We start from the raw sequence: 56,166 nt of genomic DNA, 5'->3' as shown, positions 1-56,166 counted from the left end.
GGGGGCCGAGGCCGCGACGGTCCGGAGCGACTGGTGGGGCATCCGCCGGGCCACGAGCTGGGCGACCGCGTCGCGCAGCTCGTCGTGCTCCGGGAGGGGGGCGAGGGCGTCGGTGCCCGACGAGGGCCACGCGACGGCGTGCAGCGGGGGCTCGGCGGGGGAGGCGACGTCCATCGGCAAAACTGACATGAGTTCAATTTAGGTCGGTGCCGCTGTGGTGGCAAGCACACCCGGGCCGTTCGACCTGCTGGACCTCGCGCGTCAACTGAACTAGGTTCAGGCCATGAGTGACGCCGATCTCCTCCCGCGCTACTACGCCGCGGTCGACGCGGGCGAGCTGCAGGCCGCAGCGGAGCTCTTCACCGACGACGCCGCGTTCTCGTTCACCCTGCCGGGCGGGGTGCGGCGGGGTCGCGGTCGCGACGGCGTGGCCGCGTACCTCGCCGGGCGGGGCGACGTGCAGCGGGCCCACGTGCTGGCGCGCACCGCCCGGGACCGGGACACCGAGTTCGTCGCGGGGTCCATCGTCGAGGACGGCACGACCACCACGGGCCACTTCCTGGCGACCTGCACCGTCGACGAGCACGGGGCGATCTCGGCATACCAGGTCCTGTTCGACCCGGTACCCCCCGCTGGGGCCACCACCGACGGGGCGGGGGCGTGACGGCGCCGACGCCGGCGCTGTCGCGCTGGTTCGCCACCATGGACTCCGACCGACCCGAGCGTGTGCTGGACATGATCACCGACGGGTTCCGCATGTCGGTGCAGTTCTCCCGCGGTGGGGGCAGCTCGGCGGAGTTCGTCGGCGACCGCGAGGGGCTCGTCGGCTACCTCGCCCAGCGCGAGGTCAGCACGCTCGTCCACGAGGTCCTCGCCGGTGCGGCGGTGGGTGACACCGAGCTGGTGCTCGGCCGCACCACGCGTGACGGGCAGTTCGAGGCGTCGTTCAACGCCTCCGCCCAGCTGGGCGACGACGGACGGCTGCACCGGCTGCTGATCTGCCGCAGCCCCGAGGTCGAGTTCCCGCTGCCCTGATGGGTCGCTCAGGAGGTCCCGTGGACGTCAACCGGGAGGTCCGGCTGGCGCGCCGGCCGATGGGCTCGTTGCGGCCCGAGGACCTCGACTGCGTGGTCGTCGACGCCCCCCGGCCCGGCCCGGGGGAGGTGCTCGTGCGCACCACGCACCACTCCGTGGACGCGGCCGTGCGGCTGCGGCTCGACCCCGTCTCACCGCCGGGCTACCTGCCCGCGTACGCGGTGGGCGACACGCTCGAGGGCCTCGCGGTCGGCGAGGTCGTGGAGTCCCGACACCCGGGGTTCGCCGAGGGTGACCTGGTCCAGCACGCCCGCGGGTTCCGCGACCTCGCCGTCGTCGACCCCGCGGCCACCGCGCTCGGCGGCGCGGGCGTGCTGACCCGGCTCGACCCGGCGCTGGCCCCGCCCGACGTGCAGCTCGTCCTGCTCGGCGGGTCCGGCATGACGGCCCACGCGGGCCTGGTGCGGGTCGCCGCGGCGCAGGCGGGGGAGACGGTGTGGGTGTCCTCGGCCGCGGGCTCCGTCGGCGGCATCGTCGTCCAGCTCGCCCGGGCGCGCGGGTGCCGCGTGGTGGGCAGCGCCGGGTCGCGCGCCAAGGTGCGCCACGTGCTGGACGTCCTCGACGCGGACGCGGCGTTCGACCACCACGAGGACCTGTCCGCCGCGCTGTACCGGTGCGCCCCGGAGGGCATCGACGTGTACTTCGACAACGTCGGCGGCGCGCACCTGCAGGCGGCGCTGGACCACCTGCGTCCCCGCGGCCGGGTCGCGCTGTGCGGGGCGGTGTCCGGGTACGACGGCGGGCCCGCCCCCGCGGTGACGAACCTCTTCCAGGCCACCTCCAAGAACCTGCGCCTGCAGGGCTTCCGGGCCGGCGCGTACGCCGAGCACGCCGACGCGGTGCGCGCCGAGCTGGCCGACCTGTGGCGCCGCGGCGCGCTGACCCCGGCGACGGCGACCTACGTGGGCCTCGAGCGCGCCCCCGAGGCGCTGGTCGACCTGCTCGCCGGCCGGACCACGGGGAAGTGCGTCATCACCTCCGGTACGACCTGAGCGCCCGCCTCGGTCGCCGGGGGGCGGCAGGCCACGCCTGGCGTCCCCGCCGCCGAGAGCCGTCCACGGCTCTTCGTCGGCACGTGGGAGGGGTCTCCGGCTCAGAACCCTGGGAACACCGCGCGCAGCGCGTCGAGCGTGGTGCCGCCGGTGACGATGACGGTGTCCGGGGTGTGCGCGGGGTGCAGCCGACCGGTGAGCAGCCGCAGCACGGCGTCCGGTCCGCCGGTGAGCGCCGCGGTGGTCTCCGCGGGCGTGGCGACGAGTGCCACGGTGTCGGTCACCACGAGGGCCAGGCCGGTCGCGACGAGGTCGAGGACCACCGGCACAGCGATCGCTCCGGGCTTGCCCAGGAACCCCAGCAAGACCCCGAGCTCTCCGCTGAAGTGCTCCAGCAGCACGCTCGCCGCGGTGCCGTCGATCGCCGCCTACGGGTCGAGGGCCACCCGGACGTCCCACGAGTGCAGCGCGAGCTCGTCGAGGCGCATCCCCGCGAAGGCCGCCATGGTCAGCGGATCGGGTAGGCGACGGAACGGCATCCGCGCGTCCGCCCGCTGGGCGGCGCCGAGGGCCTCGAAGCGAGCGACGAGCTCGGCGTCCGCGGCGAGGTACTCGTCCGCCTGCTCGCGCGGCGACATCGCGTTCCAGCGGTCCCACACCGACTGGTGGGAGCCGTCCGGCACCGCGTCGCCCCCGAGGCCCGCCGCCACGTCCGCGAGCGTGTTCTGCGCGCCGCTGCCGAGGTGGGACAGCACGTCCGCGACCGACCACCGCGATGCCCCCGACGGCGCGGTCAGCTGGTCGTCGTCGACGCGGGCCACCACGTCGGCGAGGACGTCGTGCTCGGCGCGCAGCGCGGCGATGGTCCGGTCCACGAGAGCGGTCACGACGCCGACCCTGCCAGACGCTGCGTCACCGTCGACGAGACCGCGACCAGCAGTCCACCGTGATCGACTCCGCCGGCCCGTCGGCCACCGGGGACGCCGGTCCGTGGTGGTGCGGGTGACTAGCCGGTGGTGCCCGCGGAGCTGGGCGCGCCGAGGGTGACGGTGACGGACTGGGGAACCCCGGCGATCCGGTCGAGCTGGGGCTCGAGGAACGGGGCGAGGAATCCGCAGCCCGAGAACCGGTTCGCGGTGTAGGTGCCGCTCAGGGGGCCGCCACCGCGGAGGACCCCGGGAGCACCGGTCAGGGTCACCGTCGACGGGGTCACCGTGGCGCAGGTGGCTCCTGGGGTGATGAGCCCGAGGCCGAGCACCGACACCTGGTCGACGACGAGGCGCACCGACGCGGTCAGCGCCGTCCCCCCGTCGGACGTGGTCGCCGTGACGGGCACGGTGTTCTCGAGGTGCGCGGTGACGGTGGCGGGGAGGAACCCGAAGAAGGTGCCGGAGAACGTGGTCGGCGTGCTCGCGAGCTGCCCGTCGGTGATCCCGGTGCCCGCGACCGCGGTTCCGGTCGTGGTCAGCGTCGCGGTCAGCGGGACGGGTCCGAACGGCACCGGCGCTCGGCCGGTGACCGTGGCCGTGCCGGTCAGCGGGTAGGACACGGGGGTCGACGTCGGGCCGGTCACGGTGAAGCTGGTGCTCACCGGCCCCGACGTGTTGCCGGCGTCGTCCGTCGCTGTCGCGGTGATCGTGGTGGTCCCGAGCGGGAAGCTGGAGGCCGGTTCGCTGATGTGCGTGCAGGTGTCCGACGCGACGCCGGACGTGGCGTCGGTGGCGGCGCAGGTGATGTTCACCGTCTGGTCCACCGTGTAGCTGCCCGCGTTGCCGGTGAAGGTCACGGTCGGCGCGGTCGCGTCGACGGGCAGCGACAGGGTCTGGGTCTGCTCGGTGTTGTCGGCGTCGTCGACGGAGGAGGAGGTGACGGTGTGGACGCCGTCGCCGGAGACGGGGAAGGGGCCGCTGTAGGTGGTCGGGGCACCGCCGTCGAGGCTGTAGCTGGTCCCCCGGACCCCGGAGCCGTCCGGGTCGTCGACCGCGGTGAGGGTGACGAGACCGCCGCTGGTGTACCACCCGTTGCTGCCCGGCGTTCCGCTGAAGGTCGCGGTCGTCGTCGGTGCGGTGGTGTCGGACGGGACCGTGTAGGAGATGACGACCTGCGGGACTCCCGTCGTGTCCAGGGCCGAGCTGCCGTTCGACGGGACGAGGTTCGACCCGCCGCCCCCGCCTCCGGCACCGTTCAGCGGACCGTCGGGCGGATCCAGGAACGTGACGCTGCCGCCACCGCCGCCGCCGAACCACCCACCGCCACCCGCACCGCCGATGTTCTGGATCCCGTTGCCGCCGGTGCCGGCGCGTCCCGCGGTGGCGCCGGTGGGGTTCCCGTTCCCGTCGGCCCCGCCCGCGGTCGGTGTCCCGGCGGTGCCGCCGCGACCCCCGTCGAGGGTGGTGGAGCACCCGTCCGTCCCCGTCGTCCCGGCGGCTCCGGCGTTCCCGCCGACACCGCCCGTCGTGCTGGAGTCGTAGTACGCATCGGAGTAGCAGGTGCCGCGTCTCCCTCCGCCGCCACCACCGGCGGCGACCAGCTGACGGCTCGCCAGAGACGCGGGCTGGTCCGCGGCCACGGTGCGGACGTCGGACGCGCCGCCTCCGCCGCCACCGCTGCCCGTGGTGCCGCCACCGTTGTAGCCACCGAGGCACGAGCCGAAGCAGTACTGACCGCGCGACGGGGTCCCGCCGACCTCGACGAACAGGGTGTCCGCGGGAGTGACCGCGAGGGTCGCGGTGACCGACGCGCCCTTGCCTCCGGGGCCGAAGACGCCCCGCCCGTCCATCGCGCCGGGTGCCCCGACGGCGGTCACCGTGACCGAACGGACCCCGGCCGGGACCGGGAACGTCTGCTCCGAGCCGGTCGAGCGGTAGGTGCAGGTGACCGTCGCCCCGGACTGCACGCACCCGTCCGGCAGCGGTGCCGCGGCGGCGGCGGCCGGGACCAGGGCGATCCCGGCCAGCACCACGGCCGCCGTGGCCGACCGGGCTGTCAGACGTCGCGCACGTAGCACGGGGGACCTCTCGGTGGTGGGGTTCGAGACGCGGTGTCGCGCCCCTGACGACGCGGGCCCGGTCACGTGGCGCCCTCGGCTGATCATCAGCGGGTCCCGGTGGCGGGGGCGCTGAGAGCAGCGGTGATGGCCCGCGGGATGCCGGCGATCTGGTCGAGCTGGGGCTGCAGGAACGGGGCGAGCAGCCCGCAGCCGGTGAAGGTGCTGGCGGTGTAGGTGCCGGTGAGCTGTCCGCCGTCGGTGAGGACTCCGCGTGCCCCGGTGAGGGTGACGGTGGAGGAGGTGGTGGTGGCGCAGGTGGCGCCGGGGGTGATGAGCCCGAGCCCGAGCACCGACACCTGGTCGACGACCAGCCGCACCGGCGCGGTCACCGTGGTGGCCGTGTCACTGGTGGTGGCGGTGACGGGCGCGGTGGTCACGAGGTGGGCGGAGATGGTGGCCGGGAGGAACCCGAACACCGTCCCGGTGAACGTGGTCGGGGTGGACCCGAGCTGGCCGTCGGTGAACCCGGTCCCCGTCGTGGTGCTGCCGGTGGAGGACAGGGTCGCGGTCAGCGGGATGAACCCGAACGGGACGGGGGCCCGCCCGGTGGTGGTGGCGGAGCCAGTGACCCCGTAGGTGACCCGGGAGGTGGTGGCGCCGACGGTGACCGCCTGGGTGACGGGGGTCGCGGCGGCGTAGGTGGTGTCGCCGGGCTGGGTGGCGGTCACGGTGCAGGTGCCGGACCCGGTGACGGTCAGCGTGCTGTCGGTGCTGTCACCGGTGACGGTGCACGGGCCGGTGGTCGTGTAGGTGACGGGCAGCCCGGAGGAGGCGGACCCGGTGAGGGTGAGGGCGTCCCCGATGGTGGCTGTGGCCGGAAGGGTGAAGGTGACGATCTGGCTGGCCTGGGTGACGGTCTCGGTGAACGTCGCTGGTGTGCTGACCCCGTCGGTGGTCGCGGTGACGGTGACCGGGCCAGGAGTGCCGGAGATCAGGGGCGGGGCGCCGGCCTGCCCGTTGGTGCCGGTCGTCGCAGTCGCGGTGGTGTCGCCGGCGAAGCTCGCGGAACCGGAGGTGACGGTGAACGTCACCGACGCCCCCGCCACCGGGGCGTCGCTGCGGGTGGGGTCGGTGACCGTGGCGACCAACGGGGCGAACGCCTGCCCGGCCTGGACGGTCTGCCCGGACCCCGACGCCGCCGCGATCGCGCCCGCGACAGGCGGGGCGACGTAGGTGATCATGACCGAGGCGGGAGCGGCGGAGGTGGTCAGGACCCCACCGGTGGAGGCCCCGCCCCCACCGCCGGCGCCGTTGTCGGCGCCGCTGCCGCCGCCCCCGCCGCCGTAGACACCGCCCCCGCCCCCGCCGCCGTTGGCGTAGTACCGGTGCTCGGGGCCGCCTCCGGCGCCGAGGGTCCCCGAGGAGCCGCCACCGTAGTAGTCACCGCCACCGGCACCGCCCGCCGTCGTGGTGCCGGGGCCACCACCCTGCGGGATCACGTCACTGGCCCCTCCGGTGGCCCCGGCGTCTCCCCCGCGCCCGCTGCCGGGGGTGGCCGAGCCGAAGAAGCCGCCCCCGCCGCCGCCGCCGGCAGCGACGACGAGCCGGGACTCCAGCGTCGACGGGGTGGTGCGGCCCGCGGTGCGCACGTCGGAGGCGCCCCCGCCGCCACCGCCGCCGCCGGAGGCGAACTGGGCGTTGAAGTCCGGCCGCACGGGCGAGGTGCCGCCGTTGAACCCGCTGGGAACCGGGCTGGACCCGCGGGTGCGGCCGGGCGCCCCGACCCCGCCGACCTCGACGTAGAGGGTGCTGCCGGGGGTCACGGTCGTCGTGGGCGCGGTGACCAGACCGCCCGCGCCACCCTCGTTGTAGGTGGTCCCGTCGCCGTAGACGCCGTCTCCGCCGCCAGCGCCGACCGCGGTCACCGCCACGGTGGTGACCCCGGCGGGGACGGCGAACGTCTGCTCACCCCCGGTGTAGCTGTAGGTGCAGGTCACCAGTGACCCGGACTGGGTGCACCCGGCGGGCACAGTCGCTGCGGTGGCCGTGGGGGCGAGGACCCCGGTGGCGGTCAGGGCCACGGCCCCGACCACGAACATGGCGACGGCCGAAGCGCGGGACCGGCCCGTCGGGCGGACGCGCTCCGCACCAGCGACGTGCCCAGCACGCACCACCACGACCCACCCGCCTCCTGTGGACCACGGCGGACCACACGCGGACCGTAGGAGGAACATCGAGGCCGGAGATCAGCAACGTCACTACCTAGCCCGCCGGGCCGGGACTACGTACGCGGGGCGCGGGGTGTGTGGCTCAGCGTGGGGTGAGCGCACCGGGGAGCTGGCGCCGGTTGGTGATGCCGAGCTTGTGGTAGGCGCGGTGGAGGTGGACCTGGACGGTGCGCGGGGAGATGCCCAGCTGGGTCGCGATGTGCTGGTCCTGCCGGCCCCCGGCGGCGAGGAGGGCGACCTGCCGCTCCCTCGGGGTCAGGTCGGTGGCGGGGAAGCTGGCGACCCAGGCGATGTCGGCGTTCTCGCAGCGTGCGTGCAGGGCCAGCGCGTGGGCCTGCTCGCGGACCGCCTCGTCGGGTCGACCGGCGTCGCGGAAGGCGCGGGCCGCGGCGTAGCGGGCCTCGGCCGCGTGCAGCACGGCCCCGACCGCGGCCAGGTCCTCGCCGGCCTGTCGCAGGGCCGGGCCGTCGTTCGTGGTGCGGGCGTGGGCATGTCGGGCGAGCGCTGCGGGCAGGGGAGCCCGCAGCTGGTCCGCGGCCGCGACCACGATCTCGGCCGCACCCGGGTCGCCGGTGTAGCGCACCGCGTCGTGGGCGGCGGCGAGGGCCAACCTCCAGGCCCCCCGGGCCGCGGCGACCCGTGCGGCGGTGAGGGCGACCCGGGCGGCGGCGGTCCACGCCCCTCCGGCGGCGAGGACGGCGGCCTCGGCCATGTCCCAGTCGGTCTGCAGGACGGGGAACGACGGTGCCTCGGGGGGCACGTCGGCCAGCGCTGCGCGGGCCTCGTCCGCCAGTCCGGCCAGCGCGGCGGCCCGGGCCAGGAAGGACAGGCTGTAGCGCAGGAACCGGCCGTCGAAGTCGTTGCTCGACGACACCATGATCCTGAAGTGCCTGGTAGCCGTGCGTACCTGGCCACGCTGCAGGGCGATGGCGCCCGAGGCAGCGGCGACGCGCGGGTGCAGCCACTCGTCACCAGCGGCCATCGCGCTGCGATGCATCCGTCCAGCGATGACCTCCGCGTCGTGCAGGCGGCCGGCCCTGGCGGCGGCGAGAGCCGCCGTCGCCTCCAGCGTCGCGACGTCGTACGGCGCCGCGGCGCGGAGCGTGTCGGCGTGCGCCAGCTCGGCCTGCAACCACTCCTCCGACGGTGCGCGCTCCCCGGCGTACCCGGCCGACGCGACCAGGACGAACGCAGCAAGAGTCTTCGCGGCAGCATCGGCACCCGGGTCGTGGAAGACGGGCCCGGCCAGGGCCGTCGACCGGTCGAGGTCCCCGTCCAGCATGAGGGCCTGGGCGTGCAGGGCCTGCATGTGCAGCGAGCCGGCCGGGACGTGCGGGCCCGCGACCAGGGCTGCGGCTTCCTGGATCTCGCCGAGGCGGGTGCGGCCCAGGGCCCGCGTCGCGGCCACCCGCTGCGCCAGCGCCTCGGGCAGCGGCGTCGGTCGTGCGGTGGCAGCCAGGTCGTCCAGCAGACGGTCGGCCTCGGCGATCCGCCCCCGCATGAGGACGATCTCCGCCAACGTCACCGTCGCCTCCGCGGACCCCCCGTCGGCGGCGGCCCGCGCCAGCAGCTCGGCCGTGGGTCCGGCCGTGGCCCGGGCCGACCGGGCCGCGGCGAGGAGCTCGGCCTCGTCGACCGGCTCGTCGAGCTCCAGGCGCCACAGCGCGGAGCGGACCACCTCGGCTGCGCTCGGCCCCCGGACGGACCCGATCGCTCGCACGAGGTCGCGGCGGAGGCGCCGGGACCGCAGCGGCGGCAGCTCGGACAGCAGGACCTCGGCGTGCAGGGGGTGGGCCATGGTGATGACCGGTCCGTCGATGCTGGTCTGCACCCGGACCAGGCCGCGACCTTCCAGCGCCTCGAGCAGGTCCACGTCGAGGAGCGCCTCGCCGACGGGGAGGGTCACGGGCTGCCCGAGCGCGACGTACTCGCAGGTCGTGCGGTCCGGGAGGCCCAGACCCGACAGGGAGGCTCGGAGCAGCTCGGTGACGCCGGCTCCGACCGGCAGGGCACCCACCTGCTTCCACACCTGGCGGTCCCGGGCGATCGCCCCGTCCCGCCGGCCCGCGGTGACCAGCTCGCGCAGGAACAGGGGGTTGCCCTGCGAGCGCTGGGCCAGCGTCCAGGCGAGGCGGTCCTCGACGTCACCACCGAGCACCTGCTCCAGGACCGTCAGGACCTCACCGACCCCCAGCGGGCCCAGCTCGGAACGCTCGCACCGTCCACTGGTCCACAACCGGGCAACCGGGTCCGGGGTGATCTCCCCCGACCGCACGGTCACCAGGAGCGAGACGTCGGGGTCGTGGGCCAGTCGCCACACCCCGTCCGCGGCGTCCCGGTCGAGACGGTGCGCGTCCTCGACGACCACCAGAGAACGACGCCCCACCCCGGCCAGCTCGTCGAGGCTGCGCGACGACAGCGCTGCGCCGCCCACACACAGGACCAGGGTCGTGGACCACCCCTCGGCGGTCAGGCGGTCGGACACCTCGGCGGCGAGCGTCGACTTCCCCGTGCCCGCCCCGCCCACCAGCACCGTGCCCACACCGCGGCGCAGCCGGCTGACGGTCGCGTCGCACTCCTCGTCGCGACCCACCACCGGCCACGACCCGACCCCCGCCACGCGCCACACCCTAGGCCGGTGCACCCTCGCACCCGTCGGCCACGACGGCCCGCCGCAGCCGAGCAGCTGGACGAGTGCGTCGCGACCGCCCTGGACCGGCGGCCCCGCCGGACGCCGTGGGCCGAGCCAGGGGTGCGAGGCGGACCAGCACCAGGACGGAGGCGTACCGGCGCAGCCAGGCGGCGCGCCCGTCGGGCACGGCGCCGGCCTCGGTCCGCCACGCGCGGACGAGCTCCCGCTCGAACTCGTCCCGCGGGTGCCGCTGGAGGACGGCAAGGGCGGCGAGCGACAGGCCTGCTGCCGGGTCGGCCCGCACGGACGGCCGCGTCGGGCTCGACGGTGACCGCGGGGTGGTCGGTCCCGAGGATGTGGACGTCGCCACGGCAGACGCGACACCCCACCTCCCCGACGCGTCCGCAGACCCGCCCCGTGGTGCTCGTCGCCGCTACCGGACGGCGAGCGTGGTGGCGGGGACGGTGCCCGGGGCGGGCAGCTTCAGGGTGAAGGTGTAGGTCCTGGCCCCCAGGCTGACGCACCCGGCACCGCTGCCGGTGGTGTACGCACCCGCGAGCGGCCCGCTGCAGTCGACGCCCTCGGTGGAGCTGGCGGACGCCGACCCGCCACCGCCGGCGGCGGCGTACGCGCCCTGGCCGTCGGAGGCGTCGGCCCGGGCCGCGGAGTCGGCTCCGACGGCGTAGCTGACAGCGACCCCGCCGGTCTCCGCCTCGCTCGTGGCGTAGCCCTCGTCCAGGGCGGTGGAGGTCGCGGAGCTGCCGGCGTCGTACGCCTCGGAGCTCGCCAACGAGTTGCCCCGCACCGTCGCGGTCGCCGTCGCGCCGTCCTGGGCGTAGGCGCCCGCGTAGTTGGGGCTCGCGGGGTCGACGTAGCCGTTCGACGTGGCGGTCGCCGACCCACCGCTCGCCACCTCGGCGACGGAGTAGCCCCCACCCGTCGCGGTGGCCGTGGCGTCACCGGCCGAGGAGGTGTACGCCTTGGCGACGCTGCCGACCGGGGTGCTCGTGCTGGGTGAGGACCCGGGCGCGACACCGGACCCGGTCGAGGTGGACCGGGCGGTGCCGGTGGACCCGGGTGACAGGAAGCTCCCGTACGCCTGCGCGGTGCAGTACGGGTCCGGGTTGGGGTAGGTCGACGACCCGAGCGTCTCGGTGGTGTCGCCCGTGGCGGTGCAGGTGACGGCGGACGCCGGCGCAGCGACGGCACCGGTGATCCCGGCGGAGGCCAGCACGGTCCCCCCGAGGGCGAGGACGGCGCGGCGACGCTGCGGGGTCAGGGCGCGGTGGCGGCCGGTGCGGCGGGGCAGCGGCAGCGAGGTCTTGGACATCGAGTTCTCCATGGGTCGTGCGGGTGACCCGCATCGGACGAGGGGTGGCGCAGACCGACTCTCGTGACGGCGGCCGCGGCTGGTCGGGGGCACCGTTCGTCGGACGGTCCGTGCAGTGTCGGCAGCAGACGCGGACCCGGGATCCGCAGAGTCGATGCGTACACCGGACCGGGCGGACTGCGTACGCCCTCACGCCGACCTCGCCGCAGGCTGCCGTCCCACGGGCGCGACCCACCGCAAGACGTCCCGGCGGCGGGTCACGGTCGTGTGGCGCAGGCCCCGAGGGGCGCGGTTCAGCGGCGTGCGAGCAGCCGTCCGACGGTGCGGATGGTGGCCTCGTGCGGCCGCAGGACCATGGTGGTCACCACGGTCTCCTCCCAGCGGGCGAGCTCGTCGGCGACCTTCGCCTCCGGGCCCACCAGGGCCACGTCCTCGACCATGGCGAGCGGCACCGCGGCGGCCGCTTCCCGCTTGTCGCCGGCGAGGTAGGCGTCCTGGATCGCGGCCACCTCCGCCTCCCAGCCCATCCGGGAGAACACGTCGGCGTGAAAGTTGGCCTCCCGCGCGCCCATCCCGCCGGCGTAGAGCGCGATCTCGGGGCGCAGCGCGTCGGCCGCGCGCTCCACGTCGTCGTCGATCACCACCGGCACCGGGCACACCACCTCGAAGTCGTCGAGGGTGTGGCGAGCACCGTCGCGGGCGAACCCGTCGGCCAGGGCGGCGCGGTAGAAAGCGTCGGTGGAGGGGCCGAACCACAGCGGGAACCAGCCGTCGGCGACCTCGGCGGCCAGGGCCACGTTCTTGGGTCCCTCGGCGGCCAGGAACACCGGCAGGTTGGCCCGCAGCGGGTGCACGGTGGAGCGCAGCGGCTTGCCCAGCCCCGTCGCACCCTTGATCGGCAGCGGGTAGAACGCGCCACTGTTGGTCACCGGCGCCTCGCGGGCCAGCACCTTGCGCACCACCTCGATGTACTCCCGGGTGCGGGCCAGCGGCTTGCGGTAGGACTCGCCGTACCAGCCCTCCACCACCTGCGGCCCGCTCGCGCCGAGGCCGAGGACGAACCGGCCGCCGCAGAGGTGGTCCATGGTGAGGGCCGCCATCGCCGCCGCGGTCGGGGTGCGGGCCGACATCTGCATGATCGAGGTGCCCAGGCGCACCCGCTCGGTGCGCGAGCCCCACCAGGCCAGCGGGGTCAGCGCGTCGGAGCCGTAGGCCTCCGCGGTCCACACCGAGCTCAGGCCCAGCTCATCGGCCCGGGCCACGAGCTCGGCCGCGCCCTCCGGCGGGCCGGCCGACCAGTACCCGACCGACAGTCCCAGCTCCACGGTGAGCCCCTCTCGTCGCTGCGGCCCGACCGTACGTCCACGGCCCGCGCACGGCAGGGCCCGTGCCCGGGGAGCGGAGGCGGGACAGTCAGTGCAGGGAGTCGTCGGGTGGGGTGCGCCGCCAGCCGGTGAAGACCACGGTGAGCCCGGCGCGGGTGGGGGAGCAGCAGTACGGGCCGGCCCGGAGCTCGGTGGCGGGGTCGACGTGGGCGACCCGGACGAGCCGGAACGCCTCGTCGTCCACCCGGGCCCGCAGGGTCACCGCGTCGCCGTCGCGGCTGGCCCGCACGGTCACCGTGCGCCCGGCCCAGTCGGGCACCGGGGCGACCGACCAGTCGGAGGTGCGGTGGGTGACGACGGCACCGAGCTGGGGCGACCCGTCGGACACCTCCACCCCGGCCTTGACCCACTCCTCGGGCCCGGCGCGCAGCAGCAGCCCGGCCTGGTCGAACTGCTCGGTGTAGTCCAGCCGGAACCGGACCTCGAGGGCGTCCCGGGTGCCGAAGGGGGCGAGCAGGCCGTGCGCGTCGTCGTGGACGAAGCCGTAGGAGGTGTGCCGCCAGGCGTCGCTGCCCGCCACCGCCGTCACCCGGAGACCGTCCGCAGTGGTCTCGACGGCGGCGGGCGGGGTGGTCCACCGGGCCTCGCGCAGGAGGCTGTCCTCGATCACGGGTGCATCATCGCGTCCCGCCGCCGACGCACGGGTGGGGCAGCTCGACTCGCCGCGGTGCGCCGGGGCCGGCGAGGACTGCCTGTGGGTGCGCGGCGAGACGGAACGCGGTGCCGCTGCGGTGGACCCGGCCCGCGAGGGGATCGGTGACGTGGGTGCCGAGCACGAGCTCGTCGCGGTCAAGATGCCGCCGGCCCGAGCCGACGGGTCGAGCGGCGCCTTCCCCCGCCGCGGTGGGTGCCGCTACGATCCGCGGTCGTGCTCCCCGTGCCGCGGCCGAGGCCGTGACGGGCCACGACACCGGCGTACCGCGCGTGGCGGGACCCGACGAGGTCGGGTCGCCGTCGGTGACGGTCGCGGAGCTGGTGGGTCGCGCCTGCGCCGGTGAGCCCGCTGCCGGGGACGACGCCCTGACCGACGTGCTGCTCGGCAGCACCTGCGGGCGCGTCGACGACGGTCTGCTGCTCGACCACGAGGCGGTCCGAGCCGGTGACCCGTTGGGGCTCGACGACCGGCTCGCTGCGCTGCCCGCGGTCAACGAGGCCCGCGACGCGACCGTGCTCACCGCTTGGCTCGGGGACGCGGCGCGTCACCCGGCGCAGGACGACGACCCGGTGGTGGCGGTCGCGGCCCTGCGCGACACCGGGATGGTGCTGGCGGCGCTGCGCCGGCTCGGCACCGAGCCCCTCGAGGCGGTACCCGCCCTGGAGCCCCGGCTGCTGGCCTGGGCCGCGGCGAGCCGCATGGTGCCCCGCGACACCGTCGTGCACTACACCCTGTGGAACCCGACCGACCACCGGGCACGACGGCAGACCCGCGACCCGCAGGAGGTGGTGCTGGTCGAGAGCGTGCGGCGCAGCTGCCGCCTGCTGCCCCTGGCGGCGGTCGCGCTGGACCGGGCCGTCCACGACGGGCCCACCACCGCGGCCGGTCTCGGGTGGCTGCGCACGGCCCGGGTCGCCCTCGACGGGTTCGCCGCCGCGTTCGGCACCGTGACGACGGGCGTCTCCCCGGCGTTCTTCGCCCGCGAGCTGCGGCCCTTCTTCGACCCGGTGACCGTCGCCGGGACCGTCCACCTCGGACCGGCCGCCGCGTTCGTCCCGCTGTTCCTCGTCACCGGCCTGCTGCACGGCACGGGCGAGGCCCAGGCCGGGGTGCACGACGACGCCGTCACCCACGGCCGTCCCCGGTGGCGCACCACCGGAACCGTTCTCGAGGACCACGAGCCGCTCACCGAGACCCTGCTGCGCCACCGCCGTGCGGACCCCGGTGACCCGGGTCTGGACGCGTCGTGCGCGCTGGTCGCGGCGGGCAGCCGCGCCGTGCTGCAGTTCCAGGGACAGCACCTGACCGTCGCCCGGCGGACCTACCGGGCCGAGCTCACCTCGTACACCCACGGCAGCGGCGGGTACCCCGTCGAGGTGCTGGCGCGCATCACCGACGACACCCGCACCGCCGCCCACGCCCTCGACCGGGCCCGCCCGTGAGCCCGGACCCCGACGCGCGCTGCGCCGCGGCGATCCGGGCGATGTACGACGCCCGTGGTGCGGCCGCGGTGGACGCCCTCGTCGCGGTGCTGGCCGAGGACTTCCGGTTCACCCCCGCCGGCAGCGCGGCCTCCGCGCTGCAGGCGGAGTACACCGGCGCTGCGGGCTTCGCCGACTTCCTGCGCCGGCAGGCGGACTGGACCGCGGACAGCTGGTGGCCGGTGCTGGACTCGATGGAGACGACCCCGACGGGGGTGCTCGCCCACGTCCACGTCACCCCGACCCGCACCGACGGGGTGCGGGTCGCGTTCAGCCTGACCCACCACTGGGACGTCCGCGACGGTCTCGTCCGCCGGTTCCACAGCGTCGTCGACGACCAGGCCGCCTACGACCGGTTCCACACCTCCCCCTGAGGGCAGCTCGGGGCGTCGCGGGTGCCGTCCCGCTCGTGCACGCCGCCGAGGCCCGAGGACCGGGGTCGGCCGACCGGCAGTTCCAGCTCTGCGGTGAGCCCCTCTCGTCGCTGCGTCCCGACCGTCCGTGCAGCGACGGAGCGCGGCGGGCCCCCGGGGCGCCGGGAGGCGACGTCAGCGGTGCTGGGCCCAGTCCGGGTCGGTGGTGCTCAGCTGCAGCGGGTCGCTGCTGGCGGAGGTCCCGGTGGGCTCGGTACCGGCGGCGATGCGCTCCCAGGCCTGCCCGATGGTGGTGAGACCGGCCTCGGGGTCGGGGACGAGGTCCCGGATGCGGGTGTCGTTGCTGGCCATGGTGTTCGGCAGGCTCATCACCAGGTCCGCCGTCAGCTCGTGGGGCAGCGGGGTCAGCCAGGACACCACCCGGGCCACCAGGGCCGGGGGCACCGCGGGCACCGGCACCCACACCCGGCGGCGCCCACGGGCACGGGCGTAGGAGCGGATCAGTGCGGAGTAGGTCGGGCTCTCGCCGTTGGACACGTCGTACGCCCCGGCGGGCACCCGCTCGGGGTCGGCGGCCGCGACGAGGTAGTGCAGGACGTCGTCGACGGCTACGGGGGAGACGGGGTGGTCCATCCAGCGCGGCAGCGGGATGACGGGCAGCCGCTCGACGAGGTGGCGGATCAGCTCGAACGACGTCGACCCCGCCCCGAGGATGATCGCCGCCCGCAGCTCGACGAGCTCCACCCCGGGCTCGTCACCGAGGGCGTCTCCGACGTCGGCACGGCTCTCCAGGTGCTCGGAGAGGTGCTCGTGGCGGGGCACGAACCCGCCGAGGTAGACGATGCGCCGCACCCCGGCCCGGCGGGCGGCCCGGGCGAAGGTGCGGGCGCTGTCGAGGTCGTGACGGGCGAAGTCGCCCTCCCCGATGGAGTGGACGAGGAAGTAGGCGACCTCGGCGGGGCCGGCGAGCGCAGCCGCGCACGAGTCGGCGTCGGACACGTCGAGCTCGGCGCGGGTGACCGACGAGGGCCAGTCGAACCGGTCGAGCTTGGTCGTGGACCGTGCGGTGGCCGTGACGTCGTGCCCGGCCCGGGCCAGGGCGGTCACGAGCCGGGAGCCGACGTACCCCGACGAGCCGGTCACCACGCACGTCGTCACCGGCGCGACCCTAGCCGCCGGCGAGGAGCGACCGGGTGTGCGGGCGTCGCGGGGGATCGCGGCGGCCGGGACGCCCCCCGGCGGGTCGGGGCGGGCCTCAGGGTCCCGGGGTCCCGGCCTGGGCCTGGATCCCGGCGAGCAGCAGGTCGAGCCCCGAGCGGAACACCTCCTCGTCGTCGTGGCCGGCGAACTCGTCGGCCACGTGGTGGGCGAAGGGGTACAGCTCGGGGTCGAGCGCCCGCCACCGGTCGGCGTAGCGGGCGAGGAACTCGGCGGGCTCGAGACCGCTGTCGAGGAACTCCTTGGGCGGCGGCTGGGCCATGTCCACCGCGACCCCGACGATGTAGCTGACCAGGGACGAGACGGCGTGGAACCGCTGCTTCGGGGTCAGCTCCAGGCGCATCAGCTGTTGGCCCAGCCGGTCGAACATGAGCATCGAGTTCGGCTGCAACCCGGTGTTGCGCAGCATGTACGAGCCGAACCACGGCCGTCGCCGCATCTCGTCGAACAAGGCCAGCGAGAGCGCCCGCAGGTCGGCGATCGGGTCGCGCCCGGTGACCAGGTCGGCGGTGTCGTCGAGCAGGCGGCCCATGACCTCGTCGGTCGCCCCGTCCAGCAGCTCGTCCCGGTTGGCCACGTACCAGTAGATGCTGGCCACCCCACCGCCCAGGCGGGCGGCGAGCGCCCGGAAGGTCAGGCCCGGCTCGCCCGACTCGTCCAGCAGCGCGATCGCCTCCGCGAGGACGGAGTCCAGCGAGTGGGTCACCCGGTTCCGTGACCTGCGGGGACGGGCGGGCGCAGCGGTGTGGTCGGTCATGCCTTGCACTCTATCGAACGGTGTTCTACGGTTCGAACCGCGTTCGAGAGTCGAACGTCGTTCGATACCGGGAGGTGGCCATGACCAGCACGGACCTCACCAGCACCAGCACCACGAGCAGCCCCGCGTCGTTGCGGGCGGCGGCGCTCCCGCTCGCCGCCCTCTGCCTCGCCTTCTTCGTCGAGATGGTCGACAACACCCTGCTGACCATCGCGCTGCCGACCATCGGGCGGGAGCTCGGCAGCGGCACCACCGCCCTGCAGTGGGTCACCGGGGCGTACTCGCTGACCTTCGGCGGCCTGCTGCTCACGGCCGGGTCGACCGCCGACCGCCTCGGCCGGCGGCGGGTGCTGCTGACCGGGCTCGCCGCGTTCGGCGTCATCAGCCTCGCCGTCGTCGGTGTCACCACGGCGGGGGAGCTGATCGCCCTGCGGGCCGCCCTCGGCGTGGCGGCCGCGGCGATGGCGCCCGTCACGATGTCGTTGGTCTTCCGGCTGTTCGACGACGAGAAGCTCCGCATGCGCGCCATCACCGTGGTCATGGTGGTGGGGATGTCCGGCTTCGTGCTCGGCCCGCTGCTCGGCGGCACCGCCCTGGCGCACGTCAGCTGGACCTGGCTGCTCGTGGTCAACGCCCCGATCGCGCTCGTCGCCTGGGTCGGCGTCCGCCTGGGTGTGCCGGCCGACCGTCGCGAGGACCTCACCTCCGACCCGCTGGACCTGCCGGGCGCGGTCCTCACCATCGCCGCCATCGGACTGGGCTGCTACACCCTCACCAGCGGGGTCGAGCACGGCTGGCTGTCGCCGGTCACCCTCGCCGCGGCGCTGGGCGCCGTCCTCGCGGGCACGGCCTTCGTCCGGCACGAGCGCGCCACCGAGCACCCGATGCTTGACCTGGGCCTGTTCTCCGCCGGGCCCGCCCGCGGCGCGGCCATCACCCAGGTCGCCGCGTCGATCACCATGGCGGGCGTCATGTTCGGCCTGATCCTGCACTTCCAGTTCGCCCACGGCTGGAGCCCGGTGCGGGCGGGCCTGGCCAACCTCCCGCTCATCGTCACGATGATCGCGGCCGCCCCCCTCTCGGAGTGGCTGGCCGCCCGCTTCGGCCACCGCTCCGCCTGCCTCGTCGGCGCCGCGCTGCTCGTGGTCGGCCTGCTGGGCACGGCCTGGGGGGTCGAGCACGGCTACCCCGCGATCGCCGTCGCGATGGTCGTCCTCACCGTGGGGCTGCGCACGATCATGACCATCTGCGCCGTCGCGCTCGTCGCGGCGATGCCCGCCAACCGCACCTCCGTCGGCGCCGCCCTGAACGACACCGCGCAGGAGGTCGGCAGCAGCCTCGGCACGGCGGTCGTCGGCACCCTCATCGCGGCTCTGGTGACCACCCAGCTGCCCGCGGGGGTGTGGAGCTCCGACCTCGTCCGGAGCTTCTTCGCCGGCGAGCGCACCACCTACCTCGCGCTGGCCGTCGTCGTCGGCGTCATCGCCACCTACGGGGCCCTGTCGCTCACCAGCTCCCGTGCCACCGACGACCACTGACCGGTGCCCACCCTGCTCCCGGCGCAGCAGCCGCCGATCTCCGGAACGGCCACCACCTCGCGTCCGTCACGGCTTATCCTGCGCCCGTGTCCCTGACCGCACCGGGCCCGGGCCGTGCCGGACCGCGGGCCGGGCTGACCGGCGCCCTGCTCGCCCGCAGCACGCTCTACGTGCTGGTCGCGGTCGGGCCGCTGCTGCTGAGCCTCATCCAGCTCGACCCCGGCCGCGGGTTCTGGGTGAACCTGTCGGTGGCCTTCGGCTTCGTGGGGCTGTCGCTGATGGGCCTGCAGTTCGTCATCGCCTCCCGGACGGTGCAGGTCAGCACCCGGGGCGGGGTGCTGCCGCTGCTGCAGTTCCACCGCGAGATCACCTACCTGGCCCTGCTGCTCATCGTGGCCCACCCGGTGATCCTGGTGCTGTGGGACTCCCGCTTCTGGGCCCTGCTCGACGTGGTGCACGCCCCGGTGCGCGCGAAGCTGGCGGTCGCCTCGGTGGTCGCGCTGCTGGCGCTGGTCGCGACGTCGGTGTGGCGGTCCCGGCTGCGGCTGTCCTACCGCGCCTGGCAGCTGCTGCACACCGTGCTGGCGGTGACGACGGTGGTGACGGCGCTGGCCCACGTCCTGCTCATCGGCTACTACGTCGACCAGCCCTGGGAGCGGGGCCTGTGGATCGCGTACACGCTGGCCTTCCTCGCCATCTCGGTCTGGGTGCGGGTGGTGAAGCCGCTGCAGCGGTGGCGCCGCCGGTGGCGGGTGGTGTCGGTGGAGGAGCAGCCGGGCCCCAGCCACCGCGTCACGCTCGAGCTCGTCGACCCGGGCTCCTACGGACCGGCCGGGTTCCGGTTCCGCGCCGGGCAGTTCGCGTGGATCGCCGTGGGGCGCTCGCCGTTCGAGATCACCCAGCACCCGTTCTCGTTCTCCTCCAACGCCGACCGGCCCGAACGCATCGCGTTCACCGTCCGCGCCTTCGGGGCCTTCACCTCGAGCCTGCACGACCTCACCCCGGGGCGTCACGTCTACCTCGACGGGCCCTGGGGCGAGCTGCACGTCGACCGCCACCCCGCTCGCCCGCTCGGTCTGCTCGCGGCGGGCATCGGCGTGACCCCGGCGGTGTCTATCCTGGAGACGCTCGCCGACCGGGGTGACCCGCGGCCCTGCGTGCTCGTGCTGGGCAACCGCAGCGAGGGGGAGGTGGCGTGCGGGGACCAGCTCGCCGCGCTCGCCGACCGGCTCGACCTGACCGTCGTGCCGGTGCTGAGCCGGGCCGGGGAGGGCTGGACGGGTCTGCGCGGTCGGGTCGACGCGGAGACCCTCGACGCGGCGCTGCTGGGCGACGTCAGCGGCTGGCAGTTCGTCGTCTGCGGGCCGACGGCCATGATGGACGCGGCCGAGGCGTGGCTGGCCGGGCGCGGGGTGCCGCGCGAGGCCGTGCTCGCCGAGCGCTTCACGATGGTCTGAGCGGGAGGGGGCGGACGTGGACGCACGAAGGGTCCGGGTGGTCGGGCTGGTCATGAGCCTCGTGATCGTGGTGGCGTGCGTGGTGTGGGCGTCGGCCGTGCAGGTGCTGGTGCCCGACGCGTGCAGCCTGACGAGCCCGCCGCCGCGGGCGCAGTACCTGCACTGCTAGCGGGGACGCCGCTCGCGGGCCGGGTCGGACCAGGGTCTGCTCGTCCGGCCCGTGCGGCGTGGCACACGCGGGACCCACACCCGTCGGCGCAGGATCACCCACGGCAGGCCGCCCCGCGGGGTGGCCACCCCCGGTACGCACCCCCCGGCGCACCGGTGCGGGCCCCGCGGCCCCCGACCACATCCCCCCGGGTCGGGGGCCGCACCCGTGCTCCGTCGGCGCGGCGGCTACGACGGACCCGTGCCGGGTGCGTCCGCGGTGCCGGCCTCGTCGGGGCGCCACTCGGAGTTCATGCCGCCCAGGTGGGGGTGGAACATCTCGTCGCCGGCGTGCTGGGTCAGCTCGACCTTGATCCACGTCGGGTCGAGGTCGAACCGCGCGGCCACGGTGGCGACCAGCGCCCGGGCCAGCTCGGTCCGTGTCTCGACGGGCCTGCCCCTGCTGATGTCGCAGAGGACGAGGGCGGACGGGGTGGGTGGCCCGCCGGCGTGGCAGCGCCAGACCCCACCGGGTCCCAGGTCGTGCACGGAGACGGTGACCAGGTCCTCTACGCCCGCATGATGCGGGCGTAGAGGACGCCGAGCTCCCGGGCCAGCGCCTGCTTGGCGTCGACCGTCACGGTCAGCGGCAGGTCGACCTGGATCGAGGGCACGGCACGACCCTGCTCCCGCCTCCGGGGCACGTCCAGGGTGGCGTCGGCCGGGAGCGTCCCGAGAAGGCGCCGGGGGACGGCGTCGCCCCCGACCGGTGTCGCACTGCCGACAGCCCGCGCACCCCGGCCCGGCCCCCCGACCAGGACGACCACCGCCGGGTGCTGGCCGTGGTCCGGTACCTGACACGGTGAGGGCCGGGCCGTGGTGTCCTGGCGACCGCGCGACCCGCCCGTCCCCCACAGAGGCAGGAGCCCCCCGTGACCGGAACCGTCGTCGACGTCCTGCGCGCGGCCCGCGCCGGTGACCTCGCCACCGCCCGCCGCGGGTGCAGCGACGCCGCTCGTCCGCTGCTGGCCGACGCCCTGGGCACCTACCTGGCGACCCACCGCGACCTGCACGGCTCCGTCTACACCGACCCGGCGGCGTTCCAGGCGTTCATCGCCGGCGGCGGCAACGTCGGCCTCTACGAGGCGACGGCCGCCGCCCTGGCCGCGGCCCACGAGCGGAGCGGTGCGCGGTCTGTCCTCGACCTCGGGTGCGGGGACGGCGCGGCCCTGGTCCCGGCCCTGGCCCGGTCCGCCCACCGCCCGCGCCGCGTCGAGCTGGTCGAGCCGTCGGCGCCCCTGCTGTCGACCGCGACCGACCGGCTGCGCGCCCTGGGGGTCGAGGTGGTGACGAACCACGTTGCCGCCCAGTCGTTCACCCGCGGCCTGGCCGACGGGGACCACTGGGACCTCGCCGAGGCCACCTTCGCGCTGCACACCCTGCCGGCGGGCGAGCGCGACGCGGTGCTGACGGCCTTGCGGCCCCACGTCGGCGAGCTCGTCGTCGTGGAGTTCGACGTGCCCGAGGACGAGCCGGGCACCGAGGCGCACCTGCGCTTCCTGGCCGACAGCTACGAGCAGGGCCTGGCCGAGTACGGCAACGACCGTGACCTCGTCGCGCAGGGGTTCCTGGTGCCCGTGCTGCTCGGCCAGCTGGACCCGGCCGCCGCGCGGATGACCCACGAGCAGCCCGCCCGGCGGTGGGTGGCACAGCTGGAGCGCTGCGGCTGGACCGATGTCGAGACCGCGCCGCTGCACCCCTACTGGTCGTCGCCGGCGTTCCTGCTCACGGCACGCGGCAGCCGCTGAGCCCGGGGCCGTGACCCGTCAGGAGGGGGAGTCGGCGTAGCGCAGGTAGGGCCGGACCTCCTCGACGTTGTCGAACCGCTGCCGCGCGTCCTCGGTGGAGACGGTCGGCGCGACGATGACCCGGTCGCCCTTGGTCCACTCCGCCGGGGTGGAGACAGGGTTCGCGTCGGTGGTCTGCAGCGCGTCCAGCGTCCGCAGGATCTCGGTGAAGTTGCGGCCCACGGACTTCGGGTAGGTGATGGTCAGCCGGACCGTGTTGCGCGGGTCGATGAGGAACACCGAGCGCACGGGGGAGGTGTCCCCCTCGCCGGGGTGGATCATGTCGTAGGCCTCGGCCACCGACCGGTCGGCGTCGGCGATGATGGGGAAGTCGACCTCCGCCCCGGCGACCTCGGCGATGTCGGGTACCCAGCGGTGGTGGTCCTCCACGGAGTCGACCGAGATGGCGATCGGCTTGGCGTTGCGGGCCGCGAACTCCCCCGACAGCGCCGCGGTGCGGCCGAGCTCGGTGGTGCAGACGGGCGTGAAGTCGGCCGGGTGGCTGAACAGCACCGCCCACGAGTCCGCCTTCCACTCGTGGAAGGAGAGGGGCCCGGCCGTGGTGTCGGCCGTGAAGTCGGGGGCGGTGTCACCGAGACGGACGGACAACGATCTCTCCTCAGCTGGGATGCGACGGACGCACCACCGTAACGAGGGCGCCTCCCGAGGCGACGGCAACCCCATCAAGTCGACCGACTCGGTCGACAAACCCCGCGGGTGGGAGGGTGGGCGCCCGTGACCGACCACGTGCTCGACCACGCCGCGTGGTCCGCCCTCACCGGCGCGCACGCGCACCTGGCCGAGGGTGACGGCGGCGCCCGGCGCTACCGCCGTGACGTCGCCCCGTTCGCGGGCCTGGCCCCGGTGCGCGACGCGGCGGCGTGGGCCGACCTGCGCACGGTGGCGGCCGGGCGCCCGGTGATCCTGTTCGAGCCGGCCCCGGTGGGGCAGGCGCTGCCCGGGGGCTGGCGGGTGCTCGAGGAGCTGGCGGGGGTGCAGCTGGTCGCCGGGCCCGACCTGCGGGGCACGCCGGACGACGAGGCCGTCGTGCTGGGGGAGGACGACGTGCCGGACATGCTCGACCTCGCCGGGCGCACCAGCCCGGGCCCGTTCCTGCCCGCCACCCGGCTGCTCGGCACCTACCTCGGCATCCGCCGCGAGGGGCGGCTCGTGGCCATGGCGGGGGAGCGGGTGCGCCCGCCCGGCTTCACCGAGATCAGCGCCGTGTGCACCGATCCCGCCGCGCGCGGGCAGGGCCTGGCCGGGCGGCTGGTGCTCGCCGTGGTGCACGGGATCCGCGCCCGCGGGGACGTCCCGTTCCTGCACGCGACCGCGACCAACCCGGCCCGGCGGCTGTACGCCCGCCTCGGGTTCGTGCACCGCAGCGACGTCGTGTTCACGGTGCTGCGGGCGCGGTGAGGTCTCAGACGGGGACGCCGTCGCGTCGCAGCGCGACGAGCACCCGGGGGTCGAGCCACTCGGTGACGGCGGTGACGCCGTTGTGCCGGGAGATGTCGACCAGGTCCTCCAGCCGGCTGAGCGCTCCGTCGGCGTCCGGGTCGTCGAGGCGGTCGAGGACCGCCTGCTGGGCGAGGTCGAGCTGCTGGTGCAGGGTGGTGATCACGGCAGGCTCCAGTCCGGGATCTCGATCATGAGCCGGTGGCTGGGGCCCGTCAAGATCCCCGCACGACGGCGCAGGATGGGTCCGTGACCGGACCCTCCCCCGATCCGTCCAGCGGCCCGGACAGCCAGGCGGCGTTCACCGCGGCCGTGCTCGACCTCGTCGACCGCGTGCCACCCGGCCGGGTGGTCACCTACGGCCAGGTCGCCGAGCTCGTCGGCCGCGGCGGGCCCCGCGGCGTCGGCGGGGTGATGGCCCGGGACGGCGCGGCCGTCACCTGGTGGCGGGTGGTGCGCGCCAACGGCACCCTGCCCGCGCACCTCGTCGTGGAGGCGCAGGAGCACTGGCTCACCGAGGGCACGCCGACGCGGCGCGGGATCGTCGACGTCGAGCGGGCCCGCTGGTGGCCGGAGGACACGGGCTGACGGCTCGTCGTGCCCGGCCGCCGCCGGTCGGTCAGGGTGGGGTGGACGTGCCCCCCGACCCCAGGAGCTGAACCAGAATGTCCGACGTCCTCGTCATCGGTGCCCACGGCAAGGTCGGCATGCTCGCCGCCCCGCTGCTCGTCGAGGCCGGCCACACCGTCACCGGCGTGATCCGCGACGCCGGCCAGGCCGCTGAGGTCGAGGCCACCGGGGCGCGCACGACCGTGGCCGACGTCGCCGAGCTCGACACCGACGCGCTGGCCGAGCTGATCGGCTCCCGCGACGTCGTGGTCTGGTCGGCCGGCGCGGGTGGGGGCAGCCCCGAGAAGACCTGGGCACTGGACCGGGACGCGGCGATCCGCACCGCCGACGCCGCGGCCCGCACCGGGGCGCGGCTCGTCATGGTGTCCTACTTCGGCGCCGGACCCGACCACGGCGTCGACCCCGAGAGCGACTTCTACCCCTACGCCCAGTCCAAGACCGAGGCCGACGCGCACCTCGCGGGCACCGGCACCGGCTGGACCATCCTGCGGCCCAGCACGCTCACCGACTCCGACGGCGGCGGGGTCCAGCTCGGCACCGACGGCGTCGAGGCCGGCCAGGTCGCGCGGAAGACGGTGGCGCGCATGATCACCGCCGTGGTCGGCGACCCGGACGCCGCGGCGCAGCGCACCATCGCGTTCAACGACGGCGACATCCCCGTCGACGAGGTCCTCGCCGCCGGCTGACCGCCGGCGGGTCTCCCCAGCACCGCCGTACGGTCTGTACAGGACGTACGGCGGGCCGGGGCGAAACACCCGGCTCGCCCCGGCCCCCGGCCCTCAGGCGTAGGTCCGGAACACCGCCTCCGCGATGCACACCGGCTTCGCCGCGCCCTCGGCCTCGATGACGGCGCCGATGGTCAGCTGCAGCCCGCCGGAGACCTCCTCGACGTCCTGGAGCGTCGCGGTGAGCCGCACCTTCGACCCCACCGGCACGGGAGCGGGGAAGCGCACCTTGTTGAGCCCGTAGTTCACGCCCATCGTCGCGTCGCTGACCACGAGGACCTGCGCGTACATCGGGATCAGCAGGGAGAGCGTCAGGTAGCCGTGGGCGATGGGCCCGCCGAAGGGGCTCTCGGCCTTGGCGCGCTCGACGTCGACGTGGATCCACTGGTGGTCCCCGGTGGCGTCGGCGAAGGTGTTCACCCGCTCCTGGGTCACCTCGAGCCAGTCGCTGGTGCCCAGCTCGGTGCCGACGAGGCCGGGCAGCTCGGCGACGGTGGTGGTGGTGCTCATGGGTCCTCCTGGGACGTGGTGGTGGGGGTGAAGGCCTCGCGGAGGTCCGGCTTGCGGATCTTCCCCGTGGCGGTCTTGGGCAGCGCCTCGACGTAGCGCACCGTCTTCGGCACCTTGAACCCGGCGAGCCGGGTGCGCAGCGCGGTCAGCAGGGCGTCCGGGTCAGGTGGTGCTCCCGGGTCCGGGACGACGACCGCGAGACCCACCTCGCCCCAGCGGGTGTCGGGCACCCCGATGACGGCGGCCTCGACGACGCCGGGCTGCTCGAGCAGGGCCGACTCGACCTCGGCGGGGTACACGTTCTCCCCACCGGAGATGATCATGTCCTTGTAGCGGTCCCGGATGGTGAGGTAGCCCTCGTCGTCGGTGGAGCCCGCGTCCCCGGAGTGGTACCAGCCGTCGACGAGCACGGCCGCGGTCTGCTCCGGCTCCCGCCAGTACCCGGCCATCACCGTCGGCCCCTGCAGGACGACCTCCCCGACCTCCCCCGGCGCGCACTCGACGCCGTCGGGCCGGACCACGCGCACGTCGGTGAAGAAGCACGACTTGCCCGCCGAGCCCAGCTTGCGGTCGGCGTCGGCCGCGTCGAGCGAGGTGCCCGAGGGTGCGGTCTCGGTCATGCCGTAGGCCTGCTGCATCGCCACGCCGCGGTCCTGCCAGGTGCGCAGCGTCGTCGCCGGCAGCGGAGCCCCGGCCGCCCCGATGGTCCGCAGCGCCGTCAGGTCGGCCCCGGCGAAGGCCGGCAGCCGGCTCATCGCGTCGAGCATGGTCGGCACGGCGAAGAACGACGTCACCCGCTGCTCGACGATGACGGCCAGGGTGGCGGGCGGGTCGACGCCGCGCACCAGCACCACGCACCCGCCCCGCATCAGGGTCGGGTTCACGGTGCCGTTCAACCCTCCGATGTGGAACAACGGCGCGAGGCCGAGGGTCCGCTCGTCGGGCGAGAGGTCCAGTCCCATCACCTGGTTCACCGCGTTGAACGTCATGTTGCCGTGGGTGAGCACCGCGCCCTTGGGTCGACCGGTGGTGCCGGAGGTGTACATGATGAGGCAGGTCTCCTCGAGCCCGACGGCCTCGTCGCGCGCCACCGGCTCAGCCGCGGCCAGCAGCGCGGCCCAGTCCTGCGAGCCCGTCGCCCCGGCGAGCGGGGGCTCGGCGGCCACCCAGTGCCGCACCCCCGCCAGCCGCGGCACCAGCTCGTCGACCACCGGGCCCACCTCGCGGCCGTGGACCACCACGCCCGCCCCGGAGTGCTCCAGGACGTAGGCGGCCTCGGGCGCGGTGAACCGTGCGTTGACCGGCACCCACACCGCGCCGAGCTGGCCGCAGGCGAACAGCGTCTCCAGCGCCGCGGGGTGGTTGGCCCCGAACCACGCCACCCGGTCACCCCGGCGCACGCCGAGGGCGGCCAGCGCCGAGGCCGCCCGGCGCACCCGCAGCGCGAGCTCCCCGTGGGTCGTCGTGGTGCCCTCGAACCACAGGGCGGGCCTGGCCGGCGATATCCGGAGCCGCCGCTCGGGCCAGGAGCCCAGGCCCTCGTTCCTCACACCGAGCCCCTCATCGCAGGCCCAGGGCCCGGATGGCGTTCTCCTTCATGATGAGCGGGACCACCTCGGGCTTCATCTCGAGGGTCTCGAAGTCTCGGATCCAGCGGTCGGGCTTGAGCAGCGGGTAGTCCGAGCCGAAGAGCACCTTGTGCTTGAGCAGGCCGTTGGCGGCCTTGACCAGCTGCGGCGGGAAGTACTTGGGCGACCACCCGGACAGGTCGATGTACACGTTGGCCTTGTGGGTCGCGATGGAGATGGCGCTGTCCTGCCACGGCACCGAGGGGTGGGCCATGATGATGGTCAGCCCGGGGAAGTCCGCGGCCACGTCGTCGAGCAGCATCGGGTCGGAGTAGCGCAGCTTGATGCCGCGCCCTCCCGGCAGGCCGGCGCCGATGCCGGTCTGCCCGGTGTGGAACAGGGCGGGCACCCCCAGGCTCTGCAGCTCCTCGTAGAGCGGGTAGACCGCGCGGTCGTTCGGCTCGAAGCCCTGCAATGAGGGATGGAACTTGAAGCCGCGCACCGCGTGCTGCTCGACCAGGGTGCGGGCCAGCCGGATCCCGGCGGCACCGCGGGCCGGGTCGACCGAGCCGAACGGGATGAGCACGTCGGGGTGCTCGGCGGCGAGGTCGGCGATCTCCTCGTTGCTCAGCGCGGGGTGCCCGGTGGCGTGCTCGATGTCGACGGTGAACACCACCGCGGCCATGCCCCGGGCCCGGTAGTCCGCGGCGATGTCGGGCACCGTCGGGTCGTAGGGGTCGCCCTTGAAGTAGCGGGCGGCCGCGGCGTTGAGCTCGTCGTCCAGCGCGAGGTGGCCGTGGGTGTCGGCGTGGACGTGGGTGTGGACGTCGATGGCGACCAGGGCGTCGAGGTCGAGCTGCAGGCTCATGCCGGCACGTCCATCGGGGCTCTCCTCCGTCCGGGGGTGTGACCTGCGCAACATACCGCCGACGGGTCCCGTGCCCGTTCGTCACACGGACGTTGCTTCGGCGTCCTAAGGTCAACGCCGCCATGGCAGGGGGTCATGGCCTGGTCAACGGACCGTCCCACGAGGGCGGCCGGGGCCTACTGAGCGCCCACACCCCGTGGGCCCGAGACAGGAGAACCACCTGTGCGACGACGACTGACACTCGGCGCGGGCACCGCCGCCGCAGCCCTGGCCCTGGGGCTGCTGGCCGTCCCGGCCCAGGCCGCGGGGACCGCCGACACCGGCTCCCAGGTCACCACCCAGGCCGACGTGGGGGCGCAGTACGCGGTGCTCTTCACCGAGGGCACCTCGGCCGCGGCGGGCCGCGCGGCCGTCGAGGCCGCCGGCGGCACCGTCCTGGCCGTGAACGAGGCGATCGGCGAGGCCACCGTGCGCGCCGACCGCGGCTCGTTCCTCACCGACGTCGCCGCGGCGCCGGAGCTCGCCGGCGCCGCGCGCAACACCATCGTCGGGCAGGTCCCCGGCGACGCCCGGGCCGACCGGCAGACCGTCGAGCGCCTCGAGTCCGAGCGCGCCGCCGCCCAGGGGCCCAGTGCCGCTGCCGCGCCGGGGGTGCCGGCCGCCGAGCCGCTGGGCTACCTGCAGTGGGACAACCAGCAGATCGGCGCCACCCAGACCGGGTCCTACGCCCGCGACCGGGGTGACTCCCGCGTCATGGTCGGGGTCATGGACACCGGGGTCGACGGCAGCCACCCCGACATCGCCCCCAACTTCGACGCGGCCCTGTCCCGCAACTTCACCACCGACATCCCCGAGATCGACGGGCCGTGCGCCGAGGACCCCGACGGCAGCTGCTCCGACCCGGCCGACGTCGACGAGGACGGCCACGGCACCCACGTCGCCGGCACCATCGGCGCCGCGCTGAACGGCATCGGCATCTCCGGCGTGGCCCCCGACGTCACCTTGGTCAACGTGCGCGCGGGCCAGGACAGCGGCTACTTCTTCCTGCAGTCCGTCGTCGACGCGCTCACCTACTCCGCCGACGTCGGCATCGACGTGGTCAACATGAGCTTCTACATCGACCCGTGGCTGTTCAACTGCGCGAACAACCCGGCCGACAGCCCGGCCGAGCAGATGGAGCAGCGCACCGTCATCGCGAGCACCCAGCGGGCCATCGACTACGCGTGGTCGCGCGGCGTGACCCTGGTCGCGGCCGAGGGCAACGGCAACACCGACCTCGGCAAGCCCGTCGTCGACGAGACCAGCCCCGACTTCCCGCCCGGCGCCGAGCGGACCCGCACGGTCGACAACACCTGCCTGAACATGCCGACCGAGGCCAACCACGTCATCTCCGTGACCTCGACCGGTGCCTCGGAGCGCAAGGCCTACTACTCCGACTACGGCGTCGAGCAGGCCGACCTCTCCGCCCCCGGCGGCGACTACTACGACCCGGCCGTGCAGGTCGGGGCGAGCACCGCCCGCGACCCGCGCAACCTGGTGCTGTCGGCGTACCCCAAGGCGCTCGCGCTGGCCAACGGCGACATCGACGCCGACGGCAACCCCACCACCCCGTTCGTCGTCGTCGACCAGGGCGCCACGTACCAGTACCTGCAGGGCACCTCGATGGCGTCGCCGCACGCGGCCGGGGTCGCGGCCCTGGTGGTGAGCAAGCTCGGCTTCCCGGACGTGTTCCGCGGTGACGGCGGGCTGACGCTCTTCCCGGGCATCACCGAGCTGGTGCTGAACCTGACCGCGCGGGACCACGCCTGCCCCACCCCGGCGACGTTCTCCTACCCGGGCCTCTCGGACGTCTACACCGCGACCTGTGAGGGCTCGACCCGCGACAACGGCTTCTACGGCACGGGCATCGTCGACGCCGGTGCGGTGTCGCGGCTGCCCTTCGGCCGGTAGCCCCTGCGCCGCACGACGGCCCCGCCACCTCCCCGGGTGGCGGGGCCGTCGTGCGTCCGGGGCCGTCGGCGCACGCGATGTGGGCGAATCGCGGCCGCGGGGCCCGGGAGACCGCGCGATGTGGGCGAATCGCGCGTGCCAGGCCCGGGAGGTCGCGCGACGGGGGCGAATCGCGACGACGCTGGGGCGCGCAACGGGGACGACACGGGAACGGCGACCGGGCGTGACACGGGGTCCCTAGCGTCGTCGCGTGCCCACCGCGCCTGCCGCCGTCGTCGGGGCGCGGCCGTGCCGGTGATGTCGATCGGCCGGGTGTTCGCGTGGCTGGCCGAGCGCGACCCCGACCGCGTGGCGGTGCGCGACGAGGACCGGGCGATCACCCGCCGCGAGCTCGACCTCGCCTCGAACCGGCTCGCCCGGGAGTACCGGCGCCGCGGGGTGGGGGTGGACTCGGTGGTCACCGTCGGCCTGCCCAACGGGGTCGAGTTCTACGTGGCCTGCGCCGCGATCTGGAAGGCCGGCGGTGTGCCGCAGCCGGTCTCGCCGCGGCTGCCGCGGCCCGAGCGGCAGGCCGTCGTCGAGCTGGCCGACCCGGTGCTGCTGCTCGGCGTCGACCCGGCCGAGCACCCCGGCCGCGCGTGCCTGCCCGCCGGTTTCACCCCCGACCCCGCTCTGCCGGACACGCCGCTGCCGGACGTGCACGCCGCGTCGTGGAAGGCCCCCACCTCGGGCGGCAGCACGGGCCGGCCCAAGCTCGTCTTCTCCGGCACCCCGGCGCTGTGCGACCCGGAACGACCCACCGCCGCCTACGTCCCGCGCGACGCGGTGCAGCTGGTGCCCGGCCCGCTGCACCACAGCGCCCCGTTCCTGTTCTCGATGCGCGGGCTGTTCCTCGGCCACACCCTGGTGGTGCAGCGCCGCTTCGACCCGGTGGCCGTGCTGGCCGCGGTGGCGCAGCACCGGGTGACGTTCGTCCTGCTCGTGCCCACGATGATGCAGCGGATCTGGCGGCTCGGCGCGGAGGTGCGGGCCGCGCACGACGTGTCCTCGCTCGAGCTGGTGCTGCACCTCGGCGCCCGGTGCCCGGAGGGGCTCAAGCGCGCCTGGCTCGGCTGGCTGGGCCCGGAGCGGGTGTGGGAGGTGTACTCCGGCACCGAGTCCGCCGGGGTGTGCGCCATCCGGGGGGATGACTGGCTGGCGCACCCCGGCTCGGTGGGCCGGCCCGGGCCGGGGACCGAGTTCGCCGCGGTCGACCCCGCGGGGACGGTGCTCGGGCCCGGCGAGGTGGGCGAGCTGGTGATGCGCCGGCCGGGGGCGCCGCCCGCCTACCACTACCGGGGCGCGGCCCGGCCCCGCGACGACGGCTGGGAGACCCTGGGCGACCTGGGCTGGGTGGACGAGCAGGGCTACGTCACGGTCGCCGACCGGGCCGCCGACGTCGTCGTCACCGGGGGTGCCACGGTGTGGCCGGCCGAGGTCGAGGCCGTGCTGGACGCGCACCCGGCCGTGCGGTCGTCCGCCGTCGTGGGGCTGCCGGACGACGACCTCGGCGAACGCGTGCACGCGGTGGTCGACGCCGCCGGGGTGGCGGTCGACCCGGACGCGCTGCGGGCGTGGGCCGCCGCCCGGCTCGACCCGGAGAAGGTGCCCCGCACGGTGGAGGTGGTCACCCAGCCGCTGCGCGACGACGCGGGCAAGGTGCGCCGCTCCGCCCTGCGCACGGACCGGCTGCCCCCCGGCTGACCCGGCTCACTCCAGCAGGTCGAGCGCGGCCGCCACCTGCGTGTCGGTGTCGAGGCCGTGGTGGGCGTACACCGAGGCCAGGTCCCCGCTCTGCCCGAACCGCGTCACCCCCAGGTGCGTCGCCGGCACCCGGTGCACCCCGGCCAGGAACGCCAGCGTGTGCGGGTGCCCGTCGAGCACCGTCACCAGGGGCACGGCCCGGTCGGCGGGCAGCACCGCGTCGAGCACCCAGCTCGGCGCGTCGTCCCGGCCGGCCCGGGCCTGCAGCGCCCGGAACAGCAGCCCGGGGCTCGTCACCACCACCACGTCGCAGTCGTGGCCCAGCGCGGCCAGCCGGTCGGCGGCGGCCAGGGTCTCGGTGACCACCGCGCCCATCGTCACCAGCGTGGCCGCCGGGGTGCCGGACGCCCGCCGCAGCGGGTACGCCCCCGCGGTGACCTGGCGGCGCCGCCGGGTGCGGGCGGCCGGGTCGGTGGGCACCCGGGCCAGGGTCTGGTCCACGGGGCGGGTCGACAGCCGCAGGTACGCGGACTCGCCGCCCGGGCGGCCGAGCCGGCCCATCGCCGCGAGCAGGCACCACTCGGTGTCCAGCGCGAACGCCGGCTCGTAGGTGGTGCACCCGGGCTGCTCCAGGCCCACCGACGGCGTCGTGATCGACTGGTGCGCACCGCCTTCCGGCGCCAGCGTGACCCCCGACGGGGTGCCGACGAGGATGGACTGCCCGCCCGCGTAGATGCCGTAGGACCACGGCTCGAGCGCCCGCTCCACGAACGGGTCGTAGAGCACGCCGATGGGCAGCAGCGGTGTCCCCCAGCGGCTCCACGTCGCGCCCAGCTCGCCGAGCACCCCCACCAGGTTGGTCTCGGCGATGCCCAGCTCGAGGTGCTGGCCGTCGGGCCGCTCCCGCCAGTGCAGGATCGTCTCGGCGTCGTCGGCGAACCAGTCGTCCCGCTCGGTCGCCGACCACACGCCGACCTTGTTCACCCAGCCGCCCAGGTTGGTCGAGGAGCTGACGTCCGGGCTGACCGTCACCACCCGCGCCCCTGCCTCGGGGGCGGCGCGCACCAGGTCGAGCAGCGCGCGGCCCAGCGCGGCCTGGGTGGTGGCCGTCCCCGACGGGGTGCGCCCCAGGTCGCCGGGCACCGCGGGCGGGGTGGACGCCGGCACCGGGTCCCGGCGCAGCCGCTCCGCGGTCGACGCGGCCAGCCGGGCCCCGGCCGAGGCGGGGTCGAGCGGGGCCCACGGGTCGTCCAGCGACGCCCCCACCGACGCGGCCAGCTCGCGCACCTGCTCCTCGGTGAGCAGCGCGGAGTGGTTCTGCGGGTGGCCTTCTGTGGCCAGGCCGTAGCCCTTGAGGGTGTAGGCGAGCACCACGGTGGGCCGGGTGTCGTCGATCTCGTCGAAGGCGGCCGCCAGCGCGTCCAGGTCGTGCCCGCCCAGGTTGCGGACGGCCGCGACCAGCGTCTCGTCGTCCAACGTGGACACCAGCTCGGCCAGGCCGGCGTCGTCGCCGGGCAGCAGCTCGCGCAGCCGCTGCGGGGAGTGGCGCAGCAGGCGCTGGTACTCGGGGTTGGTCATGGTGTCGATGCGCTCACGCAGCGCCGCGCCGCCGGGGCGGGCGAACAGCTCGTGCAGCAGCGTCCCGTACTTCACGGTGATGACCTGCCAGCCGGCGGCGGTGAACATCCCCTGCAGCCGGGTGGCGCCCATCATCGGCACGATCCGGTCGAGGGACTGGCGGTTGAGGTCGACGACCCACACCACCTCACCCATCTCGGCGACCATCGGGTCGAGCACGGCCTCCCACACCGCGCCCTCGTCGAGCTCGGCGTCCCCGACCAGCGAGTACTGCCGGCCGGTGCCGGTGTCCGCCCCGTGGCTGTTGACGTAGCGCCGCGCGAGGGTCCCCCACAGCGGGGCCGTGGCGCCGATGCCCACCGACCCGGTCGAGTAGTCCGCGGGCACCGGGTCCTTGAGCCGGCTGGGGTAGGACTGCAGCCCGCCCATCTCCCGCAGGGTGGTCAGCCACGACGCGTCGAGCTGGCCCAGCACGTGCTCGATCGCGTGCAGCACCGGCGAGGCGTGCGGCTTGACCGAGACCCGGTCGGCCGAGGTCAGCCGGGCGAACCACAGCGCGGTCATGATCGTCACCATCGAGGCGCTGGACGCCTGGTGCCCACCGACCTTGAGCCCCCCGGCGGTGGACCGCACCCGGTTGGCGTGGTCGACGACGGCCGTGGCCAGCCACAGCACCCGCTGCTCGAGCTCGCGCAGCGCGGTCGCGCGGTCGGTGGTCGACGGGGACCGAGTCATCTGGGTGCCCTCCCGGGTGGCGGTGCTGGTGCTGACGGGTCACGGGACCACAGGCCCCGGCCGGGCACAACCGCGCGGGGGACCGCTCGCAGGGCGGCCGACGGGGATCCCCCGTACGTTGAACGCTCAAGGACCTCCGGGGAGGCGGGCGACCGTGACGGCAGACCGGACGCGCCTCGGCGCTCTCGTGCTCGCCGTCCTGCTCGTCGTCGCCGCCGTGGTCGTCGTCGCCGGCCACGGCGCGGCCACCGCCCCCGCGGCGGCCGCCCACCCCCACCCCGCGCCCAGCGTGCGGGGCACCGTCACCGACGTCGGGGTGGACCGCTGGCGGGTGCGCACCGAGGCCGGGGACGACGTCACGGTCGTCCTGGCCGCCGACACCCGCTACGGCACCCGCCGCACGCCCGCCACCCGCGAGCAGTTCGTCGTCGGCTCCCGGGTCGCCGTGGTCGGCGACCTCGCCGCGGGGGCCGTCGGGGCCCGCCGCGTCCTGGCCACCGCGTCGCCGGTCGCCCCCAGCCCGGCGCCGACCACGCCCGCCGTCCCCGCCCCCACCGCGGCGACCTGCGCCACCACCGCGGCCGTCACTGCCGCCCTCGACGCCGGCACGAGCCGGGTCGGCCGCGTGGCCGTCGCCGTGACCGACACCGTGTCGGGCGCGACCGCGGTAGCCGGCGACCCGGGCCGGTTCCCCTCCGCGAGCCTGGTCAAGGTCCTGCTCGCCACCCAGCTGCTGCTCACCGGGCAGATGACCGGAGACACCGACGCCTTGGCGCAGGCCATGATCTCCGCGTCCGACGACGCGGCCGCGGACGCGGTGTACGACCTCGCCGGGGGCGACGCCGTCGTCGACCTTGTGGCCGGGCACTACGGCATCGCCGACCTCGGCGGCCCGCCGCCCGAGCCCGGCCAGTGGGGCCTGACGCAGCTGACCGCGGCGGGTCTGGCGCGGCTCTACGTCGCGCTGCAGGCCGACCCGGTGGTGTGGCCCTGGCTCTCCGCGGCGATGGCGGCCACGGCCGAGGTGGCCGACGACGGCACCGACCAGTGGTTCGGCATCCCCTCGGCGACCGGGGCCTGGGCCGTCAAGCAGGGGTGGATGGTGGGCCTGGGCCCCGGGGCCAGCTACCACTCCACCGGGCTGGTCGACGGCCGGTGGGCGGTGGTGATCCTGGCCTCGGGCACCGAGGACCAGTACGGCGACGAGCTCGCGGACGCGGTCACGGCCGTCGCCCGGGCGCTGCTGCCCGCCGGCGCCGTGCCGGAGGGTCCCTGCGCCTGAGACCCCGCCGCGGTCAGCCCGCCGTGGCCTCGTCGTCGAGCCCGGCGAACCACGTCGCGTAGGTAGTCGTCCGGGCCATCCGCCGGGTGAGGTCGGGGTCGGTGGTGCCGTCCGGGCCGGGCCCCCACCAGACGGGGCCGCGCTCACCCAGGGCGTGCTTGGCGGCGTCGACCCGGGCCCGCGCCGCCTCGCGGGCGTCGTCGTCGCCGGCCTTCATCGCCGCGCCCTTGTCCCGCCGCGCGGCCATGAGCTCGTGGGTGAGCCGGTCGCGCTCGGCGTCGTCCAGCGACGGGTCGCTGCGCCGCCACAACCGGCCGCGGACCACGAGGTAGCGGCCGTCGGGCGTCACCGGGTGCGCCACGGCGGGTCTCAGCCCGCCGCGGCGACGAGCCGGCGGACGGACTCCACGAGCGCCTCGGCGGGCACCCGCGGGAAGCTGACCCGGGCCAGCACGGCCGGGTCGGTCACCCCCGACCAGTCGTAGGTGTGGGTGACGGTGGTGCGGCCGGCGCCGTCGCGGCCCAGCTCCCAGGACCAGCGCACCCCCGCGGGCGGCTGCCCCACGTTGGCGGTGGTCCAGGCGAGCAGGTGGTCCGGCTGCACCGCGAGCACGTGGTTCTCGGTGCGGTAGTCGCCGAGCGAGGAGTAGTGCATGGCCATGGTGAAGACCTGGCCCACCGCGGTGATCGGCTGCGCGTCGGGAGCGGCGCGCACCATCCCCGACCCGTCGAGCTCGGGGTGGCGGCGCGGGTCGGCCAGCAGCGCGAACAACGCGGGCGCGGGCACGTCGGTCGTGGCCCGGACGACGATGGCCTGCCCCTGACGCTCGGCGCTCGGCTCCGCCTGGGGGGTGCTCACCGGCCCATCCTGGCGCTCAGGCGCAGAAGCGGCACTCCGGGTCGGGGTCGGCGTGCCCGTCGGCGAGGTGCTCGGTCTCGCGGGCGCTGCACGGGTCGCACACCCCGCCGAAGCCCTCGTCGGGCGGGTACGGCCGGCCGCAGTCGGGGTTCGCGCACAGCTCGAGCTCGGGGCGGGACCCCCTCGTCCTGGCGGTCGTCCCCGGTGGGGTGCTCAGCGCGGCGCTCACGGCGTCCTCCTCGATGCTCGGCTGCGGTGCGTGCCCTCGAGTGTGCGACGGACCCCCGACAGGTCCGGCGCAGGCGCGCCGTCCCCCGCGGGCCTGCGATGATGGGTGGATGGACTCACGGTGGGACGAGCTCGTCGCGGACGTGGCCGGCGGCGAGGTGACCACGGGCAGCATGTTCGGCGCGAAGGGGCTGCGCACCGGTCGGCGGTACTTCGCCCTGTACTGGCACGACAAGCTCGTCCTCAAGCTCCCCCCGGAGCGGGCCGCCGAGCTCGGCCCGGTCACCGAGCAGTTCGAGCCCATGCCGGGGCGGCCCATGGGGGAGTGGGTGCTCGTCGCCGACGACGCGGACTGGCCGGCGCTGGCCGAGGAGGCCAACGCCTACGTCTCCGTCGTCGGCCGCGACTGACCGCGGCCCCGCCGCTCAGCCGCCGAGCTTGCGGAAGTCCCAGCTGCGCGTCGTCGTCGGCACCAGCCTGAGCCAGCCGTGCCTGCCGTCGTAGGGCAGCTCGTCGAGGCCGAAGTACTTGCCCGCGAAGGCCCGCTCCACCGGGGCCAGCTCCGGCACGTCCTGCCCGGTGCGCGGCACCTCGCCGACCACCTCGACCTCCCCGCACAGCTCCACCCCGCGCAGCTCGAGGTAGTCGTGCCCGGCGTCGACGACCACGGCCACCCGCGGGTCGCGCTGCAGGTCGGCCCAGCGCTGGCTGCGGCTCAGGCTGTGCAGCCACAGCGCGCCGGCGGTCCAGACGAACCACAGCGGGGTGGCGTGCGGCCCGGCCGGGCCGGTGGTGGCGACCCGGCAGGTGCGCTCCTCGGCCAGGAACGCCTCGAGCTCGTCGTCGCCCATCGCGATCGACCGGCCCCGCTTCTGCTCCGCCACGTCGCCTCCTCGTCCCGCCGCCCCCGCGAGGCCGGGGGCGTGCGCGGACTGTAACTTCCCGGCGCATGGCACACGTCTCGCTGACGAAGAAGATCGACGCCCCCGCGGCCCAGCTCTGGGAGAAGGTGCGCGACCTGCCCGGCTACGGCGACTGGCTGGTCATCCACCGGGAGTGGCGCTCCGACCTGCCCGACGACCTGCAGCAGGGGTCGACCTTCTCCTCGGTGGTGTCGGTCAAGGGCATCGCGAACCCCATCGACTGGACCGTGACCGGCTACGAGGAGCCGCGGCTGCTGGCCATGTCCGGCACCGGGCCGATGAACCTGAAGGTCGAGCTGTCCATCGAGGTCACCGAGCCCGACGGCAACGCCGAGGTCGCCGTGGACACGACCATGTCGGGCGGCCCGCTGGTGGGCCCGATGGGCAAGCTCGTCGAGCGCGCCGCCAAGGGCGACATCAAGAAGAGCCTGGAGAACCTCGCCACGCTGGTCTGACCAGGGGCTGTGAACGGAACCTCGCCTCCTGGGTCCAGTAATCACGCACGGGGGCGCAGCCCCAGGAGGTGGCGGACCTCGGCGTCGAACGGCTCCTGGGCCTCGACGGAGGACATGTGCCCCACGTCGGGCAGCTCGAGGACGTGCTCGAGGTGCCCGTCGCGGCGCAGCGCCTCGACCATCCGGCGGGCGTGCGCGGCCGGGGTGAGGCGGTCGGCCGTGCCCACCAGCACCGAGGTGGGCACGGTGAGGTTGGCCAGGCCCTCCCGGATGTCGAGCCGGCTCAGCGCGGAGCCCCAGCGGGCCCGGGCCCGGGGCGGGCAGTCGAGCACGATGCGCTCGCAGAACTCCACCTGCTCGTCGGTCGCGGCCGCGGAGAGGGCGACGTAGCGGACCAGCGAGTGCATCGCCGGTGACGGCGGCACCACCGGGGTGGGCGCGCTGACCAGGACCTTGCCCAGCGCGCCCATCGCCCGCGGCCCCACCCCGGGCAGGTGCACCAGCATCGACTCGGCCAGCAGCCCGTCCATGGCGGTCGAGGCCAGCAGCACCGCGGTCGCGTACCGCTCGACCTCCTCGGGGTGGCGCTCTGCCCAGGAGACGATGCTCATCGCGCCCATGCTGTGCCCGACGAGCACCGCGGTGCGCCCCTGCGGGACGGTCGCGGCGAGCACCGCGGACAGGTCGTCGCCGAGCACCTCGCTGCTCAGCCGCCCACGGCCGGGCTCGCTGCCGCCGTGGCCGCGCTGGTCGTAGGCGATGACGCGGCACTCGCCGGCGAACGCGTGCACCTGGGGCCACCAGTACTTCGTCGAGCAGGTCCAGCCGTGGGAGAGCACCAGCAGCGGGCCGTCCTCGGGACCGTGCAGCTCCACCCGCAGCCGCGTGCCGTTCCGGGTGGTCACCGCGCGCACCTCGGGCTCCACCTCGGGCGGGCGCAGGCTCGGGTCGGTGAGCCGGGCGAGCTGGTCGGTGATGTCGTCGGGGGTGGTGGTCGCGGCGTGGTGGCGTGCCCGCAGCGCGGCGGCCACGCCGACGGCGGCGAGCCCGGTGCCGGCGACGGCGACGCGCTCGCGGGTGGTGGCGGGTGACCTCATGGTGGGCTCCTGGTCCGGGCCGGGCCGAGGTGCGCCGCGCCCACCCGTGCGGTTGGCTCCCCACCGGGGGCGTCGCGGGCGGCCGGACGTGATCATCGGCGACCGTGTCATTTCGTGTTGACGTGGTGCAGGTCTCAGCCTAGCGTCCGGGCTCACGCGGTCGACGGAGCGGTCGGCCCCCGCTGAGAGGTGTGACGCCATGGGTCTCGACGTGTCGGGGATCGGTGCCCTGAAGAGCCAGCTGCAGACGACCAACGAGCAGCTCGCCACCACCAACCAGCTGCTCGGCCAGGTGCTCGCCGAGCTCAAGGCCATGAACGACGACCGGCTCAACGCGATGCAGGCGTCGATGGAGCTGCTCAACACCCAGGTCGGCGCGCTGACCACCGTCGTCGGGTCGCAGGCGCAGGCCCCGGAGGCCGCCGCGCTGTCCGGCCTCGCCCGCTAGGACCGCTCCCCGGTCCCGTCCCCGGCCGCCCCGTCGCGGTGGGCCCCGTCGCGGTGGGCTGAGGTGAAGCGGCGGGCCACGGTGTCGAAGGCCTCGTCGATCTCCTTCTCCATCGCGCGGGCGAAGATCGCGTGCACCACCGCCGAGGCGTGCGGCCGGGCCCGCTCCACGAGCGCGACGGCCTCGCCCAGCTGCTCGGCGGAGATGTCGCGCCCCGCGCCGTCGGGCAGGTAGTGGTCGGCCACCAGGGAGACGAAGCGGTGCGCCACCCGGGTGATGTCGTGCTGCACCGAGCCCGCCAGCTCGAGCACGTCGGCCAGCGGGAACCCGGCGGCCACCAGGTCGCGGGCGGCGGCGAGCAGGCGGGGGCTGGCCACCGCGTAGCGGCTGCCGTGGCGGCGCAGGAAGCCCAGCTCGCAGGCCCGCTCGAGCAGCGCCGGGGTGGCCTCGGGGCCGAAGCTGCGTCGCAGGTCGGCCCGCGACGACGTGCCCGCCGTCTCGTCGGACCACGGCCGGCTCAGCACGTCCTCCAGGCCCAGGACGTCCTCCACCCGCAGGTTGCGCTCGGCGGCGGTGAGCAGCTCGCCGATGGTGGCGAAGGTGTACCCGCGGTCGAGCAGCCGGGTGATCAGCTGCAGCCGCGCGAGGTGGGCCTCGGAGTACCACCCGGTGCGGCCCTGCCTGCGCGGCGGCGGCAGCAGGCCCCGGTCCTGGTAGACCCGCACGTTGCGGACGGTCGTGCCCGCGGCGCGCGCGAGGTCGTCGATCCGCTGCTCGGTCACACCCGCCCCGTCGTCCGCCCTGCCGGTCGCGGGGAGTCTATCCGCGGCCGCACCGCCGCCGGGGGGCTCGGTCGCCGTCACGACCGGGTCGGGCGCTGCCCCCGCCGCACGCGGCGACCTAGCATCCGAGCATGACCACGACCCCTCCTGCGACGAGGCCGGACCGCGCCTCCGACGAGCCGGCGGTGGGGCGCACCCCGTCGCCCCGGGGCTCCCGCGCGCCGCAGGTCCCGCCCACCGCGGGACGGGTGCGGGGGACGCCGCGCCAGGAGGCGTTCGCGATGCTCGTGGGCCGCGTGGTCTCCCTCGCGGCGGCCTGGACCGTCGTCGCGCTGCTGCTGCGCCGCGCCCCGTGGACCCGCCCGGTGAACGACCTGGTCGGCGTGGTCAACCTGCCGTCCTCGGCGAGCCTGTTCAACCTCGTCGTCCTGATCCTGCTGGCCAGCGCGCTGCGCCGCCGGCTGCGGGTGGCCTGGGCCGTGCTGCTGGTGCTGCAGGTGTTGGGCGTGGTCGTCGGGGTGGGCGTGCTCGTGGCCACCGTCGTCGACCCCGACGCCGCCCGGGTGGTCGACCTGTCCACGTTCGACCGGGTCACCACGGTGGGCAGCATGGTGGTCGGGGTCGTCGTGGCCGCGGGCCTGGTCTCCGCCCGGCGGGTCTACCCGGCCCGGCTGCAGCGGGCCTCCCGGCTCCCGGCCCTGACCGTGCTCGTGGGCGGGCTCGCCGCCTCCGCGGTGGTCTCGGTGGCGCTGACCGAGGCGTTCCCCCGGACCCTGCCCCGGGGCCGCGAGCGGCTGGGGTGGGCGCTGCGGGTGGTCGTCGGCATCGACACCGACGGCGGCGGCACGGTGGGCCACCGCGGGCACGGCTGGGTGGCCGGCGTGGTGGGGGTGCTCTCGGCCGCCGCGGTGATCGCCGCCCTGGTCGTGTTCCTGCGCTCGGCCCGGGCCAAGCAGTTCCTCTCCGAGACCGACGAGCTCGGCGTGCGCCGGCTGCTCGTCGAGCACGGCGAGCGGGACTCGCTGGGCTACTTCGCCACCCGGCACGACAAGTCGGTCCTGTTCGCCCCCGGGCGCGACGCCGCGGTCACCTACCGGGTGCTGTCCTCGGTCAGCCTGGCCAGCGCCGACCCGCTCGGCGCCCCCGCGGCGTGGGGCCCGGCGATCGAGGCGTGGCTGGCCGAGGCCCGCACCTTCGGCTGGTACCCCGCGGTGCTCTCGGCCAGCGAGGAGGGCGCGCAGGCCTACGTCGCGGCGGGGCTCAAGGCGCTGCCGCTGGGCGACGAGGCCATCGTCGATGTCGACGGGTTCACCCTCGAGGGCGCGACGATGCAGCCGGTGCGCCGCGCCGTCAACCGCGTCACCCGGGCCGGGTACACCCTGCGGGTGGCCCGCCACGTGGACCTGACCGACGCCGAGCTGGCCGAGGTCGCCGAGGTCGCCGAGCGGTGGATCGGCGAGGAGTCCGAGCGCGGGTTCTCCATGGCGCTGAGCCGGGTCGGGGACCGCTCCGACGGCCGCTGCGTGGCCGTGCTCGCCCACGACGCCGAGGGTCGGCTGCGGGGGGTGCAGAGCTACGTCCCGTGGGGCACCCACGGCCTGTCGCTGGACCTGATGCGCCGGGACCCCACCTCGGAGAACGGGATCACCGAGTTCCTCGTCAGCGGGCTGCTGCACGCCTGCGACGACCTCGGCGTGCGGCGGGTGTCGCTGAACTTCGCCATGTTCCGGGGCATCTTCTCCGCCGCCGAGCGGGTCGGGGCCGGGCCGCTGGTCCGCGTCGGCAACCGGGTGCTCACCTTCGCCTCCCGGTTCTGGCAGCTGGAGAGCCTGTACCGGTCCAACGAGCGCTACCTGCCGCGGTGGACCCCGCGCTACCTCTGCTACGACTCGTCCCTGTCGCTGACCCGGGTGGCCGCCGCCGCCGGGTCGGCCGAGGGCTTCCTGCCCGAGCTGGGCGGGGGGTCAGCACCGGCCCGCACCGGCCGGGTGGTCGTCGACGGCGAGGAGGTGGACTTCGTCGCGGCCGTCACCGCGCAGGAGCGCGCCGCCCGCCACCGGGCCCGGCCGACGCGGCGGCTCAGCGAGCAGGAGCGGGTGCGCCGGCAGAAGCTGGGCGTCCTGCAGGCCGCGGGGATGCCCGCCTACCCCGTGGGGGTGCCGCGGACGACGTCGGTGGGCGAGCTCGTGGCCCGCTGGGCGGGTCTGGCCGCCGACGCCGGCACCGGGGAGCAGGTGTCGGTGGCGGGCCGGGTGCGCGCGCTGCGCGACTTCGGCGGGCTGGTCTTCGCGGTGCTGCAGGACGGCCAGGACCGGGTGCAGGCCATCGTCTCCCGCGCCGACGTCGGCGCGGACGCGGCGCTGCTGTTCCGTCGGGCCGTCGACCTCGGCGACCACGTCAGCGTCACCGGCGAGGTCGTCGCCTCGCGGTCCGGGGAGCTCTCGGTGCGGGCGGCGTCGTGGGTGATGGCGTCGAAGTGCCTGGTGCCGCTGCCCGACGTGCACGCCGGCTTCTCCGACCCCGAGGCCCGGGTGCGCCAGCGCTACCTCGACCTCGTGGTCAACCCGGAGGCCTCGCTGGCCCTGGCCCAGCGCACCGCGGCGGTCCGCGCGCTGCGGGAGGGGTTCCAGCGCCGGGGGTTCAGCGAGGTCGAGACGCCGATGCTGCAGGCCGTGCACGGCGGGGCCAACGCCCGGCCCTTCGTCACCCACATCAACGCCTACGACACCCGGCTCTACCTGCGCATCGCCCCCGAGCTGTTCCTCAAGCGGCTCTGCGTGGGCGGCATGGGCAAGGTGTTCGAGCTCAACCGCAACTTCCGCAACGAGGGCGCGGACGCCACGCACAACCCCGAGTTCACCTCGCTGGAGGCCTACCAGGCCTACGCCGACTACGACGTGATGCGCGAGCTGACCCGCGAGCTCGTCGTCGAGGCGGCGGTGGCGGTGCACGGCCGCCCCGTGGCCCGCCGGGTCGACCCCGACGGCACCGTCCGCGAGGTCGACCTCTCCGGCGAGTGGCCGGTGGTCACGGTGCACGAGGCGGTGAGTCGCGCCTGCGGCACCACGCTCACCTCGTCGAGCACGCTGGCCGAGGTGAGCGCGGTGTGCCGCGCCCACGGGGTGGCGCTGCCCGCGGAGACCACGGCAGGCGAGGCCGTGGTCGAGCTCTACGACGAGCTGGTGGAGGGGCAGACCCAGGCGCCGACGTTCTACACCGACTTCCCGGTGGAGACCTCGCCGCTGACCCGGGTGCACCGCAGCGACCCGCGGCTCAGCGAGCGATGGGACCTCGTCGCGTTCGGCGCCGAGCTGGGCACGGCCTACTCCGAGCTGGTGGACCCGGTGGACCAGCGCGAGCGGCTCACCGAGCAGTCCCTCAAGGCCGCGGCGGGCGACCCCGAGGCCATGCAGGTGGACGAGGCGTTCCTGACGGCGCTGGAGTACGCCATGCCGCCCACGGGCGGGCTCGGCATCGGCGTCGACCGGGTCGTCATGATGCTCACCGGCGGCGCGATCCGCTCCACCCTGGCCTTCCCGTTCGTCCGGCCCGGCGCGCGGTGAGCCCGGCTGCGGCGCAGGCGGACGTCGACCTCGACGTCGGCGGCGGCAGCACCGTCCTGCTGCCGGTGGTGTGGCTCTTCGCCGCCGTGCTCGTCACGTTCGTCGTCACCCGCACCGTCACCCGGGTGATCCGGGCGCGCGGCGAGCGGGTCGGGGACGCCCCGCCGGCGGCCGAGGAGGGCCGGGGACTCATCGGGGACATCACGATCGGCGGGGTCCACGTCCACCACCAGGTGTTCGGCATCGTCACCATGGCGGCCACCGGGATCGTCACGATCGCCTCGACCCCCGTGGGCGCGGGGCTCGACGTCGCGGCCGTCCTGTTCGGCATCGGCATGGGCCTGACGTTCGACGAGTTCGCGCTCTGGGTGCACCTCGACGACGTGTACTGGACGGAGAGCGGCCGCGCCTCGGTCGACGCCGTGTTCGTGCTGCTGGTGACCACGCTGCTGCTCGCCACCGGCAGCACCCTGGTGGTCGGCCGGTTCGGCAGCGGGGAGTGGTGGGCGTCGGTGGCCGCGCTCGCCGTCTCGCTGGGGTTCTCGGCGGTGTGCCTGCTCAAGGGCAAGGTGGTCACCGCGGTGGTGGGGCTGGTGAGCATCGCCGGGCTCGTCGGCGCGTGCCGGCTGGCCAAGCCCGACTCGTGGTGGGCGCGGCGGCGCTACGCGGCGCGGCCACGGCGGATGGCCCGCGCACGGCGACGGTTCGGGCCCGCCTACGAGGCGCGGTGGAACCGCGCGCGTGACCTCGTCGCCGGCGCCCCCACCCGTCCCGTCGCCCGCTGACCCGGACGCAGCGCGGCGCCCGCCCCCCGGGGTGGGGGAGCGGGCGCCGTGGTGCGGGGACCGTCAGGCCACGCGGTGCGCGACCCGGGTCTTGAGGTGCTTGAGCTTGCGCAGACCGACCTTCTCCGAGGCCGTCTCCGGCGCGTCGTCGGAGTCGGCGGACAGGAACTTGTTGGGCAGCGACAGCTTCCAGATGGTGCGCAGCGTCTTGCCGTACTGCTCGGCCAGCGACCCCGTGGTGTAGGGCAGCTGGTACTTGTCGCAGAGGGCCTCGACCCGCTCGCTCATCTCGGCGTAGCGGTTGCTGGGCAGGTCCGGGAACAGGTGGTGCTCGATCTGGTAGCAGAGGTTGCCGGACATGAAGGCCATGAGCGGGCCGGCGTTGAAGTTGGCCGAGCCGAGCATCTGGCGCAGGTACCACTCCTGCGGGGTCTCGTTCTCCAGCTCGGCGAGGGTGAACTTCTCAGCCCCGTCGGGGAAGTGGCCGCAGAAGATGACCCCGTAGGCCCACAGGTTGCGCATCAGGTTGGCGGCGGCGTTGGCGGCCAGGGTGTGCTTCCACGCGGGCCCGGTGAGCAGCGGGAAGATCACGTAGTCCTTGCCGGTCTGCTTGCCGACCTTGGTGCCGACCTCCTTGAGCTGCTTCCAGGTCACCTTGAGCGGCTTCTGGCGCTTGCGGATCTTCTCGATCTCGAGGTCGTGCAGCGCGACGCCGTACTGGAACAGCATGGCCAGCAGCGCGTTGTAGACCGGCTGGCCCAGGTTGACCGGGTTCCACTTCTGGTCGCGGGTCATGCGCAGGATGCCGTAGCCCACGTCGTTGTCCTTGCCGACGACGTTGGTGTACTTGTGGTGCACGTAGTTGTGCGAGTGCTTCCAGTGCGCCGACGGGCAGGTGGTGTCCCACTCCCACGTCGTGGAGTGGATCTCCGGGTCGTTCATCCAGTCCCACTGGCCGTGGATGACGTTGTGGCCCAGCTCCATGTTCTCGATGATCTTGGCCAGGCCGAGCATGACGGTGCCCGCCACCCACGCCGGCTTGTACTTGGAGCCGAACAGGGTGATGCGGCCCGCCGCGACCAGCGTGCGCTGCAGCTGGATGGAGCGGCGGATGTACTTGGCGTCGCGGTCGCCGCGCGCCTCCTCGATCTCGGTGCGCAGGGCGTCCAGCTCACGGCCGATCGCCTCGACGTCCTCGTCGGTGAGGTGCGCGAACTCCTTGATGTTCGTGATGGCCACGGGGCCTCCTGGGTGTGCTCGGTGGTGCCGGTCGGTGGTCGTGCGGTGCTGGTGCTGGTCGGGGTCTGGGGTCAGTAGCGCAGCGTGCAGTCACCGGCGGCGGTGCTGACGCAGGTCTGGATGCGGTCGCCCGCCTTGTGCTCCTCGCCGTTGCGCAGGTCGCGCGTGGTGCCCTCGGCGAGCTCGACGACGCAGGACTGGCAGATGCCCATGCGGCAGCCGAAGGGCAGCTGCACGCCGACCTCCTCACCGGCGTCGAGGATGGTGGTGGCGCCGTCGATCTCGATCTCCTTGCCGCTGGCGGAGAACGAGACGGTGCCCCCCTCGCCCCCGTCGCCGGCGAGCTCGACGGTGAAGCGCTCCATGTGCAGGGAGTCCTCGAGGCCGGCCTGCTCCCAGTGCTCCTCGGCCGCGTCGAGCAGCGCGTTCGGCCCGCAGGCCCACACCTGCCGCTCGCGCCAGTCGGGCACCAGGTCGTCGAGCTTCGAGAGCTCGAGGTGGCCGTCCTTCTTGGTCATGTGCTCGTGCAGGGTGAAGCCGCTCTGCGAGTCGGAGAGCGTGTGCAGCTCGTCACGGAACAGCTCGTCGGACTCCTCCGGGGCCGAGTGCACCAGCACGACGTCGGTGAAGGTGTCGCGCCGGGCCATCGTCCGCAGCATCCCCATCACGGGGGTGACGCCGCTGCCCGCGGTGATGAAGAGGACCTTGTCCGGCGGCGGGTCCGGCAGGTGGAAGTCCCCGGCGGGGGCCTGCAGCCGCACCACGGTGCCGGTCTCGAGGCCGTCGACGAGGTGCTTGCTGATGAAGCCCTCGGGGGTGGCCTTGACGGTGATCGAGATGTGGCCCTGGTCGTGCTTGGGCGCGGAGGTCAGCGAGTACGACCGCCAGTGCCACTTGCCGGTGACCATGGTGGCGATGCCGACGTACTGGCCGGCCTGGTAGTCGAACGACCAGCCCCAGCCCGGCTTGATGACGAGGGTGGCCGCGGTGTCGGTCTCCTTGGAGACCTTGACGACCTTGCCGCGCAGCTCGCGCTTGGACCACAGCGGGTTGATCAGCGTGAGGTAGTCGTCGGGCAGCAGCGGGCTGGTCATCTTGGCGAAGGCGCCGCGGACGAGGTCGACGTCCGGGGTCAGCGCCTCGGTCTTGTCGTCGCTCTCCTTGAGGCGGCGCCGGGTCTCCATGACCGTCGCGCCGACGGCGGCGGCGGTCATGCCTGCCGCCATGGCCAGGCCTGTCCGGGTGAAGTCTGTCCTCGTCCTGGCCACGGTCATGACACCTCTCGTCGGGCCCTGCGCCCCCGGTGGGCGTGCGTGCAGGATCGCATGATCCTGGTCACACCGCCTGTGGGTGTCAATTCGGCGAACATGTGTACACGGTCCCGCAGGTTCGCGGTCTTGTCCAGGTGGGGCCGGGTCGGTCAGGGGACGAGCCGGGGGTCCGGCCGGGCCTCGGGGCGCTCGTCGCCCGGCGGCCGGGACCCCCGGGGGTGGTGGGCTCAGCCGGAGACGGAGAACGGGTCGTGCTCGGCGATGAGCTTCTCCATGCGGGCCTCGTCGACGCGGACCCGGACGGTGGCCACCTCCTGGCGGTCGCGCACCACCTTGGCGAGGGTGAAGGCGCTGGTCACGACGAACAGGAGCGTCATGGCGAGGAAGGCCCGCTGCCAGGTGTCGATGGGCAGGTAGGCGATGCCGACGACGGCCCCGGCGAGGCTGACCCCGAAGGCGATGGCGGCCTGCGCGTAGAAGGCGGCGGTGGCGGAGGACTGGGGGGTGGGTGCGCTGCTCATGGGGTCCACCCTGGTCGCCGGGTGGGGTGGCGCACATGGGTACGACTACGCGTCCGGGCCGCTACCGTGACCGGCCATGGGTGAGCAGTGGGGCCAGCGCAGCTGGGTGTCGGTCACCGCGGAGCACGTCGGCGACGACGGCGTCGTGCAGGTGACCATGGTGGGCCCCGGGAAGAACAACGCCATGGGCCCCGACTTCTGGTCCGAGGTCCCCGAGCTGTTCGCCGCCCTCGACCGCGACCCCGCCGTGCGCGCGGTGGTGCTCGCCGGGCAGGGCCGCAACTTCACCTACGGCCTGGACCTCGCCGGCATGGGCGGGGTGCTGGGCCCCGTGATGGCCGGCAGCGACGAGGGCGGCGGCGGGCTGGCCGCGCCGCGCACCGCGTTCCTGGACCACGTCAAGGACATGCAGCGCGCGGGCACCGCGATCGCCGACTGCCGCAAGCCCGTCGTCGCCGCGGTGCAGGGCCGCTGCATCGGCGGGGGCATCGACATCATCTCCGCCTGCGACGTCCGCTTCGCCAGCGCCGACGCCACCTTCTCCATCCGCGAGGTCAAGGTCGCCATCGTCGCCGACATGGGCACGCTGCAGCGGCTGCCCGCCATCATCGGCGACGGCCACCTGCGCGAGCTGGCGCTCACCGGCCGCGACGTCGACGCCGCGCGGGCCGAGCGGATCGGGCTGGTCAACGACGTGCTGCCCGACGCCGCGGCCGTGCTGGCCCACGCCCACCAGGTCGCGGGCGAGATCGCGCGGAACCCCCCGCTGGTGGTGCACGGCATCAAGGACGTGCTGGACGCCGAGCGGGCCGGCCGGGTGCAGGCCGGGCTGCGCTACGTCGCGGCCTGGAACGCGGCCTTCCTCGCCTCCGAGGACCTCACCGAGGCCATGACCGCCGTCTTCGCCCAGCGCGAGCCCACCTTCACCGGTCGCTGACCGGGGCCGTCGCCGCGGGCCGGCCTCGGCGAGCAGCATCGCCGCGAGCACCAGCGCCCCGCCGACCGCGACGCGCGGACCCAGCGTCTCGCCCCCCACGGCCACGGCGAACCCCGCCGCCCACACCGGCTCCGAGGTCATCACGACCGCGGCGCGCTCCGGGGCGAGGCGGGCCTGCGCCCAGGTCTGCACCAGCAGCGCCCCCGCCCCGGCGACGAGGGCCATGAACACCAGCACGGCCCAGTCGTCGCCGCGGGTGGGCACCGTGACCCCGCCGGGCACCGCGCCGACGGCGCACACCGCGGTGAGCACCCACAGCTGCACCACCGTCGAGCCCAGCGCGGAGCCCGGCCGCGACCACGCCCCCAGGCCCACGACGTGCAGCGCGTAGCAGAGCGCGCCGAGCAGCGTCACCGCCTCGCCGGTACCGAGCGAGAAGCCCTGCAGCGAGAGCACTCCCAGCCCCACGGTGGCGACCCCGGTGGCGACCCACACCGCGCGGCGCACCGGCCGGCGCAGCAGCAGGGTGGCCAGCACCGGGGTCATCACCACGTAGGACCCGGTGACGAAGCCCGACACCGACGCCGACGTGTGCTGCAGGCCGGCGGTCTGCAGCAGCTGCGCGGCGCCGTAGACCAGGCCCAGCAGCACCGCGTGGCGGCGCTCGGCGGCGCTGAGCCGGCCGACCGCGCGCGGCACGACGACGGTGAGCACCACGGCGGCGAGCAGGAAGCGCACGGCGAGGAAGTCCGCGACGGGCAGCCGGGTGACCACCCCGTGCAGCATCGGGAAGGTCGCCCCCCAGGAGGCGGTCGTCGCGAGCAGCGCCAGCGCGGGGACGGCCGGGGCGAGCAGCGCGAGCGCAGGGGAGAGCCAGGTGGGGGAGGGCAGGGGGCCGGGGCGGGCCGCGGGGGCCGTCGTCGAGCGGGTCACGGTGGGCAGAACACCACCGGGGCTCTGCGACCATGTCCGCGTGGGAGGTCACCGATGAGCATCCGTCGTCCCGACCCCGTGGACGAGCGGATCCTCCGTCTGCTCGTGCGGAACGCCCGCGCCTCCTGGCGCGAGATCGGCGACGAGGTGGGCCTGTCCGCGAACGCCGTCGCCCAGCGGGTGCGCCGGCTCGAGGCCGACCACTGGGTGCGCGGCTACCGGGCCGTCCTCGAGCCGTCGCTGACCGGCCCGGCCTCGGTGGCGCTGCTGCTCCTGCGCACCGCGACCGACCTCGACCACACGGTGCTGGAGAAGGACCTCGTCGCGGTGCGGGGCGTGGTGGAGGTGCTCGACCTGGCCGGGCCCTGGGACTACCAGGTGCGGGTGCACCACTCCTCCACCAAGGAGCTCTACGACGTGGTCAACGTGCTGCGTCGGCTGCCCGGGGTGACCGGCATGGAGACCCGCGCCGTGCTCCGCGAGGTCCTGCCCCGCTGACGCGGGCGCGTCCGAGACCTCCGTCACCCGCGGCTTGCGTGCACCATGCAACGGGTGCATCCTTGCGCCGCGCACCTAGTTGCGTGGACCACGCAATGCGGAAGTAAAGGAGGCGCCCGTGTCCGTCGACACCGGCACGGCCGCGCAGCAGGCCCCCGAGCAGGCCGGGGGGAGTGCCGAGGAGCCGCTGGCCGACGAGCTCGGCACCGAGCTCGTCCGGCTGGTCAAGCTGGTCGAGCGCACCGCCGCCCAGGCCGGGCACGGCCAGGGCGACGGCCTCGAGCGGGCGGCGTGGGGCGTGCTGTTCCGCGTGCACTGCGACGGCCCGCAGCGGTCGTCGGCGCTCGCGGAGGCGCTGCACTCCGACCCGTCCACCATCAGCCGCCACGTGGCCGCGCTCGTCGAGCGCGGCCTGGCCGAGCGGACCGCCGACCCCGCGGACGGCCGGGCCACCCTGGTCGCCGCCACCCCGGCCGGCTCCGCCCACGCCCGCGCGGCGCGGGCGCGCCGCAACGCCGCCGTCGGCCAGGTCGTCCGGGACTGGACGCTCGACGAGCGCCGGACCCTCGTCCACCTGCTGCACCGGTTCACCACCGAGTTCGACCACGCCCGCCCGCTGCTCACCGGCCCGGGCGAGACCCAGGGAGAGTCATGACCGCCACCCGTCCGGGCCCGGGGGACACCGCCACCGCGGCCCCCGCGCCCACCCCGTCCCCCGTGGTGGGGACGTTCACCCACAAGCAGATCCTGACGATCATGTCCGGCCTGATGATGGGCATGTTCCTCGCGGCGCTGGACCAGACCATCGTCTCCACCGCGATCCGCACCATCGCCGACGACCTGAACGGGTTCTCGGTGCAGGCCTGGGTCACCACCGCCTACCTCATCACCGCCACCATCTCGACGCCGCTGTACGGCAAGCTCTCCGACCTCTACGGCCGCAAGCCGTTCTTCATGGCCGCCATCTCGATCTTCGTGGCCGGGTCGATGCTCTGCGGCCTCGCCACCTCGATGTACGAGCTGGCCGCGTTCCGCGCGTTCCAGGGCCTCGGCGCCGGGGGCCTGTTCTCGTTGGCGCTCACCATCATCGGCGACATCGTCCCGCCGCGGGAGCGCGCCAAGTACCAGGGCTACTTCCTCGCCGTGTTCGGCACCTCGTCCGTCCTGGGCCCCGTGCTCGGCGGGCTGCTCGCCGGGCAGTCGTCCATCCTGGGCGTGACCGGCTGGCGCTGGGTCTTCTACATCAACGTGCCCATCGGCATCGCCGCGCTCGTCGTCGTCTGGCGCGTGCTGAACCTGCCGCGCAACGGCCGCGCGACCACCATCGACTGGTGGGGCGCACTGGCTCTCGCGGTCGGCGTCGTCCCGCTGCTCATCGTCGCCGAGCAGGGCCGCGAGTGGGGCTGGGGCTCGGGCCGGTCGGTGCTGCTCTACGCCATCGGCGCGGTCGGCATCGCCGCGTTCATCCTCGTCGAGCGCCGCATCGGCGACGCCGCGCTCATCCCGATCCGCTTCTTCCGCAACGGGACCTTCGCCGTCGGCATCGGCATCAGCGTCATCACCGGCGCGGCCATGTTCGGCTCGATCTCGCTGCTGCCGCAGTACCTGCAGGTGGTCAAGGGCTCGACCCCGACCATCGCCGGCTTCCAGACGCTGCCGCTGGTCGGCGGGCTCATGCTGTCCTCCATCGTCTCCGGGCAGCTGATCTCCCGGACGGGGCACTACCGGATCTTCCCGGTCGTCGGCACCGTGCTCATGACGGCCGCCACGTCGCTGCTGTACTTCCTGACCTCGACGACCCCGCTGTGGCAGCTGATGCTCGTCATGGCGCTGCTCGGGCTCGGGCTGGGCAACATCATGCAGCCGCTCACGCTGGCCATCCAGAACGCGATGCCGCCGCGGGACATGGGCGTCTCCACCGCCTCGGCCACGTTCTTCCGGCAGATGGGCGGGACGCTCGGCGTCGCGGTGTTCCTGTCGATCCTGTTCTCCCAGCTCACCGGCAAGATCGCCACGGCGATCGGCAGCTCGAGCCAGGACCCGGCCTTCGTGCAGACGCTGCGCGCCGCGGCCGGCGGGGCGGGCTCGCAGGCCGACCAGCAGATCGCCACCGCCATCACGTCGGGCGGCAGCGGGGCGGCGAGCGGGGTGCTCAACGACACCTCGTTCATCCAGCGGCTCGACCCGGTGCTGGCCGCGCCGTTCAAGGCCGGCTTCACCGACGCCATGAACGTGGTGTTCCTCTCCGCCGCGGCGCTGCTGCTGGTGGCCATCGTGCTGGTGGCGTTCTTCAAGGAGGTGCCGCTGCGGACCATGTCCGGCATCGGCGCCGCCCAGGACGAGGCCGACGCGAGCGCCCGGGCCGGCGGTCAGGGTGACGACCAGGGGCCGGCCGACCAGCGGCCCGAGGACCAGCGACTCAGCCCCGTCTCGGCCGACCTGCCCGCGGCCACCGCCCGCTCGGCGGACGCCCCGGTGGGCGAGCCCGGGCACGGCGGGCACGAGGCCGACCGGGTCGCCCCCCAGGTCGGGGCGGGTCGGCACGAGGCCTGAGCCACCCGCGCACGACGACGCCCCCACCTCCGCGGAGGTGGGGGCGTCGTCGTGGCCGGGGTCCGGCGGGGTGCGTGCCGGCTAGTGGCCGTGCTCGTAGGACGTGCCCTTGGCGCGCTCGAAGGACTGCTGGATCTCGGCCTCGGCGGCGGCCCGGTCGACCCACTCGGCGCCCTCGACGCTCTTGCCGGGCTCCAGCGCCTTGTAGACCTCGAAGAAGTGCTTGATCTCGAGCAGCGTGTACTCGGGGATGTCACCGATGTCCTGGATGTGCTCCTGGCGGGCGTCCCCGGCCGGCACGCACAGGACCTTGTCGTCGCCGCCCTTCTCGTCGGTCATGCGGAACATGGCGACGGCGCGCGCCTTGATCAGGCACCCGGGAAAGGTCGGCTCCGGCAGCAGCACCAGGGCGTCGAGGGGGTCCTCGTCCTCGCCCAGGGTGTGGTCGATGAACCCGTAGTCGGCCGGGTACTGGGTGGCCGTGAACAGGGTGCGGTCGAGCCGCAGCCGCCCCGTCTCGTGGTCCACCTCGTACTTGTTGCGGCTCCCCTTGGGGATCTCGATGGTGACGTCGAAGTCCACGCGTGCCTCATCTGCTCGGTCCGGGCCCCGCGGCCCCGCCGGCGGACCGGGGGAGGACGCGACGGGCGCTGTCGGGTCGATCCTGGCACCTAGTGTGGACCACGAGGCGCCCGCACCCGTGCGGGAGGTCCGACGACGGGAGGACGCGCGTGCTGGGCCGAGGGGTCACCCGGCGGCTGTCGCTGCCGTCCAGCCTGCCCGGCCGGCTGCTGCTCGTCGTCCTCGTCGTGGTGCTCGTCGCCGCCGGGGCGGTGGCCGGCCTCGCCGTCGCCGGTCGCGGCGGCGGGGTCACCGCCCTCGTCACGCCGACACCGACCACGAGCCCGCCGCCGGCCCCGCTCACCCCGGCCCCGGTGCTGCCCGAGCTGCCCGCCGCCGCGCCCGTCCCCGCCCCCGCCGCGCTGGCCGGGGTGCTCGACCCGCTGGCCGCCTCGCCCGCGCTGGGCGAGCTCTCCGGGCAGGTCGCCGACGCCGCCACCGGGCAGGTGCTGTGGTCCCGCGCCCCCGACGTGCCGCAGACCCCGGCCTCGACGGCCAAGCTGCTCACCGTGGCGGCCGCGCTGTGGACCCTGCCCGTCGACCACACCGTCGCCACCCGCGTGGTGGCCGGCGCCGACCCGGGCCAGGTGGTGCTGGTCGGCGGGGGTGACGTCACCCTCACCGGGGAGCCCGCGGGCACCCCGGGCAGCTACGACGGCGCCCCCCGCCTCGACGACCTCGTCGCCGCGGTGCGCGCCGCCCGGGGCCCGCAGGCGCCGCCGGTCACCTCCGTGCTCGTCGACACCTCCGCGTGGTCGGGGCCCACCGAGGCGGACGGCTGGTTCGACGCCGACGTCGCCGGCGGCTACATCGCACCCATGGAGCCGGTGATGCTCGACGCGGCCCGCGAGGACCCGGCCGGGGGCGACTCGGCACGCTCAGCCACCCCCGCCCTGGACGTGGGCCGCGCGCTGGCCTCCCGGCTCGGCGCCGCGCCCGACGTGGCCGCCACCGGCACCGCCCCGGCGGGCGCCGCGCTGCTCGGCGAGGTGCGCTCGGCCCCGCTGGTGACCCGGCTCGATCAGCTGGTGCGGGACTCGGACAACGTGCTCGCCGAGGCCGTCGGCCGCGAGGTCGCCGTCGCCCGCGCCCAGCCGGCGTCCTTCACCGGCGCCACCACCGCCGTGCTGGACACCCTGCGCGAGCACGGGATCGACCCCACCGGGGTCACCCTCGCCGACACCAGCGGGCTCTCGGTGCGCGACCGGGTGCCGCCGCGCGTGCTCGACGCGATCGTCACCGCCGCGGCCGGCCCGGGGGACCCCGCGCTGGCCGACCTGGTGTCGTTCCTGCCCGTCGCGGCGGCCTCGGGGACCCTCGCCGACCGGTTCCCCGCGGCCGGCGCCGGGTGGGTCCGGGCGAAGACGGGCACCCTGACGGGGGTGAACAGCCTCGCGGGCACCGTCACCGACGTCGACGGCCGGCTCCTGACCTTCGCGCTCATGTCCACCGGGGTCGACGGGGCGCGCCCCGCCCTCGACGCGCTGGCCGCCGCGCTGCGCGGCTGCGGGTGCCGGTGAGCACCCCCGCCCGCCGGTCCGGCGGTGCCCCCCGCCGCCAGCCGGTGGTCGTGGACTGGGACCTCGCCGGCCGCATCGGGGGCCGCCTCGCCCGCCCCGGTCCGACCACCACCGACGCCGAGGCCACCGCGGTGGTGGCCGAGCTCGCCGACGTCGCGGTGCGCGCGGAGGCGCCCGTCCGCGAGGTCACCGGGCTGGCCGACGGGCTCGCCGTGCCCGAGGCGCTGGTCGTGGACCGGCCCCGCTGGGTCGCCGCGGCCGCCGACTCCATGGGCCGCATGACGGGCACCGCGAAGGTCGCCGGCGGACGCGGCCCCGGGGTGTCCGGCCGGGTCGCCGCGGCGCAGACCGGCCCGCTGCTGGCCTACCTCTCCGGGGCCATCCTCGGGCAGTTCGACCCGTTCACCGGCGAGGGCGGCACGCTGCTCCTCGTCGCCCCCAACGTCGTCGCGGTGGAGCGGACGCTGCGGGTGGACCCGACCGACTTCCGGCTGTGGGTCTGCCTGCACGAGGTGACCCACCGGGTGCAGTTCACCGCCAGCAGCTGGCTGACGGGGTACATGGCCGACACGGTGGGCACGCTGACCGCGGGGATGGACCTCAGCGGCCCCGAGCTGGCCGGGCGCATCGGCGGGCTGCTCCGCGAGGGCCGCCGGCCGGACTCCGTGGTGGGGGTGCTCCGTGCGCTGCAGGCGCCGCCGCAGCAGGAGGCGCTGGACCGGCTGCTCGCCCTGGGCACCCTGCTCGAGGGCCACGCCGACCACGTCATGGACGCCGTCGGGCCCGCCGTCGTGCCCTCGGTGGCCCGCATCCGGGCCCGGTTCGACCAGCGCCGCCGCCGGCCGACCAACCCGCTGCAGCGGGTGTTGCGCGCCCTGCTCGGCGTCGACACCAAGATCGCGCAGTACGAGCGGGGCAAGCGCTTCGTCGACGCCGTCGTCGACCAGGTCGGCATGGCCGGGTTCAACGCGGTGTGGACCTCCCCGGAGACCCTGCCCACCGAGGCCGACGTCGTCGACCCCGCCCGCTGGGTCGCCCGGGTGCACGGCTGAGCCGTGGCCGACCCGGGCGGGCTGGCCGCGGTGCGGCGCGCGGTGCGGGCCTGGTGCGCCGAGCACGGCCCCGGCCCGGTCGCGGTGGCCTGCTCCGGCGGGGCCGACTCGCTCGCGCTGACCGCCGCCGCGGTCGCCGAGGCGGGGCCGGTGACGGCGCTGGTCGTCGACCACGCGCTGCAGCCGGGCTCGGCCGCGGTCGCCGACCGGGCCGCCGCCACCGCGCGGACGATGGGGTGCGCGCAGGCCCGGGTGCTCACCGTGGCGGTGACCGGACCGGGCGGGCCCGAGGCCGCGGCCCGACGCGCCCGGCGGGCAGCCCTGCGCGGGGCGGCCGACGGTCCGGTGCTGCTCGGGCACACCCTCGACGACCAGGCCGAGACGGTGCTGCTGGGGCTGGGCCGCGGCTCCGGGGCCCGCTCGCTGGCCGGGATGCGCGCGTGGGACCCGCCCTGGGGCCGCCCGCTGCTGGGCGTGCGCCGCGCCGACACCGCCGCGGCCTGCGCCGAGCTGGGCCTCGACCCGTGGCACGACCCGCACAACGACGACCCCGCCTTCACCCGGGTGCGGCTGCGCCACGAGGTGCTGCCGCTGCTGGAGGAGGTGCTGGCCGGCGGGGTCGCCGCCGCCCTGGCCCGCACCGCCGCGCAGCTGCGCGAGGCCGACGCCGCGCTCGACGCGGTGGCCGCTGCGGTGGCCCGGGCGGTGGC

The 56,166-nt window shown here is 75.1% G+C and carries 55 protein-coding genes and 1 pseudogene (1 of these 56 only partly in view); 27 read left to right on the top strand and 29 right to left on the bottom strand.

Going from position 1 to position 56,166, the window contains the following annotated elements; all coding sequences use genetic code 11:
• Positions 1 to 174, bottom strand: the 5' portion of a protein-coding gene (locus tag ACYVOF_RS13670) for an acyl-CoA dehydrogenase family protein (protein ID WP_460867328.1). The gene continues 975 nt to the left of window position 1, outside the view; the window shows 174 of its 1,149 coding nt (coding positions 1-174); the start codon lies at positions 172 to 174; its stop codon lies beyond the left edge, outside the window.
• 109 nt (positions 175 to 283) lie between these two features.
• Here ACYVOF_RS13670 and ACYVOF_RS13665 point away from each other — a divergent pair, with 109 nt between their 5' ends.
• From ACYVOF_RS13665 to ACYVOF_RS13655, 3 genes are read left to right on the top strand one after another with little or no spacing between them, the layout of a single operon-like run.
• Positions 284 to 664 (top strand): nuclear transport factor 2 family protein, encoded by a 381-nt coding sequence (locus tag ACYVOF_RS13665; protein WP_460867327.1) that lies wholly within the window; start codon positions 284 to 286, stop codon positions 662 to 664.
• Between the two features lie 38 nt (positions 665 to 702).
• Positions 703 to 1,035: a hypothetical protein gene (locus tag ACYVOF_RS13660; RefSeq protein ID WP_460867431.1), complete on the top strand. Its 333-nt coding sequence runs from the start codon at positions 703 to 705 to the stop codon at positions 1,033 to 1,035.
• Positions 1,036 to 1,055: 20 nt separating this feature from the next.
• Positions 1,056 to 2,087: an NADP-dependent oxidoreductase gene (locus ACYVOF_RS13655; RefSeq protein WP_460867325.1), complete on the top strand. Its 1,032-nt coding sequence runs from the start codon at positions 1,056 to 1,058 to the stop codon at positions 2,085 to 2,087.
• 101 nt (positions 2,088 to 2,188) lie between these two features.
• Here ACYVOF_RS13655 and ACYVOF_RS13650 read toward each other — a convergent pair whose 3' ends face one another.
• From ACYVOF_RS13650 to ACYVOF_RS13615, 8 genes are all read right to left on the bottom strand, one after another.
• Positions 2,189 to 2,488: a hypothetical protein gene (locus ACYVOF_RS13650; protein ID WP_460867324.1), complete on the bottom strand. Its 300-nt coding sequence runs from the start codon at positions 2,486 to 2,488 to the stop codon at positions 2,189 to 2,191.
• A gap of 27 nt (positions 2,489 to 2,515) precedes the next feature.
• Positions 2,516 to 2,974, bottom strand: a complete 459-nt coding sequence (locus tag ACYVOF_RS13645) for a maleylpyruvate isomerase N-terminal domain-containing protein (RefSeq protein WP_460867322.1) — start codon at positions 2,972 to 2,974, stop codon at positions 2,516 to 2,518.
• Between the two features lie 119 nt (positions 2,975 to 3,093).
• Entirely contained in the window at positions 3,094 to 5,046 is a 1,953-nt protein-coding gene (locus tag ACYVOF_RS13640; protein ID WP_460867320.1) for an OmpL47-type beta-barrel domain-containing protein, read from the bottom strand.
• A 134-nt stretch (positions 5,047 to 5,180) separates the two neighbouring features.
• Positions 5,181 to 7,175 (bottom strand): glycine-rich protein, encoded by a 1,995-nt coding sequence (locus tag ACYVOF_RS13635; RefSeq protein WP_460867318.1) that lies wholly within the window; start codon positions 7,173 to 7,175, stop codon positions 5,181 to 5,183.
• A 211-nt stretch (positions 7,176 to 7,386) separates the two neighbouring features.
• Complete coding sequence (locus ACYVOF_RS13630; protein ID WP_460867316.1) at positions 7,387 to 9,924, bottom strand: LuxR C-terminal-related transcriptional regulator; 2,538 nt, start codon at positions 9,922 to 9,924, stop codon at positions 7,387 to 7,389.
• Between the two features lie 445 nt (positions 9,925 to 10,369).
• On the bottom strand, positions 10,370 to 11,278 hold the full coding sequence (locus ACYVOF_RS13625) for a DUF6764 family protein (protein ID WP_460867315.1): 909 nt from the start codon (positions 11,276 to 11,278) through the stop codon (positions 10,370 to 10,372).
• A gap of 281 nt (positions 11,279 to 11,559) precedes the next feature.
• Positions 11,560 to 12,591: an LLM class F420-dependent oxidoreductase gene (locus ACYVOF_RS13620; RefSeq protein WP_460867313.1), complete on the bottom strand. Its 1,032-nt coding sequence runs from the start codon at positions 12,589 to 12,591 to the stop codon at positions 11,560 to 11,562.
• Between the two features lie 88 nt (positions 12,592 to 12,679).
• Positions 12,680 to 13,261, bottom strand: coding sequence for a DUF1349 domain-containing protein (locus ACYVOF_RS13615; RefSeq protein ID WP_460867311.1), 582 nt, complete (start codon positions 13,259 to 13,261; stop codon positions 12,680 to 12,682).
• A gap of 314 nt (positions 13,262 to 13,575) precedes the next feature.
• Between ACYVOF_RS13615 and ACYVOF_RS13610 the strand changes: the two genes are divergently transcribed.
• The gene (locus tag ACYVOF_RS13610; protein WP_460867309.1) at positions 13,576 to 14,748 is read left to right on the top strand and encodes a monodechloroaminopyrrolnitrin synthase PrnB family protein; all 1,173 of its coding nucleotides are present in this window, start codon (positions 13,576 to 13,578) and stop codon (positions 14,746 to 14,748) included.
• Entirely contained in the window at positions 14,745 to 15,161 is a 417-nt protein-coding gene (locus tag ACYVOF_RS13605; protein WP_460867306.1) for a nuclear transport factor 2 family protein, read from the top strand. The genes ACYVOF_RS13610 and ACYVOF_RS13605 overlap by 4 nt, the downstream gene beginning before the upstream one ends.
• 174 nt (positions 15,162 to 15,335) lie before the next feature.
• Here ACYVOF_RS13605 and ACYVOF_RS13600 read toward each other — a convergent pair whose 3' ends face one another.
• The gene (locus ACYVOF_RS13600; RefSeq protein WP_460867303.1) at positions 15,336 to 16,319 is read right to left on the bottom strand and encodes an NAD(P)H-binding protein; all 984 of its coding nucleotides are present in this window, start codon (positions 16,317 to 16,319) and stop codon (positions 15,336 to 15,338) included.
• Between the two features lie 97 nt (positions 16,320 to 16,416).
• The gene (locus tag ACYVOF_RS13595) at positions 16,417 to 17,136 is read right to left on the bottom strand and encodes a TetR/AcrR family transcriptional regulator (protein WP_460867300.1); all 720 of its coding nucleotides are present in this window, start codon (positions 17,134 to 17,136) and stop codon (positions 16,417 to 16,419) included.
• Between the two features lie 80 nt (positions 17,137 to 17,216).
• Here ACYVOF_RS13595 and ACYVOF_RS13590 point away from each other — a divergent pair, with 80 nt between their 5' ends.
• The 3 genes from ACYVOF_RS13590 (at position 17,217) to ACYVOF_RS13580 (ending at position 20,300) form a co-directional block, all read left to right on the top strand.
• Positions 17,217 to 18,674, top strand: coding sequence for an MFS transporter (locus tag ACYVOF_RS13590; protein ID WP_460867298.1), 1,458 nt, complete (start codon positions 17,217 to 17,219; stop codon positions 18,672 to 18,674).
• Positions 18,675 to 18,760: 86 nt separating this feature from the next.
• Positions 18,761 to 20,131, top strand: coding sequence for a ferredoxin reductase family protein (locus ACYVOF_RS13585; RefSeq protein ID WP_460867295.1), 1,371 nt, complete (start codon positions 18,761 to 18,763; stop codon positions 20,129 to 20,131).
• 16 nt (positions 20,132 to 20,147) lie between these two features.
• Positions 20,148 to 20,300, top strand: a complete 153-nt coding sequence (locus ACYVOF_RS13580) for a hypothetical protein (protein WP_460867293.1) — start codon at positions 20,148 to 20,150, stop codon at positions 20,298 to 20,300.
• 227 nt (positions 20,301 to 20,527) lie between these two features.
• Here the strand turns inward: ACYVOF_RS13580 and ACYVOF_RS13575 are convergent, their stop codons facing one another.
• Positions 20,528 to 20,827, bottom strand: coding sequence for a hypothetical protein (locus ACYVOF_RS13575; RefSeq protein ID WP_460867292.1), 300 nt, complete (start codon positions 20,825 to 20,827; stop codon positions 20,528 to 20,530).
• 383 nt (positions 20,828 to 21,210) lie between these two features.
• On the opposite strand from ACYVOF_RS13575, the gene ACYVOF_RS13570 reads away from it, so the two are divergent.
• Positions 21,211 to 22,086, top strand: a complete 876-nt coding sequence (locus ACYVOF_RS13570) for a class I SAM-dependent methyltransferase (protein WP_460867289.1) — start codon at positions 21,211 to 21,213, stop codon at positions 22,084 to 22,086.
• Positions 22,087 to 22,104: 18 nt separating this feature from the next.
• On the opposite strand, the gene ACYVOF_RS13565 is transcribed toward ACYVOF_RS13570, so the two are convergent.
• Entirely contained in the window at positions 22,105 to 22,734 is a 630-nt protein-coding gene (locus ACYVOF_RS13565) for a peroxiredoxin (protein WP_460867287.1), read from the bottom strand.
• A gap of 126 nt (positions 22,735 to 22,860) precedes the next feature.
• Between ACYVOF_RS13565 and ACYVOF_RS13560 the strand changes: the two genes are divergently transcribed.
• Positions 22,861 to 23,544: a GNAT family N-acetyltransferase gene (locus tag ACYVOF_RS13560; RefSeq protein ID WP_460867285.1), complete on the top strand. Its 684-nt coding sequence runs from the start codon at positions 22,861 to 22,863 to the stop codon at positions 23,542 to 23,544.
• A gap of 4 nt (positions 23,545 to 23,548) precedes the next feature.
• Here the strand turns inward: ACYVOF_RS13560 and ACYVOF_RS13555 are convergent, their stop codons facing one another.
• Positions 23,549 to 23,749 carry a hypothetical protein gene (locus tag ACYVOF_RS13555; RefSeq protein ID WP_460867283.1) on the bottom strand — a complete coding sequence of 67 codons (201 nt, stop codon included), beginning with the start codon at positions 23,747 to 23,749 and terminating at the stop codon, positions 23,549 to 23,551.
• An 83-nt stretch (positions 23,750 to 23,832) separates the two neighbouring features.
• Between ACYVOF_RS13555 and ACYVOF_RS13550 the strand changes: the two genes are divergently transcribed.
• The gene (locus ACYVOF_RS13550) at positions 23,833 to 24,171 is read left to right on the top strand and encodes an MGMT family protein (protein ID WP_460867282.1); all 339 of its coding nucleotides are present in this window, start codon (positions 23,833 to 23,835) and stop codon (positions 24,169 to 24,171) included.
• Positions 24,172 to 24,248: 77 nt separating this feature from the next.
• Positions 24,249 to 24,899 (top strand): NAD(P)-binding oxidoreductase, encoded by a 651-nt coding sequence (locus ACYVOF_RS13545; protein WP_460867280.1) that lies wholly within the window; start codon positions 24,249 to 24,251, stop codon positions 24,897 to 24,899.
• A gap of 93 nt (positions 24,900 to 24,992) precedes the next feature.
• Here ACYVOF_RS13545 and ACYVOF_RS13540 read toward each other — a convergent pair whose 3' ends face one another.
• Genes ACYVOF_RS13540 through ACYVOF_RS13530 form a run of 3 tightly spaced genes read right to left on the bottom strand, consistent with a single transcriptional unit; the run spans position 24,993 to position 27,884 of the window.
• Entirely contained in the window at positions 24,993 to 25,448 is a 456-nt protein-coding gene (locus ACYVOF_RS13540) for a MaoC family dehydratase (protein ID WP_460867278.1), read from the bottom strand.
• On the bottom strand, positions 25,445 to 26,998 hold the full coding sequence (locus tag ACYVOF_RS13535) for an acyl-CoA synthetase (protein WP_460867276.1): 1,554 nt from the start codon (positions 26,996 to 26,998) through the stop codon (positions 25,445 to 25,447). Before ACYVOF_RS13535 ends, ACYVOF_RS13540 begins: the two co-directional genes overlap by 4 nt.
• Positions 26,999 to 27,008: 10 nt before the next feature.
• Entirely contained in the window at positions 27,009 to 27,884 is an 876-nt protein-coding gene (locus ACYVOF_RS13530) for an amidohydrolase family protein (RefSeq protein WP_460867275.1), read from the bottom strand.
• Positions 27,885 to 28,106: 222 nt separating this feature from the next.
• Between ACYVOF_RS13530 and ACYVOF_RS13525 the strand changes: the two genes are divergently transcribed.
• Both ACYVOF_RS13525 and ACYVOF_RS13520 read left to right on the top strand, forming a co-directional pair.
• Positions 28,107 to 29,834, top strand: coding sequence for a S8 family peptidase (locus tag ACYVOF_RS13525; protein ID WP_460867273.1), 1,728 nt, complete (start codon positions 28,107 to 28,109; stop codon positions 29,832 to 29,834).
• 297 nt (positions 29,835 to 30,131) lie between these two features.
• Positions 30,132 to 31,577, top strand: coding sequence for an AMP-binding protein (locus ACYVOF_RS13520; RefSeq protein ID WP_460867429.1), 1,446 nt, complete (start codon positions 30,132 to 30,134; stop codon positions 31,575 to 31,577).
• A gap of 6 nt (positions 31,578 to 31,583) precedes the next feature.
• Here ACYVOF_RS13520 and ACYVOF_RS13515 read toward each other — a convergent pair whose 3' ends face one another.
• Positions 31,584 to 33,890, bottom strand: coding sequence for a transketolase-like TK C-terminal-containing protein (locus ACYVOF_RS13515; RefSeq protein ID WP_460867271.1), 2,307 nt, complete (start codon positions 33,888 to 33,890; stop codon positions 31,584 to 31,586).
• Between the two features lie 154 nt (positions 33,891 to 34,044).
• Between ACYVOF_RS13515 and ACYVOF_RS13510 the strand changes: the two genes are divergently transcribed.
• Positions 34,045 to 35,172: a hypothetical protein gene (locus ACYVOF_RS13510; protein WP_460867269.1), complete on the top strand. Its 1,128-nt coding sequence runs from the start codon at positions 34,045 to 34,047 to the stop codon at positions 35,170 to 35,172.
• Between the two features lie 13 nt (positions 35,173 to 35,185).
• Here the strand turns inward: ACYVOF_RS13510 and ACYVOF_RS13505 are convergent, their stop codons facing one another.
• The 3 genes from ACYVOF_RS13505 to ACYVOF_RS13495 are packed head-to-tail and all read right to left on the bottom strand — an operon-like array spanning position 35,186 to position 36,259.
• On the bottom strand, positions 35,186 to 35,533 hold the full coding sequence (locus ACYVOF_RS13505) for a hypothetical protein (RefSeq protein ID WP_460867267.1): 348 nt from the start codon (positions 35,531 to 35,533) through the stop codon (positions 35,186 to 35,188).
• 8 nt (positions 35,534 to 35,541) lie between these two features.
• A complete protein-coding gene (locus ACYVOF_RS13500; RefSeq protein WP_460867265.1) occupies positions 35,542 to 36,030 on the bottom strand; it encodes an SRPBCC family protein in 489 nt (162 codons plus the stop codon).
• Between the two features lie 16 nt (positions 36,031 to 36,046).
• Positions 36,047 to 36,259 (bottom strand): hypothetical protein, encoded by a 213-nt coding sequence (locus tag ACYVOF_RS13495; protein ID WP_460867263.1) that lies wholly within the window; start codon positions 36,257 to 36,259, stop codon positions 36,047 to 36,049.
• A gap of 109 nt (positions 36,260 to 36,368) precedes the next feature.
• Between ACYVOF_RS13495 and ACYVOF_RS13490 the strand changes: the two genes are divergently transcribed.
• The gene (locus ACYVOF_RS13490) at positions 36,369 to 36,668 is read left to right on the top strand and encodes a TfoX/Sxy family protein (protein WP_460867261.1); all 300 of its coding nucleotides are present in this window, start codon (positions 36,369 to 36,371) and stop codon (positions 36,666 to 36,668) included.
• A 15-nt stretch (positions 36,669 to 36,683) separates the two neighbouring features.
• Here ACYVOF_RS13490 and ACYVOF_RS13485 read toward each other — a convergent pair whose 3' ends face one another.
• Complete coding sequence (locus tag ACYVOF_RS13485) at positions 36,684 to 37,109, bottom strand: pyridoxamine 5'-phosphate oxidase family protein (protein WP_460867427.1); 426 nt, start codon at positions 37,107 to 37,109, stop codon at positions 36,684 to 36,686.
• 98 nt (positions 37,110 to 37,207) lie between these two features.
• Between ACYVOF_RS13485 and ACYVOF_RS13480 the strand changes: the two genes are divergently transcribed.
• Positions 37,208 to 37,636 carry a type II toxin-antitoxin system Rv0910 family toxin gene (locus tag ACYVOF_RS13480; protein WP_460867259.1) on the top strand — a complete coding sequence of 143 codons (429 nt, stop codon included), beginning with the start codon at positions 37,208 to 37,210 and terminating at the stop codon, positions 37,634 to 37,636.
• 41 nt (positions 37,637 to 37,677) lie between these two features.
• Here the strand turns inward: ACYVOF_RS13480 and ACYVOF_RS13475 are convergent, their stop codons facing one another.
• Entirely contained in the window at positions 37,678 to 38,733 is a 1,056-nt protein-coding gene (locus tag ACYVOF_RS13475) for an alpha/beta fold hydrolase (RefSeq protein WP_460867258.1), read from the bottom strand.
• A gap of 199 nt (positions 38,734 to 38,932) precedes the next feature.
• Here ACYVOF_RS13475 and ACYVOF_RS13470 point away from each other — a divergent pair, with 199 nt between their 5' ends.
• On the top strand, positions 38,933 to 39,181 hold the full coding sequence (locus ACYVOF_RS13470; protein ID WP_460867255.1) for a hypothetical protein: 249 nt from the start codon (positions 38,933 to 38,935) through the stop codon (positions 39,179 to 39,181).
• Here the strand turns inward: ACYVOF_RS13470 and ACYVOF_RS13465 are convergent.
• Positions 39,178 to 39,963 (bottom strand): MerR family transcriptional regulator, encoded by a 786-nt coding sequence (locus tag ACYVOF_RS13465; protein WP_460867253.1) that lies wholly within the window; start codon positions 39,961 to 39,963, stop codon positions 39,178 to 39,180. The two genes, ACYVOF_RS13470 and ACYVOF_RS13465, sit on opposite strands and share 4 nt — an antisense overlap.
• 131 nt (positions 39,964 to 40,094) lie before the next feature.
• On the opposite strand from ACYVOF_RS13465, the gene lysX reads away from it, so the two are divergent.
• Positions 40,095 to 43,526 (top strand): bifunctional lysylphosphatidylglycerol synthetase/lysine--tRNA ligase LysX, encoded by a 3,432-nt coding sequence (gene lysX / locus ACYVOF_RS13460; protein ID WP_460867252.1) that lies wholly within the window; start codon positions 40,095 to 40,097, stop codon positions 43,524 to 43,526.
• Complete coding sequence (locus tag ACYVOF_RS13455) at positions 43,523 to 44,311, top strand: hypothetical protein (RefSeq protein WP_460867250.1); 789 nt, start codon at positions 43,523 to 43,525, stop codon at positions 44,309 to 44,311. The genes lysX and ACYVOF_RS13455 overlap by 4 nt, the downstream gene beginning before the upstream one ends.
• A 63-nt stretch (positions 44,312 to 44,374) precedes the next feature.
• On the opposite strand, the gene ACYVOF_RS13450 is transcribed toward ACYVOF_RS13455, so the two are convergent.
• From ACYVOF_RS13450 to ACYVOF_RS13440, 3 genes are all read right to left on the bottom strand, one after another.
• A complete protein-coding gene (locus ACYVOF_RS13450) occupies positions 44,375 to 45,550 on the bottom strand; it encodes a fatty acid desaturase family protein (protein WP_460867248.1) in 1,176 nt (391 codons plus the stop codon).
• Between the two features lie 71 nt (positions 45,551 to 45,621).
• Complete coding sequence (locus ACYVOF_RS13445; RefSeq protein WP_460867426.1) at positions 45,622 to 46,734, bottom strand: ferredoxin reductase; 1,113 nt, start codon at positions 46,732 to 46,734, stop codon at positions 45,622 to 45,624.
• A 314-nt stretch (positions 46,735 to 47,048) separates the two neighbouring features.
• Positions 47,049 to 47,342, bottom strand: a complete 294-nt coding sequence (locus ACYVOF_RS13440; RefSeq protein WP_460867247.1) for a YiaA/YiaB family inner membrane protein — start codon at positions 47,340 to 47,342, stop codon at positions 47,049 to 47,051.
• 76 nt (positions 47,343 to 47,418) lie between these two features.
• On the opposite strand from ACYVOF_RS13440, the gene ACYVOF_RS13435 reads away from it, so the two are divergent.
• A complete protein-coding gene (locus tag ACYVOF_RS13435; protein ID WP_460867245.1) occupies positions 47,419 to 48,279 on the top strand; it encodes a crotonase/enoyl-CoA hydratase family protein in 861 nt (286 codons plus the stop codon).
• A gap of 90 nt (positions 48,280 to 48,369) precedes the next feature.
• Here ACYVOF_RS13435 and ACYVOF_RS13430 read toward each other — a convergent pair.
• Positions 48,370 to 49,212, bottom strand: a pseudogene (locus ACYVOF_RS13430) (DMT family transporter); the annotation flags it as partial.
• Between the two features lie 54 nt (positions 49,213 to 49,266).
• Here ACYVOF_RS13430 and ACYVOF_RS13425 point away from each other — a divergent pair.
• From ACYVOF_RS13425 to ACYVOF_RS13415, 3 genes are all read left to right on the top strand, one after another.
• Positions 49,267 to 49,710: an Lrp/AsnC family transcriptional regulator gene (locus tag ACYVOF_RS13425; protein ID WP_460867243.1), complete on the top strand. Its 444-nt coding sequence runs from the start codon at positions 49,267 to 49,269 to the stop codon at positions 49,708 to 49,710.
• Between the two features lie 118 nt (positions 49,711 to 49,828).
• Positions 49,829 to 50,365, top strand: coding sequence for a MarR family winged helix-turn-helix transcriptional regulator (locus ACYVOF_RS13420; protein WP_460867242.1), 537 nt, complete (start codon positions 49,829 to 49,831; stop codon positions 50,363 to 50,365).
• Positions 50,366 to 50,466: 101 nt separating this feature from the next.
• Positions 50,467 to 52,263 carry an MDR family MFS transporter gene (locus ACYVOF_RS13415; protein ID WP_460867424.1) on the top strand — a complete coding sequence of 599 codons (1,797 nt, stop codon included), beginning with the start codon at positions 50,467 to 50,469 and terminating at the stop codon, positions 52,261 to 52,263.
• An 81-nt stretch (positions 52,264 to 52,344) separates the two neighbouring features.
• Here ACYVOF_RS13415 and ACYVOF_RS13410 read toward each other — a convergent pair whose 3' ends face one another.
• Positions 52,345 to 52,845 (bottom strand): inorganic diphosphatase, encoded by a 501-nt coding sequence (locus ACYVOF_RS13410; RefSeq protein ID WP_460867240.1) that lies wholly within the window; start codon positions 52,843 to 52,845, stop codon positions 52,345 to 52,347.
• 149 nt (positions 52,846 to 52,994) lie between these two features.
• On the opposite strand from ACYVOF_RS13410, the gene dacB reads away from it, so the two are divergent.
• From dacB to tilS, 3 genes are all read left to right on the top strand, one after another.
• Positions 52,995 to 54,404 carry a D-alanyl-D-alanine carboxypeptidase/D-alanyl-D-alanine endopeptidase gene (gene dacB / locus ACYVOF_RS13405; protein ID WP_460867238.1) on the top strand — a complete coding sequence of 470 codons (1,410 nt, stop codon included), beginning with the start codon at positions 52,995 to 52,997 and terminating at the stop codon, positions 54,402 to 54,404.
• Complete coding sequence (locus ACYVOF_RS13400; RefSeq protein WP_460867236.1) at positions 54,395 to 55,456, top strand: zinc-dependent metalloprotease; 1,062 nt, start codon at positions 54,395 to 54,397, stop codon at positions 55,454 to 55,456. The genes dacB and ACYVOF_RS13400 overlap by 10 nt, the downstream gene beginning before the upstream one ends.
• A gap of 3 nt (positions 55,457 to 55,459) precedes the next feature.
• Positions 55,460 to 56,166: tRNA lysidine(34) synthetase TilS (gene tilS / locus ACYVOF_RS13395; RefSeq protein ID WP_460867234.1), on the top strand; the 707-nt coding region annotated here is incomplete at its 3' end.

Source organism: Rhodococcus aerolatus, assembly GCF_054783215.1.
This window is presented reverse-complemented; position numbering and strand designations above follow the sequence as displayed.

Coding starts and splice junctions, on each gene's coding strand:
- ACYVOF_RS13660 (WP_460867431.1), top strand. CDS start 703: ATGGACTCCGACCGACCCGAGCGTGTGCTGGACATGATCACCGACGGG.
- ACYVOF_RS13490 (WP_460867261.1), top strand. CDS start 36,369: ATGGACTCACGGTGGGACGAGCTCGTCGCGGACGTGGCCGGCGGCGAG.
- ACYVOF_RS13515 (WP_460867271.1), bottom strand. CDS start 33,890: ATGACTCGGTCCCCGTCGACCACCGACCGCGCGACCGCGCTGCGCGAG.
- ACYVOF_RS13595 (WP_460867300.1), bottom strand. CDS start 17,136: ATGACCGACCACACCGCTGCGCCCGCCCGTCCCCGCAGGTCACGGAAC.
- ACYVOF_RS13625 (WP_460867315.1), bottom strand. CDS start 11,278: ATGGAGAACTCGATGTCCAAGACCTCGCTGCCGCTGCCCCGCCGCACC.
- lysX (WP_460867252.1), top strand. CDS start 40,095: ATGACCACGACCCCTCCTGCGACGAGGCCGGACCGCGCCTCCGACGAG.
- ACYVOF_RS13425 (WP_460867243.1), top strand. CDS start 49,267: ATGAGCATCCGTCGTCCCGACCCCGTGGACGAGCGGATCCTCCGTCTG.
- ACYVOF_RS13470 (WP_460867255.1), top strand. CDS start 38,933: ATGGGTCTCGACGTGTCGGGGATCGGTGCCCTGAAGAGCCAGCTGCAG.
- ACYVOF_RS13475 (WP_460867258.1), bottom strand. CDS start 38,733: ATGAGGTCACCCGCCACCACCCGCGAGCGCGTCGCCGTCGCCGGCACC.
- ACYVOF_RS13520 (WP_460867429.1), top strand. CDS start 30,132: ATGTCGATCGGCCGGGTGTTCGCGTGGCTGGCCGAGCGCGACCCCGAC.
- ACYVOF_RS13530 (WP_460867275.1), bottom strand. CDS start 27,884: ATGAGCCTGCAGCTCGACCTCGACGCCCTGGTCGCCATCGACGTCCAC.
- ACYVOF_RS13590 (WP_460867298.1), top strand. CDS start 17,217: ATGACCAGCACGGACCTCACCAGCACCAGCACCACGAGCAGCCCCGCG.
- ACYVOF_RS13665 (WP_460867327.1), top strand. CDS start 284: ATGAGTGACGCCGATCTCCTCCCGCGCTACTACGCCGCGGTCGACGCG.
- ACYVOF_RS13480 (WP_460867259.1), top strand. CDS start 37,208: ATGGCACACGTCTCGCTGACGAAGAAGATCGACGCCCCCGCGGCCCAG.
- ACYVOF_RS13435 (WP_460867245.1), top strand. CDS start 47,419: ATGGGTGAGCAGTGGGGCCAGCGCAGCTGGGTGTCGGTCACCGCGGAG.
- ACYVOF_RS13485 (WP_460867427.1), bottom strand. CDS start 37,109: ATGGGCGACGACGAGCTCGAGGCGTTCCTGGCCGAGGAGCGCACCTGC.
- ACYVOF_RS13540 (WP_460867278.1), bottom strand. CDS start 25,448: ATGAGCACCACCACCACCGTCGCCGAGCTGCCCGGCCTCGTCGGCACC.
- ACYVOF_RS13445 (WP_460867426.1), bottom strand. CDS start 46,734: ATGGAGACCCGGCGCCGCCTCAAGGAGAGCGACGACAAGACCGAGGCG.
- ACYVOF_RS13635 (WP_460867318.1), bottom strand. CDS start 7,175: ATGTTCGTGGTCGGGGCCGTGGCCCTGACCGCCACCGGGGTCCTCGCC.
- ACYVOF_RS13545 (WP_460867280.1), top strand. CDS start 24,249: ATGTCCGACGTCCTCGTCATCGGTGCCCACGGCAAGGTCGGCATGCTC.
- ACYVOF_RS13440 (WP_460867247.1), bottom strand. CDS start 47,342: ATGAGCAGCGCACCCACCCCCCAGTCCTCCGCCACCGCCGCCTTCTAC.
- ACYVOF_RS13415 (WP_460867424.1), top strand. CDS start 50,467: ATGTCCGGCCTGATGATGGGCATGTTCCTCGCGGCGCTGGACCAGACC.